General features: G+C 54.2%; 51 protein-coding genes, 1 tRNA gene and 8 pseudogenes (1 of these 60 running past the window's edge). 37 read left to right on the forward strand and 23 right to left on the reverse strand.

The window, feature by feature from the left end; translation table 11 throughout:
* Positions 1-76, forward strand: a tRNA-Ala gene (locus tag ACMGEE_RS10615).
* A gap of 344 nt (positions 77-420) precedes the next feature.
* Here the strand turns inward: ACMGEE_RS10615 and ACMGEE_RS10620 are convergent.
* From ACMGEE_RS10620 to ACMGEE_RS10665, 10 genes are all read right to left on the reverse strand, one after another.
* Positions 421-1176, reverse strand: coding sequence for an alpha/beta fold hydrolase (locus ACMGEE_RS10620; RefSeq protein ID WP_301253329.1), 756 nt, complete (start codon positions 1174-1176; stop codon positions 421-423).
* A 9-nt stretch (positions 1177-1185) separates the two neighbouring features.
* Positions 1186-2253, reverse strand: coding sequence for a class I mannose-6-phosphate isomerase (locus ACMGEE_RS10625; protein ID WP_436830010.1), 1068 nt, complete (start codon positions 2251-2253; stop codon positions 1186-1188).
* Positions 2254-2372: 119 nt separating this feature from the next.
* On the reverse strand, positions 2373-3236 hold the full coding sequence (locus tag ACMGEE_RS10630; RefSeq protein ID WP_125290865.1) for a glucose 1-dehydrogenase: 864 nt from the start codon (positions 3234-3236) through the stop codon (positions 2373-2375).
* A 236-nt stretch (positions 3237-3472) separates the two neighbouring features.
* Positions 3473-5077, reverse strand: a complete 1605-nt coding sequence (locus tag ACMGEE_RS10635; protein WP_436830011.1) for a rhodanese homology domain-containing protein — start codon at positions 5075-5077, stop codon at positions 3473-3475.
* Entirely contained in the window at positions 5070-5663 is a 594-nt protein-coding gene (locus tag ACMGEE_RS10640) for a cysteine dioxygenase family protein (RefSeq protein WP_436830012.1), read from the reverse strand. Before ACMGEE_RS10640 ends, ACMGEE_RS10635 begins: the two co-directional genes overlap by 8 nt.
* Entirely contained in the window at positions 5656-6642 is a 987-nt protein-coding gene (locus tag ACMGEE_RS10645) for an ABC transporter substrate-binding protein (RefSeq protein WP_436830013.1), read from the reverse strand. Before ACMGEE_RS10645 ends, ACMGEE_RS10640 begins: the two co-directional genes overlap by 8 nt.
* A complete protein-coding gene (locus ACMGEE_RS10650) occupies positions 6642-7724 on the reverse strand; it encodes an LLM class flavin-dependent oxidoreductase (protein ID WP_369895769.1) in 1083 nt (360 codons plus the stop codon). Before ACMGEE_RS10650 ends, ACMGEE_RS10645 begins: the two co-directional genes overlap by 1 nt.
* A gap of 492 nt (positions 7725-8216) precedes the next feature.
* Positions 8217-8375: a hypothetical protein gene (locus ACMGEE_RS10655; protein WP_253459520.1), complete on the reverse strand. Its 159-nt coding sequence runs from the start codon at positions 8373-8375 to the stop codon at positions 8217-8219.
* Positions 8353-8739, reverse strand: coding sequence for a hypothetical protein (locus tag ACMGEE_RS10660; protein ID WP_394150330.1), 387 nt, complete (start codon positions 8737-8739; stop codon positions 8353-8355). The genes ACMGEE_RS10655 and ACMGEE_RS10660 overlap by 23 nt, the downstream gene beginning before the upstream one ends.
* Before the next feature lie 270 nt (positions 8740-9009).
* The gene (locus ACMGEE_RS10665; RefSeq protein WP_253459524.1) at positions 9010-10197 is read right to left on the reverse strand and encodes a NupC/NupG family nucleoside CNT transporter; all 1188 of its coding nucleotides are present in this window, start codon (positions 10195-10197) and stop codon (positions 9010-9012) included.
* Positions 10198-10560: 363 nt separating this feature from the next.
* Between ACMGEE_RS10665 and ACMGEE_RS10670 the strand changes: the two genes are divergently transcribed.
* Positions 10561-11799 (forward strand): Nramp family divalent metal transporter, encoded by a 1239-nt coding sequence (locus tag ACMGEE_RS10670; RefSeq protein ID WP_436830014.1) that lies wholly within the window; start codon positions 10561-10563, stop codon positions 11797-11799.
* A gap of 53 nt (positions 11800-11852) precedes the next feature.
* Here the strand turns inward: ACMGEE_RS10670 and ACMGEE_RS10675 are convergent, their stop codons facing one another.
* Both ACMGEE_RS10675 and mgrA read right to left on the reverse strand, forming a co-directional pair.
* Positions 11853-12194, reverse strand: a complete 342-nt coding sequence (locus ACMGEE_RS10675; protein WP_253459530.1) for a DUF2502 domain-containing protein — start codon at positions 12192-12194, stop codon at positions 11853-11855.
* A gap of 155 nt (positions 12195-12349) precedes the next feature.
* Complete coding sequence (gene mgrA, locus ACMGEE_RS10680; RefSeq protein WP_436830015.1) at positions 12350-13339, reverse strand: L-glyceraldehyde 3-phosphate reductase; 990 nt, start codon at positions 13337-13339, stop codon at positions 12350-12352.
* 200 nt (positions 13340-13539) lie between these two features.
* On the opposite strand from mgrA, the gene ACMGEE_RS10685 reads away from it, so the two are divergent.
* Both ACMGEE_RS10685 and glk read left to right on the forward strand, forming a co-directional pair.
* A complete protein-coding gene (locus tag ACMGEE_RS10685) occupies positions 13540-15186 on the forward strand; it encodes an alpha-keto acid decarboxylase family protein (RefSeq protein ID WP_436830016.1) in 1647 nt (548 codons plus the stop codon).
* 181 nt (positions 15187-15367) lie between these two features.
* Complete coding sequence (gene glk / locus ACMGEE_RS10690; protein WP_125290855.1) at positions 15368-16333, forward strand: glucokinase; 966 nt, start codon at positions 15368-15370, stop codon at positions 16331-16333.
* Positions 16334-16361: 28 nt separating this feature from the next.
* Here the strand turns inward: glk and ACMGEE_RS10695 are convergent, their stop codons facing one another.
* Together ACMGEE_RS10695 and ACMGEE_RS10700 are read right to left on the reverse strand one after the other, a co-directional pair.
* Entirely contained in the window at positions 16362-17090 is a 729-nt protein-coding gene (locus ACMGEE_RS10695; RefSeq protein ID WP_253459540.1) for a LytR/AlgR family response regulator transcription factor, read from the reverse strand.
* Positions 17091-17114: 24 nt separating this feature from the next.
* Positions 17115-18794: a sensor histidine kinase gene (locus tag ACMGEE_RS10700; RefSeq protein WP_301289833.1), complete on the reverse strand. Its 1680-nt coding sequence runs from the start codon at positions 18792-18794 to the stop codon at positions 17115-17117.
* Positions 18795-19012: 218 nt separating this feature from the next.
* Here ACMGEE_RS10700 and ACMGEE_RS10705 point away from each other — a divergent pair, with 218 nt between their 5' ends.
* Entirely contained in the window at positions 19013-19537 is a 525-nt protein-coding gene (locus ACMGEE_RS10705; protein WP_253459546.1) for a GNAT family N-acetyltransferase, read from the forward strand.
* Positions 19538-19642: 105 nt separating this feature from the next.
* Positions 19643-20881, forward strand: a complete 1239-nt coding sequence (alaC, locus tag ACMGEE_RS10710; protein ID WP_436830017.1) for an alanine transaminase — start codon at positions 19643-19645, stop codon at positions 20879-20881.
* A gap of 52 nt (positions 20882-20933) precedes the next feature.
* Here alaC and ypdK read toward each other — a convergent pair whose 3' ends face one another.
* The 3 genes from ypdK to ACMGEE_RS10725 form a co-directional block, all read right to left on the reverse strand.
* Positions 20934-21005 (reverse strand): membrane protein YpdK, encoded by a 72-nt coding sequence (gene ypdK / locus ACMGEE_RS10715; RefSeq protein ID WP_125290871.1) that lies wholly within the window; start codon positions 21003-21005, stop codon positions 20934-20936.
* A gap of 197 nt (positions 21006-21202) precedes the next feature.
* Entirely contained in the window at positions 21203-22225 is a 1023-nt protein-coding gene (locus ACMGEE_RS10720; RefSeq protein ID WP_301253310.1) for an HlyD family secretion protein, read from the reverse strand.
* A 5-nt stretch (positions 22226-22230) separates the two neighbouring features.
* Positions 22231-23829: an MFS transporter gene (locus ACMGEE_RS10725; RefSeq protein ID WP_369895764.1), complete on the reverse strand. Its 1599-nt coding sequence runs from the start codon at positions 23827-23829 to the stop codon at positions 22231-22233.
* Between the two features lie 162 nt (positions 23830-23991).
* Here ACMGEE_RS10725 and ACMGEE_RS10730 point away from each other — a divergent pair, with 162 nt between their 5' ends.
* The 3 genes from ACMGEE_RS10730 to ACMGEE_RS10740 all read left to right on the forward strand — a co-directional run bounded on the left by ACMGEE_RS10730 (position 23992) and on the right by ACMGEE_RS10740 (position 25856).
* Complete coding sequence (locus tag ACMGEE_RS10730) at positions 23992-24774, forward strand: IclR family transcriptional regulator (RefSeq protein WP_253459558.1); 783 nt, start codon at positions 23992-23994, stop codon at positions 24772-24774.
* 12 nt (positions 24775-24786) lie between these two features.
* Positions 24787-25239, forward strand: a complete 453-nt coding sequence (locus ACMGEE_RS10735; protein WP_125290848.1) for a universal stress protein — start codon at positions 24787-24789, stop codon at positions 25237-25239.
* Positions 25240-25571: 332 nt separating this feature from the next.
* Positions 25572-25856 (forward strand): hypothetical protein, encoded by a 285-nt coding sequence (locus ACMGEE_RS10740; RefSeq protein WP_436830018.1) that lies wholly within the window; start codon positions 25572-25574, stop codon positions 25854-25856.
* 111 nt (positions 25857-25967) lie between these two features.
* Here ACMGEE_RS10740 and ACMGEE_RS10745 read toward each other — a convergent pair whose 3' ends face one another.
* Positions 25968-26111, reverse strand: coding sequence for a hypothetical protein (locus ACMGEE_RS10745; RefSeq protein WP_253461313.1), 144 nt, complete (start codon positions 26109-26111; stop codon positions 25968-25970).
* A 290-nt stretch (positions 26112-26401) separates the two neighbouring features.
* On the opposite strand from ACMGEE_RS10745, the gene ACMGEE_RS10750 reads away from it, so the two are divergent.
* Positions 26402-27283, forward strand: coding sequence for an SMP-30/gluconolactonase/LRE family protein (locus ACMGEE_RS10750; RefSeq protein WP_436830019.1), 882 nt, complete (start codon positions 26402-26404; stop codon positions 27281-27283).
* Positions 27284-27302: 19 nt separating this feature from the next.
* Here the strand turns inward: ACMGEE_RS10750 and ACMGEE_RS10755 are convergent, their stop codons facing one another.
* Both ACMGEE_RS10755 and ACMGEE_RS10760 read right to left on the reverse strand, forming a co-directional pair.
* Complete coding sequence (locus ACMGEE_RS10755; RefSeq protein ID WP_301253304.1) at positions 27303-28526, reverse strand: L-lactate MFS transporter; 1224 nt, start codon at positions 28524-28526, stop codon at positions 27303-27305.
* Between the two features lie 251 nt (positions 28527-28777).
* Positions 28778-30022 (reverse strand): mechanosensitive ion channel family protein, encoded by a 1245-nt coding sequence (locus ACMGEE_RS10760; protein WP_253459568.1) that lies wholly within the window; start codon positions 30020-30022, stop codon positions 28778-28780.
* A 283-nt stretch (positions 30023-30305) separates the two neighbouring features.
* On the opposite strand from ACMGEE_RS10760, the gene ACMGEE_RS10765 reads away from it, so the two are divergent.
* On the forward strand, positions 30306-32225 hold the full coding sequence (locus tag ACMGEE_RS10765; RefSeq protein ID WP_436830020.1) for a methyl-accepting chemotaxis protein: 1920 nt from the start codon (positions 30306-30308) through the stop codon (positions 32223-32225).
* Positions 32226-32331: 106 nt separating this feature from the next.
* Here the strand turns inward: ACMGEE_RS10765 and ACMGEE_RS10770 are convergent, their stop codons facing one another.
* The 3 genes from ACMGEE_RS10770 to ACMGEE_RS10780 form a co-directional block, all read right to left on the reverse strand.
* The gene (locus tag ACMGEE_RS10770; protein ID WP_436830021.1) at positions 32332-33945 is read right to left on the reverse strand and encodes an NAD-dependent malic enzyme; all 1614 of its coding nucleotides are present in this window, start codon (positions 33943-33945) and stop codon (positions 32332-32334) included.
* Positions 33946-34087: 142 nt separating this feature from the next.
* Positions 34088-34300, reverse strand: coding sequence for a hypothetical protein (locus ACMGEE_RS10775; RefSeq protein ID WP_125290841.1), 213 nt, complete (start codon positions 34298-34300; stop codon positions 34088-34090).
* A 117-nt stretch (positions 34301-34417) separates the two neighbouring features.
* Positions 34418-34741: a hypothetical protein gene (locus ACMGEE_RS10780; protein ID WP_253459578.1), complete on the reverse strand. Its 324-nt coding sequence runs from the start codon at positions 34739-34741 to the stop codon at positions 34418-34420.
* A gap of 183 nt (positions 34742-34924) precedes the next feature.
* Here ACMGEE_RS10780 and ACMGEE_RS10785 point away from each other — a divergent pair, with 183 nt between their 5' ends.
* From ACMGEE_RS10785 to ACMGEE_RS10910, 26 genes and pseudogenes are all read left to right on the forward strand, one after another.
* Positions 34925-35152 carry a putative hemolysin gene (locus ACMGEE_RS10785; protein ID WP_253459581.1) on the forward strand — a complete coding sequence of 76 codons (228 nt, stop codon included), beginning with the start codon at positions 34925-34927 and terminating at the stop codon, positions 35150-35152.
* 844 nt (positions 35153-35996) lie between these two features.
* Positions 35997-36275 (forward strand): annotated as a pseudogene (locus ACMGEE_RS10790) (type VI secretion system contractile sheath small subunit); the annotation flags it as partial.
* 59 nt (positions 36276-36334) lie between these two features.
* Positions 36335-36562: pseudogene (locus ACMGEE_RS10795) on the forward strand (OmpA family protein); the annotation flags it as partial.
* A gap of 4 nt (positions 36563-36566) precedes the next feature.
* Entirely contained in the window at positions 36567-37058 is a 492-nt protein-coding gene (gene hcp / locus ACMGEE_RS10800; RefSeq protein WP_436830152.1) for a type VI secretion system effector Hcp, read from the forward strand.
* A 300-nt stretch (positions 37059-37358) separates the two neighbouring features.
* A pseudogene (locus ACMGEE_RS10805) lies at positions 37359-37502 on the forward strand (Clp protease N-terminal domain-containing protein); the annotation flags it as partial.
* An 81-nt stretch (positions 37503-37583) separates the two neighbouring features.
* Positions 37584-37786: pseudogene (locus ACMGEE_RS10810) on the forward strand (ClpB D2-like domain containing protein); the annotation flags it as partial.
* On the forward strand, positions 37783-40134 hold the full coding sequence (locus ACMGEE_RS10815; protein ID WP_436830022.1) for a type VI secretion system Vgr family protein: 2352 nt from the start codon (positions 37783-37785) through the stop codon (positions 40132-40134). The pseudogene ACMGEE_RS10810 and the gene ACMGEE_RS10815, both read left to right, overlap by 4 nt.
* 14 nt (positions 40135-40148) lie before the next feature.
* Positions 40149-42361, forward strand: a pseudogene (locus ACMGEE_RS10820) (M23 family metallopeptidase).
* A gap of 14 nt (positions 42362-42375) precedes the next feature.
* Positions 42376-42978, forward strand: coding sequence for a hypothetical protein (locus ACMGEE_RS10825; RefSeq protein ID WP_436830023.1), 603 nt, complete (start codon positions 42376-42378; stop codon positions 42976-42978).
* Between the two features lie 124 nt (positions 42979-43102).
* Complete coding sequence (locus ACMGEE_RS10830) at positions 43103-43396, forward strand: hypothetical protein (RefSeq protein WP_436830024.1); 294 nt, start codon at positions 43103-43105, stop codon at positions 43394-43396.
* Positions 43397-43486: 90 nt separating this feature from the next.
* Positions 43487-43849, forward strand: a complete 363-nt coding sequence (locus ACMGEE_RS10835; protein WP_436830025.1) for a hypothetical protein — start codon at positions 43487-43489, stop codon at positions 43847-43849.
* Between the two features lie 31 nt (positions 43850-43880).
* Positions 43881-45089 (forward strand): KPHS_23130 family T6SS system protein, encoded by a 1209-nt coding sequence (locus tag ACMGEE_RS10840; RefSeq protein WP_436830026.1) that lies wholly within the window; start codon positions 43881-43883, stop codon positions 45087-45089.
* The gene (locus ACMGEE_RS10845) at positions 45086-48568 is read left to right on the forward strand and encodes an ImcF-related family protein (RefSeq protein ID WP_436830027.1); all 3483 of its coding nucleotides are present in this window, start codon (positions 45086-45088) and stop codon (positions 48566-48568) included. The genes ACMGEE_RS10840 and ACMGEE_RS10845 overlap by 4 nt, the downstream gene beginning before the upstream one ends.
* 113 nt (positions 48569-48681) lie before the next feature.
* Positions 48682-49202: pseudogene (locus ACMGEE_RS10850) on the forward strand (type VI secretion system domain-containing protein); the annotation flags it as partial.
* Between the two features lie 30 nt (positions 49203-49232).
* The gene (locus ACMGEE_RS10855; RefSeq protein ID WP_436830028.1) at positions 49233-50498 is read left to right on the forward strand and encodes a PAAR domain-containing protein; all 1266 of its coding nucleotides are present in this window, start codon (positions 49233-49235) and stop codon (positions 50496-50498) included.
* 3 nt (positions 50499-50501) lie between these two features.
* Positions 50502-50939 carry a DUF1240 domain-containing protein gene (locus tag ACMGEE_RS10860; RefSeq protein WP_436830029.1) on the forward strand — a complete coding sequence of 146 codons (438 nt, stop codon included), beginning with the start codon at positions 50502-50504 and terminating at the stop codon, positions 50937-50939.
* 103 nt (positions 50940-51042) lie between these two features.
* Positions 51043-51348: a DUF1240 domain-containing protein gene (locus tag ACMGEE_RS10865; protein WP_436830153.1), complete on the forward strand. Its 306-nt coding sequence runs from the start codon at positions 51043-51045 to the stop codon at positions 51346-51348.
* Between the two features lie 90 nt (positions 51349-51438).
* Positions 51439-52071 (forward strand): annotated as a pseudogene (locus ACMGEE_RS10870) (type VI secretion system baseplate subunit TssF); the annotation flags it as partial.
* Between the two features lie 20 nt (positions 52072-52091).
* On the forward strand, positions 52092-53153 hold the full coding sequence (locus ACMGEE_RS10875; RefSeq protein ID WP_436830030.1) for a polymorphic toxin type 44 domain-containing protein: 1062 nt from the start codon (positions 52092-52094) through the stop codon (positions 53151-53153).
* Positions 53059-53622, forward strand: coding sequence for an immunity protein TsiR (gene tsiR, locus ACMGEE_RS21730; protein WP_301253484.1), 564 nt, complete (start codon positions 53059-53061; stop codon positions 53620-53622). Before ACMGEE_RS10875 ends, tsiR begins: the two co-directional genes overlap by 95 nt.
* Before the next feature lie 121 nt (positions 53623-53743).
* Positions 53744-53932 (forward strand): annotated as a pseudogene (locus ACMGEE_RS10885) (type VI secretion system baseplate subunit TssE); the annotation flags it as partial.
* Positions 53933-54298: 366 nt separating this feature from the next.
* Complete coding sequence (locus ACMGEE_RS10890; protein ID WP_436830032.1) at positions 54299-54985, forward strand: YidX family protein; 687 nt, start codon at positions 54299-54301, stop codon at positions 54983-54985.
* Between the two features lie 242 nt (positions 54986-55227).
* Positions 55228-55830 (forward strand): CDP-alcohol phosphatidyltransferase family protein, encoded by a 603-nt coding sequence (locus ACMGEE_RS10895; RefSeq protein WP_436830154.1) that lies wholly within the window; start codon positions 55228-55230, stop codon positions 55828-55830.
* A complete protein-coding gene (locus tag ACMGEE_RS10900; RefSeq protein ID WP_253459642.1) occupies positions 55823-56752 on the forward strand; it encodes a phosphatidate cytidylyltransferase in 930 nt (309 codons plus the stop codon). Before ACMGEE_RS10895 ends, ACMGEE_RS10900 begins: the two co-directional genes overlap by 8 nt.
* A 9-nt stretch (positions 56753-56761) precedes the next feature.
* On the forward strand, positions 56762-57394 hold the full coding sequence (locus ACMGEE_RS10905; protein WP_436830033.1) for a lysophospholipid acyltransferase family protein: 633 nt from the start codon (positions 56762-56764) through the stop codon (positions 57392-57394).
* A protein-coding gene (locus ACMGEE_RS10910) for a bifunctional alpha/beta hydrolase/class I SAM-dependent methyltransferase (RefSeq protein ID WP_436830034.1) crosses the window boundary here: on the forward strand, positions 57391-57671 show its start. The gene runs 1483 nt beyond the window's last position; 281 of the gene's 1764 nt are visible here — the first part of the coding sequence; it begins with the start codon at positions 57391-57393; its stop codon lies off the right edge, out of view. The genes ACMGEE_RS10905 and ACMGEE_RS10910 overlap by 4 nt, the downstream gene beginning before the upstream one ends.

The following is a 57671-nucleotide window of genomic DNA, read 5'->3' on the forward strand; positions in this document are numbered from 1 at the left end:
GGGGGTATAGCTCAGCTGGGAGAGCGCTTGCATGGCATGCAAGAGGTCAGCGGTTCGATCCCGCTTATCTCCACCAATCACTTCTTTCGTCCTTCTCTGTTTCTGGCAGCGCTTGCGCAGCCGCATCCCTGTTTTTTTCTTCTGTTTATCCGTTCTGCTTATCAGCTCCCGATCCTGTTTTGCCTGTTACCTGATAAATCGGGCCTTAATCCTGTAAATGCGTTAAATCCTCCAGCTGAATAGCTGAACAAGGGGCCGCAGCTAAAATCTGGGTTAGATCTTCCGTAAGACCAGCTCCACGGATTTCTCCTGAGAACGCCGCAACGACGGCATTAATATGGAAGATTACGCTAATCCCGTTTACAAAACGCGCGCCAGTGATTGAGAAAGAGCGGAGACGTCCGTCTCCGCTGGGGCAGGTTAAAGCGTGGCGGCGAAGGTCAGCATTCTTTCAGCCAGCTCTTGTGGCGTTTGTAGCGGCATCAGGTGGCCCGCGCCCGCAATCACTTCCAGCCGCCCGGCGGGAAGGTGCGAGAGCGTCATTTTCTGCTGATCTTCAGCAGAAGGCACCTGATCGTCGGCCGAGCCGGCGATCAACAAGGCCGGACAGTCGACGGTACCGATACGCGTCGACCAGTCTTCCCGACTCCCTGCTTCAGGCCAGGCACGCCAGGCGTTAAGATTCGCGCGGCGGGCGTCGCGGATAGCTATCTCGCGCACCACATCGGGCAAACGCTCGCTGGCTGCCGTATCCACAAACTGTTCCGCTTCTTCCCGGCTGCCGCCATAGTTAATCTGGCTACGGCGATCTTCCTCGCTCATCGGCTGCGGGCCGGGCGGCGAAGGCGCGACCAGAATCAGTCCTTTCAGATAGTCTGGCCGACGCGCCGCCAGCGCCAGGGCGACTTTTCCGGTCATCGAATGACCGACCAGGATACAGTTGTTGAGCTGCAGTGCACGAATGCTTTCGTCGAACTGCGCTACCATCGACGCTACGTCATAGCCGGGAATATTGGTCGCTGCGCCAAAGCCTGGCGTATCCAGCGTTACGCAGCGGTGGTGCTCGTCCAGCCAGCTGATGGTCGGATACCAGGTATGTCCAGAGCCGCCTAAATAGTGCAGCAGGACGAAAACCGGCGCATCGTTCGCCTTGCCGTGCAGAGAACAGGGCAGCATAAAACACTCCTAACGTAATTGATCTTTGACGTCACCGAGCATGGCGATAGCCTGCTCATCATAACCGCGCGCCCGCAAAGGCTGGTTCACTTCGGCTTCCAGATCCGGCACATAGCCCACCAGGAACTCGCCGGGTGTGCTGAAAGTGACTTTGCCCAGCGCGGCGGGCAGCAGCAGCGTTTCCGCGCGTTCCAACGTCCAGCTTTCGCCCGCCGCCTCAATTTGCAGCGGCTCGCCCAGGTTGGAAATAATGCGCGCGCGCGTGAAGCTGTAGTCACAGGCGGCGGAAACCCGCCAGCGTTCCAGCGCGAAATAAGGCCCGGCACAGCAAAACAGCCGCGTGACCCGATCGTTTTCTTCCACGGTCAGGCCCTGATGCGGCCGCGTGGTCAGCTCCGGACGCAGCTCCGCCAGCAGCGCGTCGATGTTCTTCTCCCGCTCCTGCGGCGATATTTTGCTGCCGTCCTCCATCTGCCACGGCATGGCGTGCTGCTGGATATTGGACGTTTGCTCAATTTCATAAATCAGCGTATCCGGGCCGAAAGAGTGCAGCATGCCGCCCGGCACATAAAAAGTGTCGCCGGTTTTAACCGGATAGCGTTCCATTACCTCGTCGTATTCTTCAGCCAGCAGAGCAGCGCGCAGGCGTGGCTGGTTGACGCCGGGCTTGATGCCTGCCAGGCAGCTGGCACCGGGCGCGGCCCATAAAATATGCCAGGCCTCGCTTTTGCCGTTGGGCTGCTGCTCAAGGCGCTGCGCTGCCTCATCGTTGGCGTGCAGATGCACCGGCAGCATCCCGGTGCCGTCAATAAATTTGCTCAGCAGCGGGAAATGCGGGCCGCGCCAGCCGGGCGCAACCAGCTCGTCGGGATAGCGTTCGGTCAGCTCGTGCAGGCTCATACCGGCATAGTCGCCGTTTTTAACGGTGGCGCGCATGCCTTCCACATCGCTAACTTCCCAGGTTTCCGCTATGCGTCCGTCAGGCAGGCCCGTTTTGGCGAGGCGGGTTTTAATCAGTTCGCCACCGAAGATATGGGTGGCAATCGGCAGCGTCAGCCGTAAGGGATAGGCTTTCATCTTCGCTCCTTAAAAGACGTCCGTTCTCTGTCCTTAGGGCGTGACGAGGCCGTCCGGGCAGGAAAGCGGGAAGAGAACGGGCGAGAAGGCTATGGAGCCGCAGCCCCATAGCCAGACGATCAGATGACGGCAACGCCGCCGGTGACGGCAATGGTCGCGCCGGAGATATAGCTGGCTTCGTCGCTGGCCAGCATCACATAGGCAGGTGCCAGCTCGGCAGGCTGCCCGGCGCGCTGCATCGGCACTTCGCTGCCGAAGTTTTTAACCTGTTCGGTCGGCATCGTGGCAGGGATCAGCGGCGTCCAGATCGGGCCAGGGGCCACGGCGTTGGAGCGAATACCCTTATCCGCCAGCAGAGCAGCCAGGCTGCCGGAAAAGTTGATAATCGCCGCTTTGGTGGCGGAATAGGCAATCAGTTTCGGCTTGGGCTGATCGGCATTAACCGAGGCGGTATTGATAATAGAGCCGCCCGCAGGCATATGCGGCACCGCCGCTTTACAGATGCGGAACATGGCATAGATATTGGTTTTCATCGTGCGGTCAAACTCGTCATCGCTGATCTCATCCAGCGACTCACGGGTCATCTGGAAGGCGGCGTTATTGACCACGATATTGATTTCGCCGAAGGCTTCCACGGCCTTGCTGACGATAGCCTTGCAGTGTTCCGCTTCGGTCACGTCGCCAGCCACCAGTACTGCTTTCTGTCCCGCTTCTTCAATCAGGCGCGCGGTTTCTTTCGCATCTTCGTGCTCGTCCAGATAGGAAATCAGCACGTCCGCGCCTTCACGAGCATAGGCGATAGCCACGGCGCGGCCGATACCGGAGTCGCCACCGGTAATAATGGCTTTTTTACCTTTCAGACGGCCGGAGCCTTGATAGCTGGCTTCGCCGTGATCGGGAACGGGCTGCATTTCGTTAGTCGCTCCCGGCCATGTTTGCTGTTGTTCTGGGAGTGGAGGTTGGGGGCGATTTGTCGTCGACATAGGCTCTCCTCTTGAACCAGCAAGAATGCCGGTGATAAATGAATTATGCTGCCGCAGGAACCGGAGTTCGCTCGGCAACAGAATGAATAACAATGATTTTTACAACGGATTCGGTGATTTCTGACCGTTAAGGAATAAGCATAGTCAAAAAAAACGAAAGTGCTAAACCGATTCGACCAACGGGGCAGAAAAGCGGCGGACGGGAAACCAGGCCGCTTCAACACGGCCTGGCAAAGTCAGGCGGAGGGCGTAAGGACGTTAAAACCGTGCGTGCCGTCGCGATCCAGCTGCGAAATCAGGCCATATTCCCAGTCCAGGTAGGCCTGCATCGCAGAGGCGGCGTTGTCGGTGCCTTCATAAGGGCGACGGTAGCGATCGTCCCGCGGTTGCAGCAATCTTGTTTCACCCTGCTGTATGGGTAAACCGGCAGCTCGCCAGGCTGCGTTGCCGCCTTTAAGAACCGTTACCGGTTTTTGCGTCAGCGCGGACAGCTCTTCCACGGCGTAGCGAGCCAGCAGGCTGCTGCCGCAGGTCACCACGTAACGCTCTGCCGATGGCAGCGCAGCGCTGCCCGTCCGCGTCAGCAGCGAGCGTTGCAGCCAGGACGCGCCGGGGATATGGCCCGCCACATAGTTCGCGCTGGTGGTGAAATCCAGCACCTGCGTGTCGCCCGCTTCCAGCCATGCGGCCAGCCCGGCTGGCTCCACTTCCGGCAGGGCGGGCAGGGGTGGCACCGTGGGTTTCCAGTCGCCGTGCTCGATAAAATCTTGTCGGCTGACATTATCCACAACCGCAACGTCCCAGCCCATCTGCGCCAGCCAGGAGGCACTCATATCGGCGCGCGCTTTTTTGTCGTCAACCAGCACGATTTTTGCACCGCGCACGCTGGCATAGTGATCCGTTTCCTGCACCAGCTGGCCGCCCGGCACGTGGCGAGCGCCGGGTAAATGACCCGCTGCGTATTCTTCGGCGTCGCGCACGTCAAACAGATAAACCGTGCGCTGGGTTTGCTGCCGCAAAGCGGTCAAATCAGCGAGCGTAATCTGCCTGACGCCAGCGCGATCGGCAACCTTCCGGGCGCTGCGTGCGGCCTGAAGCTGCGCGGTCTCGCTCACCTCGCCGTAACGGCGGTTCTGCTGATGATCCAGCGCCAGCCCGGCCAGCGTCCAGCCAATGGTGCCATTGCGCAGCGCATAAATCGGATTACGCACGCCCGCATTGACCAGCGACTGCGTACCGATAATGCTGCGAGTGCGTCCGGCGCAGTTGACGATAATTTTTGTTTCCGGCGACGGGGCCAGATCCCTGACCCGCAGCACCAGCTCGGCGCCCGGCACGCTGATGCCGCCCGGAATGCTCATGGTCTGATATTCGTCAAAGCGGCGGCTGTCCAGCACCACTACCGGCTCACCGCTTTGCAGCAGGGCATGGACCTCCTGCGCGGGCAGCGAAGGCGTGTGGGCACGGCTTTCGACCAGTTCGCCAAACGCCTTGCTCGGCGAATTGACGTCGATAAAGATTTCGCCGCCCGCTTCGATCCAGCCCTGCAGGCCGCCCGCCAGCAGCGCCACGTTGCTGTAGCCCAGCGCGATTAACCTTTCGGCGGCGGCCTGCGCCAGGCCTTCGCCGTTGTCATACAGCGTGACGGGCGTCGCCAGGCGTGGGACGCGGTTAATTATCTCCAGTTCCAGCTTCGACAAGGGAATATTAGCGGCAAACAGCGGGTGGCCTTCGGCGTAATAAGCCTCTTCCCGCACGTCCAGCAGCGCAGTTTCCTGGCGCTGGAGCAGGGCGTAGCGAATATCGCTGTAGTGACGTAAAGGCAGTGATTGCTTAGCCATGTGAGAGATCCCAAATATTTGGTAAAAAAGCGTTGTTATAGCCGGAGATGAACGGTTTTTCGCTGCCGTCCTCGTCATAAACGGCCCGTTTCACCGCGCCGATATTGCCGCCGTAAACGTGAATGCTGATGGAGGGGCGATCGGCAAAAGCGTTGCTGACGCGGTGGATATCACCCACCTCAGGCGAAACGGCCTCTACGTCGCCAGCATTCAGGCGAACGGGCTCGCCTTCGGGCAAGAGTGCGCCTTGCTCATCACGACGAAAGTGCTGCGCAACTTCCGCGCCGCGCAGCATGCCAATTAACCCCCAGACCCGGTGGTCGTGCACCGGCGTTGACTGGCCCGCTCCCCAGACGAAACTGACAACAGAAAAGCGCTGCTGCGCGTCGGCATACAGCAGATATTGTTGATAGCGCTGCGGATCGGGCTGCGCAAAAGGCTCAGCCAGCCAGTCATCGTGGCGGATAAGGTGTTTTAGCAGCTCGCTGCCTTCTTGCAGCACGCGCTGCTCTGGAGGCTTTGTGTCCAGCAGCGCGGCCAGAGCGCCGACAAAGGCGCGCAAACGATGGTGCTGAAGGTTACTCATGGCTGTTCTCCCCGACAGGCTGTGTTAATCCGGCGGCCGCCTGATTAGCCTGGCCCGCCAGCTGATAATCGAAAGCCTGGCGGACATTCACCGCTTTCGGCAGCACGCGGTAACGTAAGAAAAAGTCGGCGGAATGCTGGAGCGAATCCGCCAGCGTGGGCGTGAAATTGACCGGACGGATCTGCGCGTTGGCGATCCAGCGCTGCGTAATGGCGGGCGGCATCCCCAGCGATTTGCTCAGCGCGTCGGCAAAGGCTGCCGGATGCTGTATCGCCCAGATCTGCGCTTTGGCCAGTCGGCCCTGAAGATCGGCGATCGCCTGGCGTTTAGCCGGATCCTTTAACGCTTCCTCGCGGGCGAGCGCATAGGAATAGCCGGAAAGAATGCCCTTGCCGCCGCCCTGCGGCACCAGTACCGCGTTATCCACCACGATGGCCGAAGAGACATAGGGTTCCCAGGTCGCCCAGGCATCTACGGCATGGCTGGCCAGCGCGGCGCGGCCATCGACCGGGCCAAGAAAACGCAGCTTAACGTCGGCGGGCTTCAGCCCGGCGCGCTCAAGCAGCCCCAGCACCAGATAGTGTCCCCAGCCGCCGCGATTGACGGCAATCTGTTTGCCTTTCAGATCGCTCAGCTTGTGGATACCGCTGTTTGGCCGCGTCAGCAGGGCGATGCTGTCGGGATTGTTTTGCCATGCGCCTACCGCCTTCACCGGCGCGCCGGCGGCATAGACAAACAGGAAAGGCAGATCGCCGGTAAAACCTACGTCCAGCGCGCCAGCATTCAGCGCTTCCTGCACCGGCGCGCCGGAGTCAAATGAGGTCAGTTTCAGCTCATAAGGTAAATTATTCAGCTCGCCGGACTCTCGTAGCGAAATAAAGCGATCGCCCTTAACGTCACCCAGGCGCAGCGTCACTTTTTCTGCCGCCGTAGCGGCGCCAGCCATAACCGAAAGCAGGATGGCGACGACCAGACGCATCAGGCGCTCCTTGCGACACGGCGCGCCGCAACTTTTTCGCGCGTCAGCGGGATCAGCTCTTTGCCATACTCCAGCGCGTCGTTGAGCGGATCGAAACCCCGGATCAGCACGCTTTCGATGCCCAGGTTGTAGTAATCCAGTAGCGCGTCGGAAACCTGATCCGGCGTGCCGACCAGCGAAGTGGAGTTATAGCCGCCGCCGACCAGTTTGGCGATGCCGGTCCACAGATTTTTATCCAGGCGATCGCCTTCGTTAGCAGCGGCGAACAGCCGTTCCGCACCGACGCTCTGCGGCTTTGGCAGGCCGAAGTCGTGGCCGGTAGCGAGCAGCTTCTGCCGGGCCGTTTCGCGGATATACTCCGCTTTTTCCCAGGCTTCTTTTTCGGTCGCGGCGATAATCGGACGGAAAGAGATATTAAAACCGATCTGTCGACCATGGCGAGCGGCGGCGGCACGTACCGCACGCACGGTTTCGGCCGCGCCCGCCAGCGGTTCGCCCCACAGTGCAAAAACGTCGGCATGTTTCGCCGCCACGCTAATCGCTTCCGGCGAGGAACCGCCAAAATAGACCGGCAGCTGCGGCTGTAGCGGCTTGACGGCGGAAAAAGCCTGTTCAGCCTGATAAAGCTCGCCCTGATGGTCGAAAGGCGCTTCGGCCGTGAGGCTGTTTTTCAGTACCTGCAAAAACTCATCGGTGCGCGCATAGCGTTCGGCTTTGTTAAGATAATCACCGTCGCGACGCTGTTCGGCATCGTTACCGCCGCTGATGATATGTACCGCCAGGCGGCCATCGGTCAGCTGATCCAGCGTCGCCAGCTTGCGGGCGGCAAGGGTAGGGGAGACAAAGCCGGGACGGTGCGCCAGCAGGAACTTTATTTTTGAGGTATGTGCCGCCGCGTGGGCGGTGACCAGAAAGCCGTCGGGCTGATCTGACCAGTAACCGACCAGAACGCGATCGAAACCGGCCTGTTCATGGGCGCGGGCGAAGTCGGCGATATACTGTTTGTTAAAAATGGGGCCGCTGGGCGGAATGATTTCCGAGGCCAGGCGATGGCCGATCATGCCAAGAAACTGAATGCTCATCCTGAATTCTCCGAAGTGGGCGGGCAGAAAAGGGTGTAGAAGGAACCCTACTTTCAGAGACGTAAGCTGTGAAATTCTTATATGTGCTGAGGAAAGTTAAAAAACAGCTATGGCGAAGGCGGCTTTTGGCGCATAACGAGCGAGCCGCTGGCTAAACGCTGAAGTGTATTGGCTAAACGGGCGAGATGCTGGCTAAACGCTGCTGTGTGTTGGCTAAACGGGCGAGCCGCTGGCTAAACGCTGAAGTGTATTGGCTAAACGGGCGAGGTGCTGGCTAAACGCTGAAGTGTATTGGCTAAACGGGCGAGATGCTGGCTAAACGCTGAGGTGCACTGATTTAACGCTGAGGTATGTTGGCTGAATGCTGCGGCGTGCTGATTAAAAGGGAAGGCGTGCTGACTAAGAAAATAACGCGAAGCAAGCGGCGCGCCGGAAGCCTGGGAGGCTTATCGAACCGACCCGCGAAAGGCGGGTCAGGAAAGGCAAAAGCTTTCAGTCACCCATCTTAAAAGGCTTGCTGACTATCTCGCCTGCCTGTTCCGCTTTTTTCTTCGCCTGCAGGAGCTGCCTAATCATTGCCTTTTTTTGCATGCGGATAGCGTCGAAATCAATATGTTGGGTTGGGGTTTCAATTGTCCGTTTGTAGCACATAGTTCGCTCCTTCTTTAAATACCCTGAGGTTGCGCGGGCCAGCCTGCTGCCTGACCAGCCGATCGTAAACTTTAATCAGTTGAGGAGTATACGCCTGGAAGGCCAGGAGTTGTATGTTTTCTCGCCTGGCAACCTGCAGAATGATGTCAATCAGAGACGCGTAAAAAAACAGCGTTTCATGTAGCGTAAGCGCGGCGGCGGCTGGCGGCCTGTCGAACATATCGCAGTCGGGATTATCCTGTGCTTCAAGGTTGTAAAAGCTGACGACGGCCTGGTTGGCGTCAGCTACTTCATCACCGAACAGCTTTATGAGTAGCGGTATTTCGGCTGCCGCTTTCGCAAAAAAGGCCAATCGGAAAGTCATCTGCCGATTTACCTGGGCAGCAAACATAAATCTGATATCCATCGTCCTGTAGACATCAAATCCCTGCAGCTCGCTATGTAAGATTTCATAGTGGCAGCCCGCCATAACAAATCCTCATCCTGAGTCTCATGGGCTGCTTTATAGCATTACTTTTATTATGGGTTAAAGGCGATCTTCCCGGATGCGCGACATAAAATGTTTTACTGCGAGACGATACGCAAAAAAAAGGCGAACCCGGAGATTCGCCTTTCTTATCGAGCCAGACCGCTATCAGCCCAGCACCAGGCCTGCAATGGAAGCGGAGAGCACGCTAACCAGCGTCGAACCGTACAGCAGCTTCATGCCGAAGCGCGACACTACGTTGCCCTGCTCTTCGTTCAGGCCTTTGATAGCGCCCGCCACGATGCCGATAGAGGAGAAGTTGGCAAAAGAAACCAGGAACACGGAAAGGATGCCTTCGCCGCGCGGCGACAGAGTACCGGCAATTTTTTGCAGGTCGATCATCGCCACGAATTCGTTGGAAACCAGCTTGGTCGCCATGATACTGCCGACCTGCAACGCTTCGCTGGCGGGCACGCCCATTACCCAGGCAAAAGGATAGAACACATAGCCCAGCACGCCCTGGAAGCTGATACCAAAAATCGTATCAAACAGCGTATTGACGGCGGAGATCAGCGCGATAAAGCCAATCAGCATCGCGGCGACGATGACCGCCACTTTGAAACCGGCAAGGATATATTCGCCCAGCATTTCAAAGAAGCTCTGTCCCTGATGCAGATCGTTCAGCTTCAGGTCTTCTTCGTTTTCGATGCGGTACGGGTTGATCAACGACAGCACGATAAAGGTGCTGAACATATTCAGGATCAGCGCGGCCACCACATATTTCGGCTGGAGCATGGTCATATAGGCGCCGACGATGGACATCGATACGGTCGACATCGCCGTAGCGGCCATGGTGTACATGCGGCGCTGCGACATTTTGCCCAGAATATCTTTATAGGCGATAAAGTTTTCTGACTGTCCCAAAATCAGCGAGCTTACCGCGTTAAAAGATTCCAGCTTACCCATGCCGTTGACTTTTGACAGCACGGTGCCGATTGCCCGGATAACCACGGGCAGAATACGGAAGTGTTGCAGAATACCAATAAGGGCGGAGATAAAGACGATAGGGCAGAGTACGTTAAGCCAGAAGAACGCCAGGCCTTTATCGTTCATGCCACCAAAGACAAAGCTGGTGCCCTGAGCGGCAAAGCCCAGCAGCTTGTCGAAGAAGCCGGCAAAGCCTTTGACAAACCCTAAGCCGATTTCGGAGTTCAGGAAGAACCAGGCCAGCAGCACCTCGATCACCAGAAGCTGAATAATAAAACGGACGCGGATATTTTTCCGATCGCTGCTGACCAGTAAGGCCAGTAACGTCACCACCACCAGCGCCAAAGCAAAATGCAGAATGCGGGACATGAGTGCTCCAAATTTGAAGGCTGTTATATTTCGCTGCACATTCTATGTAACAAGTTGCAGAAAAACGAGACTAAAGCCTCAATATAATAAATTCCTATCGGCTTAAATCGACATTCTGCTTTCCTGTCACATCCTGATACTGTTTAAAAAACCACCCGTCAACTTGTGGGGGAATACTTTTTAACCTAAAGTAAGTTTATCGCTTACAAATCGGCCACACGAAACGCTACCTTTGGGTATAGCAAAGGCTATACTTTTTAGCGTAGGCTATTACAGCGATAAGTTTAACCAGTACAAATGATGTTGATAATCATTATCATTTGAATGACAATACCTTCCTCGGGTGTATTAAGGGGTAAGACGATGTTTGAAGGCCGCACCGCGGAGCAGACGGTCCGTAGTTCCCGTAAAATCAAATTTGCGCTGATGGGGCCCGCTTTTATTGCGGCGATTGGCTATATCGATCCCGGCAACTTCGCGACCAATATCCAGGCTGGCGCTTCCTATGGCTATAAGCTGCTGTGGGTGGTGGTCTGGGCCAATATCATGGCGATGGTGATCCAGTTAATGTCCGCGAAGCTGGGCATCGCCACCGGCAAAAATCTGGCGGAGCATATCCGCGATCGCTTTCCGCGTCCTGCCGTATGGTTCTACTGGATCCAGGCGGAAATTATCGCCATGGCCACCGACCTGGCCGAGTTTATCGGCGCGGCTATCGGCTTTAAGCTGCTCTTTGGCGTCAGTTTACTGCAGGGTGCGGTGCTGACGGGCGTGGTGACGTTCCTGATTTTGATGCTGCAAAGCCGGGGCCAGAAGCCGCTGGAACTGGTCATCGGCGGCCTGCTGCTGTTTGTGGCGGCGGCCTATGTGATCGAGCTGTTTTTCTCTCAGCCAAAAGTGATGGATCTGATGCAGGGCCTTGCCGTGCCGACGCTGCCGACCGCCGATGCGGTGCTGCTGGCGGCGGGCGTGCTGGGCGCAACGATTATGCCGCACGTGATTTATCTGCACTCTTCCTTAACGCAAAGCCCTGACGGCGGCAGCCGCGCAGAGCGCTACTCCTCGACAAAACTGGATGTGGCGGTCGCCATGACCATCGCGGGATTTGTGAATCTGGCGATGATGGCGACGGCGGCGGCGGCTTTTCACTTCAGCGGCCATACCGGCATCGCGGATCTGGATCAGGCCTATCTGACGCTCGATCCGCTGCTGGGCCGTGCGGCGGCCGTAGTCTTCGGTCTGAGCCTGCTGGCGGCCGGACTCTCTTCCACCGTCGTGGGAACGATGGCGGGGCAGGTGGTAATGCAGGGCTTTATCCACATACGTATTCCGCTCCTGGTGCGGCGCGTTGTGACGATGCTGCCCTCGTTTATCGTGATCCTGGCAGGCTGGGAGCCGACGCGCATTCTGGTGATGAGCCAGGTGCTGCTCAGCTTCGGTATCGCGCTGGCGCTTATCCCGCTGCTCTCTTTTACCGGCAACCGCGAGCTGATGGGCGAACTGGTGAACTCGCGCCTGATGCAGGCGGCAGGCAAGGTTATCGTGGTGGTGGTGGTGGCGCTGAACTTCTATCTGCTGATATCTATGGCGATGGAGCTTTAGGCGAGACGCTAAGCAACAAGTGAAAAAGGGTGCTCCTGTGAGCACCCTTTTTTTTACCAGCGTCCGTCGTGGTGACGATCCCGCTCGTGACGCCATTCGCGCTGCCTTTCGTGGTCGCGCCAGCGCTGGTCGCGTCGCCATTCATGCCGTTGACGCATCTCCTGTTGACGGCGCCACTGTTCATGGCGCCACCAGCGGCCTTCGCCATAGCGATAGTTGTTGCGCCACCAGTGGCCTTCGCGCCAGCGGCCGCCGTCCCAGTAACGCCCGTGACGATCGCGATCGCCCAGATGAAGCGAAACGCCCGGCGCTAACATAATCCGGGCGCTGTCAGCCTGTGCTGTGTGTAAGGCTGAACCTGCCAGCAAAGCGGCAATAAGCAATAGATGTTTCATTTTCTCTCCTTATCAGCGGCACAACTGCTCCGCCCTGATGCCAGTATTATAAGGAGAGCGCAGGGGTTTCGCCTGGCTAATTCCTAAAAGTGTCGAAAAAGTGTTAAAGGAAATGTCAGTAAAACAGGCCGCCGCAGGACGCGGCGGCAAAGGGATCAGGCGAGGATCGCGTCGATGCGATCCAGCTCGCTTTGACTGAATTCGCGCTGGTTCAGCATCGTTATGGCATCGTCTATCTGACTGGTTTTGCTGGCGCCGATCAGCACTGACGTGACGCGACCGCCGCGCAGTACCCAGGCCAGCGCCATTTGCGACAGTTTCTGGCCGCGCTGCTGCGCCAGCTCGTTCAGCTGCCGTACTTTCTCCATCTTCTCCGGCGTCAGCTGCTCGCTGCTGAGGAAACGGCTGCCGCTGGCGGCGCGTGAATCTTCCGGAATGCCCTGCAAATAACGATCGGTCAGCACGCCGCCCGCCAGCGGTGAAAAAGCGATACAGCCCACGCCCTGCTGCTGCAGCACATCCAGCAGGCCGTCTTCCGGCGCGCGTTCAAACATGGAGTATTTCGGCTGGTGGATCAAACAGGGCGTGCCCAGCTGCTTCAGGATGGCAATGGCCTCCGCCGCCAGCTGCGCCGGATAGTTAGAAAGCGCGATGTAAAGCGCTTTCCCCTGGCGCACCAGGTGATCCAGCGCGGTCATGGTTTCTTCCAGCGGCGTTTCCGGATCGGGACGGTGGTGATAAAAAATATCGACATAGTCCAGGCCCATACGCTTCAGGCTCTGATCGAGGCTGGCGATCAGATATTTACGTGAGCCCCAGTCGCCGTAAGGCCCGTCCCACATTGTATAGCCCGCTTTGGAAGAGATAATCAGCTCGTCGCGCAGCGAAGCGAAATCCTGACGCAGAATGCGACCGAAGTTTTCTTCTGCCGAGCCGGGCGGCGGGCCGTAATTATTGGCAAGGTCAAAATGGGTAATGCCCTGGTCGAAAGCGTGGCGCAGCAGCGCGCGGCTGTTCTCTACCAGCGTGCTGTCGCCAAAGTTATGCCACAGGCCGAGCGAGACGGCGGGCAGCTTCAGGCCGGTGCGGCCGCAGCGGTGATAACTGATTGTCTGGTAACGATTTTTGTCAGGCTGATAAACCATGAAAAGTTCCTGTGCTCAGAAGGAAAGGCAAAATGAGCATAGCAGTGTATACGGTTACACCGAACCGGTTCGCGCGGCGGATCGCAACTTGCGGAAAAGTCTCAGGCGTCATCTTTGCTTGCCATCGCGAGAGACGACGGATTTCACATGGCGCGCAAAGAATGCGCAATACTCATTACAACCTATCAGAGGAGAAAGCCATGCAAAGCGTTGGAGACTATCTGTTGCTGCGTCTGCAGGAGATCGGCATCGGGCATCTGTTCGGCGTGCCGGGCGATTACAATTTGCAGTTTCTGGATCACGTTATCGCCAGCAAAAAGATTGCCTGGGCGGGCAGCAGCAACGAGCTGAACGCGGCCTATGCCGCCGACGGCCATGCGCGCTGTCGCGGCGCGGCGGCGCTGCTCACCACTTTCGGCGTGGGTGAACTGAGCGCCTTAAACGGCGTGGCGGGCAGCTATGCCGAATATCTGCCGGTTATTCATATCGTCGGCGCGCCAGCCAGCGCGGCGCAGGAAGAGAAGCTACTGCTGCACCATACGCTGGGCGACGGCGACTACGCGCATTTTCTACGCATTGCCCGTGAGGTCACCGTGGCACAGGCCGTATTGACCAGGGAAAACGCGGCGGCGGAAATCGATCGACTGCTGATTACCGCGCTGCGCGAACATCGTCCCGTTTACCTCTTTATGCCCACGGACGTGGCGGAAGCGCCCATCCAGCCCCCCATCGGCACGCTGACTTACCGGGCCGAATCGCTGCAAAGCAGTCTGGATTCCTTCAGCGCGGCGGCGGAAGCCCTGCTGGCGGAAGCTGAAAGCGTCTCGCTGCTGGCCGATTTTCTTGCCGATCGCGCCGCAATGCGTGAGCCGCTGCATAAACTGGTAACGGCAACGGCTTTGCCTTTTTCAACCTTGCTGATGGGCAAAAGCGTGCTGCCGGAACAGCAGCCGGGCTTTGTCGGCACCTACTCAGGCGCCGCCAGCGCGGGCGATACGCAGCGGCATATCGAACAGCGCGACGTGGTGATCACCGTCGGCACGCTCTGGACGGATACCATCACTGCCGGGTTCACCCAGCATATCGATCCGCTACGTAATATTGATATTGGCCTGTATCGCTGCCGGGTTGGTACACAGACGTTCAGTCAGATCGCCATGAAGGATGCCGTTGCCGTGTTGCATCAGCTGGCAACACGCTATGGCGAAGGCTGGCGCGATGTGCAGGCGCTGCCGCCGGCGCTGCCCGAGCTGACCGCTGGCGCACTGAGTCAGAATGCGTTCTGGCGCATCATGCAGGACTTTTTGCGTCCCGGCGATATCGTGCTGGCCGATCAGGGCACGGCCGCGTTTGGCGCGGCGGCGCTGCGGCTGCCTGAAGACGTTACCTTTATCTGTCAGCCGCTGTGGGGATCGATCGGCTTTACGCTGCCCGCCGCCTGGGGCGCACAGCTCGCCTGTCCGGCGCGGCGCGTGATTTTGCTCTGCGGCGACGGAGCGGCCCAGCTGACCATCCAGGAGCTGGGATCGATGCTGCGCGACGGCCTGAAACCGATCGTCTTTATTCTTAATAATGACGGCTATACTGTTGAGCGGGCTATTCACGGCGAGCATCAGCGCTACAATGACATTGCTCAGTGGAACTGGACACAGCTGCCGCAGGCGCTGAGCACGCGCGGCGAGGCGCAAAGCTGGCGGGTAGAAGAGAGCGCTCAATTGCAGGAAGTGGTAAAAGTGATTGAACAGACCTCGCGTCTCTCGCTGGTGGAGGTTATGCTGCCGCAGCTGGATGTGCCGCCCCTTTTGCAGGCGGTAACGGCGGCGCTGGACAAGCGCAACGCGTCCTGAAAAATCTGATAACGGATTCAGACGCCAGATTCAGATTGATGCCCGTGGGAAATTGCGGCCAGTGCAGGTAAGGTAGTCGGTCGCAGCGCGATTTTACGTTCGCCCGTGAGGGTTGGGCGTTGTTGTTTGAGTGGGGGAAATTTATAGTGTGTACAAATGACGTAAGCGGAGCAAAACAATAATGACTAAGTATGCTTTGGTAGGTGATGTAGGCGGCACCAATGCGCGCCTGGCACTGTGCGAAGTCGAGAACGGTGCCATCTCACAAGCCAAAACGTTCTCCACAGCAGACTACGATAGCCTTGAGGCAGTCATCCGTTTTTATCTTGCCGAGCAGCAGCAGGATGTCACGGATGGCTGCATCGCCATCGCCTGCCCGATCACCGATGACTGGGTGGATATGACCAACCACGACTGGGCTTTCTCCACCAGCAAGATGAAGGCGAATCTGGGCTTTGATCATCTTGAGATCATCAACGACTTCACTGCCGTTTCGATGGCGATCCCGATGCTGACCGAGCAGGACGTGATGCAGTTTGGCGGCACGACGCCGGTTAAAGACAAACCGGTCGCCGTCTACGGCGCCGGAACCGGTCTGGGCGTGGCGCATCTGGTTCATGTGGATAAACGCTGGGTGAGCCTGCCGGGCGAGGGCGGCCACGTGGATTTCGCCGCCAACAGCGAAGAGGAAGATCTGATCCTGGAAGTGCTGCGCGAAGAGCTGGGCCACGTGTCCGCCGAGCGCGTGCTGTCCGGCGCGGGCCTGGTCAACCTTTACCGCGCGATTGTCAAAGCCGACAACCGCGTGCCGGAGAACCTGAAGCCGAAGGACGTTTCTCAGCGCGCGCTGGACGACAGCTGCACCGACTGCCGTCGCGCTCTGGCGATGTTCTGCGTGATCATGGGCCGTTTCGGCGGTAACCTGGCGCTGACCATGGGCACCTTCGGCGGCGTCTATATCGCTGGCGGCATCGTGCCTCGCTTCCTGGAATTCTTTAAAGCCTCCGGTTTCCGTGCCGCTTTTGAAGACAAGGGCCGTTTTAAAGATTACGTGCAGAATATTCCTGTCTACCTGATTACGCATGAAAAGCCTGGCCTGCTGGGCGCGGGCGCGCATCTGCGTCAGACGTTAGGCACCATTCTGTAAGCAAAAAAGGCCGGTTTTCCGGCCTTTTTTACAGCCGCATCAGCTGGCGGAACTCCCGCACTTTACTGCGGCTGACCGGCACCTGAAACTCCAGGTCGCGCAGCTTCAGAATATAGGTATTGTTAAACCAGGGTTCGATTTCGCGGATTTTGCTCAGATTCACGCAGTAAGAACGATGGCAGCGGAAAAAAGCCTCTTCGGGCAACCGACTGCAAAATTCGGTGATATTCATCGACATCACGTACTCCTCCCGCCGCGTATAAACAAATGTCATTTTTTCATGGGCTTCGGCGTAATAAATATCGTTGATATCCGTCACGATAATGCGCTCGTCCCGCGTCAGGTTAATGGTATGCACCTGGCTACGCGGGCTGTCTGTGCCGCCGGAAGCGGCCTGCTGTAGCGTATTTTCCAGCTTGCGCAACATGGTGATAATACGCATTTCATGGTAGGGCTTAAGGATATAGTCAAACGCCTCCAGCTCGAAGGCCTCTACCGCGTGCTCTTTATAGGCGGTGATAAAAACGATATGCGGACGATGGGCGAATTTACTGATATTTTGCGCCAGCAGCACGCCATCCAGCGACGGAATATTAATATCCAGAAAGATGACGTCCGGCTGGTGGTTTTGCAGATATTTCAACACGTCCAGCCCGTCGTCGAACGTGGCCTCGATTTGCAGCTGGCTGTGCTGGCGGATCAGCCAGCTCAGCTCCTGCTGCGCCAGAAATTCGTCTTCGACAATAATGGCTTTCACATCGCTTTCCCGGTGAATGCGGCCCTAAGCCGTCAGTGAAACACGTTCGGGCAGAGTCGCCCCTTTTTTGGTGATATAAAAAGCAATTTCGGTGCCCGGATGGCGACGGTGAATATGCAGCCCCTCGCCGTAAAGCAGCCTGACGCGGTGATGCACGTTGAGCAGGCCAATCTTGTTGCCGGGCATCTCGTTGCGCTCCACGCGCTGGATCACCTCTTCGCTGATGCCGTTGCCCGTATCGCGCACCGCAATACGTATCCGCTCGCCCGCATCCTGCACGCTGATGGTGACCACACCTTTGCCGCGACAGGGATGTACGCCGTGCACGATGGCGTTTTCCACCAGCGGCTGGATCAGCAGGCTGGGCAGCGAGCAGCTGATGTCTTCGTCAATTTCATAAATGACCGTCAGCTTATCGCCAAAACGCGCCTGTTCGATGGCGATATAATCTTTGATTTGATAAAGCTCTTTTTTAATATCAATGATTTCGTCGTCGTTCAGCTCCAGGTTGTAACGTAGATAGCGCGAAAGGTTGCTGATCAGCTGCCTGGCGGTATCGGGATTCAGGCGGATCGACGACGAGATGGCGTTCAGCGCGTTAAACAGAAAGTGCGGGTTTATTTTGCTTTGCAGCGCGCGTAGCTCGGCCTTATTCGCCATTTCACGCAGCTGTTCGGCGCGGGAAACTTCCAGCTGCGTGGAGATAATTTGCGACAGACCGATGGCCATTTCCCGCAGCGACCAGGTAATGCGGTGCGCGTGGCGATAGTAAATTTTCAGCGTGCCGGTGACTTCGCCCAGCTCCCGCAGCGGGATCACAATCATTGAATGGATTTCCGGCGTGCGGTGCGCCTCATCGTTGTTGCGGATAATGATTTCGCCATTGGCGATAGCTCTGGCCGTGGTCGGGCTGATGCCGTCGTCGCCTTCGCGGTAATTCTGCTCGCCAACGCCAACATAGGCCAGGATCTGATTTTTGTTGGTGATGGCAACCGCATCCGCGCTGATATCGTCGCGAATAATTTCGCAGACTTTACGCAGCGAACGGCTGTTGACCTGGCGAAACAGCGGCAGCGTTTTATTGGCGATATCCAGCGCCAGCTTGGCCTGACGGGCGGCTATCGCCTCTTTTTCGCCCTCGACGCTCTGGATCAGCAGCACGATCAGGCCGATGCTGACCGCGCCCAGGATCATCGGCACGGCGATCTCTTCGACGATCGCCAGGCCCAGCGCGTAAGGTCTGGCCCAGACCAGGATCAAGATCATCGTCAACGACTCACACAGCATGCCGCCGATAATGCCGACGCTCCAGCGCCGCGCTTTGGCGACCTTCAGGTTAATCCAGCCTGCGGCAACGCCCGCGATAATGCTGGTGATCAGGCAGGGCACCGAGGTGACGCCGTGGACATCGATTAAAAAACGGTGCAGCCCGGCCACCACGCCGGTCACAATACCGACCCACGGGCCAAACAGGATACCGCCAGCCATAATCGCGATGGTGCGCACGTTCACCAGCGAGCCGTCAACGTTGATGCCGCTCCAGGTGCCAAACAGCGCGAACAGCGAGAAGATAGCCGTTACCGCCACCAGCTCCTGACGTGAGTGCTCATCTTTCTGTAACAGTTGACGAAAATGACGGGTGCGTGTCATAAAAAACAGGCAGATAAGCATAAGAGCGGCGCGATCTAATACCGCAAGCAACATCTCAAACATCGAATGCACGGGCGCCTCGGCTGGCGGAGAAACAGTAGCGACATAATAAGGAAAGCGAGCGGGATGCGCCAGGCAAGCGCGCGCCGATTTCAGTCAATCCCTGTCTGGATCAATTTTGTTACGATTAGCCGTGCGTAAGGTATCAAGGTAGCCTCGCTGCAAAGCCTGGGTGAAAAGGGGAAACCCTGGTAACAAAAAGGGGATGTATCATGCAATTAACGACCGAAAGATTGCTGTTGGAAAAGCTCCAGCCGGAAGACTGGTCGCTGTTCCACGAGGTGCACAGCGATCCCGTCAGTATGCAGTTTATCAGCGCCGTCCCGCAGCTGGCGGATATCCGGCAGCGCTTTCAGACCCGACTACAGCCCTGGCAGGTAACCAGCCTGCATATGCTTTGTTTAACCGTGCGGCTGCGGGCAAGCGGCGAGGCGATAGGGCTGATAGGCGCGAATGCGGAATGGACGCCCTGGCGGCAGGCCGAAGTCGGCTACTCGCTGCTGAACCGCTATACCGGCAAGGGCTACGGCAGCGAGGCGCTTGGCGCGATGGCCGCTTACCTGCTCAGCCAGTGTCGCTTCCACAAGCTGACCGCGCAGGTGGTGGAGGGCAACTGGCCTTCGCGACGCGTTCTGGAAAAAAACGGCTTCCGGCTTGAGGGCACGCTGCGGGAAAATTATCTGCTGCGCGGCGAGTGGGTTGACGACTGGCTGTTCGGCAAGCTGGAATCAGATTAATTCGGCTCGACAGCCTGGCGAACTCTGCGCTATGTTGGCTCTTCGACCATTTTCTGGTCAGCGTCGCTCGGACGGTTCCGGGCGCTAACGTACTCAGAGGTCTTTATGGCTGACAACATATCCGCACGCCGATTTTCCCGTATTGAACGCCTTCCGCCCTATGTTTTTAATATCACTGCCGAACTGAAGATGGCGGCGCGCCGTCGCGGCGAAGATATTATCGATTTCAGCATGGGCAACCCGGACGGCCCTACGCCGCCCCATATCGTTGAAAAACTCTGCTCGGTGGCGCAACGAGAGGATACGCACGGCTATTCGACCTCGCGCGGCATCCCGCGTTTGCGCCGGGCAATTTCACGCTGGTATGCCGATCGCTATCAGGTGGATATCGACCCGGAGTCAGAAGCGATTGTGACCATCGGCTCGAAAGAGGGGCTGGCGCACCTGATGCTGGCTACGCTCGATCATGGCGATACCGTGCTGGTGCCGAATCCCAGCTACCCCATCCACATTTACGGCGCGGTTATCGCGGGCGCTCAGGTGCGCTCCGTGCCGCTGGTGGAAGGCGTGGACTTCTTTAACGAGCTGGAGCGTGCCATTCGCGAAAGCTATCCCAAACCCAAAATGATGATCCTTGGCTTTCCGTCCAATCCTACTGCGCAGTGCGTCGAGCTGGACTTTTTCGAGCGCGTGATCGCGCTGGCCAAACAATATAACGTGCTGGTGATCCACGATCTGGCCTATGCCGATATCGTCTATGATGGCTGGAAAGCGCCTTCGATTATGGAAGTGCCGGGCGCTCGCGACGTGGCAGTAGAGTTTTTCACGCTCTCCAAAAGCTACAATATGGCGGGCTGGCGTATCGGCTTTATGGTCGGCAACAAAGAGCTGGTCGCCGCGCTGGCGCGGATCAAAAGCTATCACGATTACGGCACCTTTACGCCGCTGCAGGTTGCCGCCATCGCCGCGCTGGAGGGCGATCAGCAGTGCGTGCGGGATATCGCGCAGCAGTACAAGCGCCGCCGCGACGTGCTGGTGAAAGGGCTGCACGAGGCGGGCTGGATGGTGGAGATGCCCAAGGCCTCGATGTATGTCTGGGCGAAAATCCCGGACCACTATGCACATATGGGTTCGCTGGAGTTTGCTAAGCATATGTTGCAGGAGGCGAAGGTCTGCGTCTCGCCGGGCATCGGTTTTGGCGACTACGGTGATACGCACGTGCGCTTTGCGCTGATTGAAAACAGCGACCGTATTCGCCAGGCGGTAAGAGGGATTAAAGCGATGTTCCGCGCCGACGGTATTCTGCCGGGAACGGTAAAAAGCGAGGCGGACCAGGGTAGTTAAGAACAACTGTTAAGGGCAGGCCAGGCGCCTGCCTTTTTCGTTAGCCGGCGGGCTACAGCATCAAATAGAAGGTGCCTGCCCAGGCCAGCAACAGAAACGAAATGCCCATTAATGCATATTTCACGAAAAAACTCCTTTAAGCGATGATAGCCAGAACCTGCGTCGCCGCGTTTTCCGGTTCAGGCCGTCAGCTTCCGTCACAGGAACGCCTGCTAATTTACCCGCACCGAGCGGCAAAATAAAGCCGGCATTCCCAGGAATTATCTTTTTTTTCAGGAGCCTGCTTTACGCGCGGGCGTTGAATAAACCGCCCGCGTCCGGTCAGCGGGCCAGCTCCGGCACCACCGACATACCTACCTTCAGGCGCGCCAGATCGGGCTGGCCCGGTTCAAGCAGGATTTTGACCGGCAAACGCTGCGCTACTTTGGTGAAGTTGCCCGTGGCGTTATCGGCGGCGATAGCGGCAAACGTCGAGCCGGTGGCAGGCGCTATGCTATCCACATGACCACGCAGCGTGACGCCAGGCAGTGCGTCCACGCTCAGCGTAACGCCAGCACCGGCCTCTACGCCAGCCAGCTGCGTTTCCAGGAAGTTTGCCACCACGTAAGTTTGCTGTAGCGGCACCACGGCCATCAGACGCGTCCCGGCGGCAACCCAGGCGCCCTGGCGTGCCGCTCGCTGACCGACGGCGCCGTCGATTGGTGCGGTGATAACGGTATAAGAAAGATTCAGCCGCGCCTGATCGACGCTGGCGGTTGACGCGGCGATATCCGCTTTAGCCTGGCGCAGGCTGGCTTCCAGCACGCCCACTTCTTTACGGGCGGCCAGCGCGGCGGCCTGGCTTTGACGCAGCTGCGCCGCCGCTTCCTGCATGGATGCGCTGGTTTTCTGCTGCTCGTCTGCCGTGGCGGTGCCGCTTTTCAGCAGGCGGCGATAGCGTTCGGCATTCTGCCCGGCATAGTTCAGGGTCGCCTGGCTGGCCGCGACGGCGGCGTCGTTTTGCGCAATGGTCGCCTGCTGCTGCTCAAGCTGGGCCTGAACGCTGGCCAGCTTAGCCTGGCTGACCGCCAGGTTCGCTTCGGCAGTTTCCAGCGCGACGCGGTAGTCACGATCGTCAATCGTCGCCAGCACGTCGCCCGCTTTTACCTGCTGGTTATCGCCGACGTTAACGGTGCGAATATAGCCGGAAACTTTCGGCGCGATGGCCGTGTAGTCGGCGGTCACTACGGCATCATCGGTACGGGCCTGATGGCGGCTCATGGCCGACCAGACGAAAAAGGCGATCCCCAGCAGTACCAGCAGCAGCGCGGCCAGCGTTAAGGTTCTTTTTGCAGGTGTGAACATTGTTATTATCTCACGGCTTTAGTTTGAGTTTGAATAAGGGTTTGCGGCGGCCAGACACGTTTAGGCAGCCAGGCGGTCAGCAGCACCAGCAGCAGCGCGAAGCCGATCAGCAGCAGGTAGGCGTCGCTGATGCTGAGGATCACCGCCTGGTGCTTAAGCAGCGTGGCGAAATGACCTAAATTTTCGGCCGAGCTGGCTGAACCGTCCGGCAGCAGCGGCTTCATCGCGGAGGCATCGGCGCTGTTCGCCGCCGTCATCAGCCACGGACGATTGCCCAGCTGATCGACCAGGGTGTGTGAATGAAACTTTTCCCGGTGGGTCAGAAAATTCTCTACCAGGCTGCCGGCCGCCACGCTGGAAAAGCCGCGCACGGTATTAAACATCGCCGAGGCGTACGGCCCTTCAGGCGGCAGGATCACGCTGGTGGCGCTCATCAACACCGGCAGAATCAACATTGGCTGCCCAAAAGCCTGTAGCAACTGGATCAGCCAGAAATTTTGCCTGGCCCAGTCGTCGGTCAGCTGCGCGCCCATCAGGCACGACACGCTGAGCAGCGCCGCGCCGCAGGTCAGCATCCAGCGGCAGTCGATCCAGCGCAGGTTCAGCAGGAAAGCCATAAAAGGCGCAATCAGCAGCTGCGGCAGGCCGATAGCCAGCGCCAGCGGCGCAAACTGCACGGTGCGGAACCCTTCCACCTGAGCGAAATAAGCCGAAGGCAGGGCGGAGCCGGAAAGCGCCACCAGCAGCACGCCAGCCAGCACCAGCAGCCCGTGCGTTAAATTTTTACGCTGTAGCAGCTGCAATTTAAACAGCGGCAACGGATGCGACCACTCGTTGATTAAAAACGCTACCAGCAGCGCGATGGACGCGCACAGCATGCCGGTAATCAACGGCGATTGCAGCCAGTCGAGCCGCTCGCCCTGCGACAGCGTCAGCACCATCAGCGCAACGCCGCTACAGCCGGTCAGCATGCCGAACAGATCTATCTGCTTAAAACGCTCCAGGCGCAGCGGATCCTGCGGCAATCCCCAGCCAATCAGCACGCCGGCAAGCAGCAGCGGCGGCACAATCTGCCAGAACACAAACTGCCAGCCGACGGCATCGGTCCAGAAAGCCGCCAGCGAGGCGGCCACGTTGGGGCCGAAAGTGGCGGTTAAGGCATAGGCGGACAGCCCGTAAAGCTTGATGCCCGGCGGCAAAAAACGCAGCGCTACCGTCATCAGCAGCGGCGGCAGCGCGCCGCCGAACAGGCCCTGGATAACACGCAGGCCGATAAACAGCCCTGGCGTCGCGGCAAAGGGCTGCAGTATGCCGGCCAGCGCAAAACCAAACGCGACGGCCAGCGCAAAGCGGCGCAGCGAAAAGGTTACTGCAAACCAGGGCGCGACCATCATTGCCGCCACTTCGGCAGCCTGATAGGCCGAGGTAATCCAGGTCGCCCGATCGTAGCTAAAACCGATAGCGGCGCGAACGTCGGCCAGCGCTAAGTCGGTTACGCGATCGTTAAGTCCTGAGGTCAGCGCAGCAATCAGCACGCCCACCAGACCCAGCGCCAGACGCAGGGTAAAAGGATGGGTGGCCGGGGCTGCGGGTTGAGCGTTCATAGCCGGTGCTCCGCAAGAAAAGATGAAGTGATGCACTGTATTGCATTGTGATACATTGGCGGCAGATATTACATGGTGATTGACTGTATTGCAATGCGATACAGCCTGCCGGAGAGGGGAAAAGAGTGCTACAGTATCGCCATCAACAAGGAAGGAGATCTCATGTCTGAACCTGCAGCTTTACGCGACGAGGAGCGTACCGGCGGTATCCAGGTTATCTCACGCGCGGCAAAAATTCTGGACGCGTTGGGCGACAGCCCCAACGGCATGAGCCTGGGCGAAATCGCTCAGGCCGTCGATCTGCCCCGCTCAACCGTGCAGCGTATCGTTGGCGCGCTGGATTCGGTGCAGCTGGTGCGCAGTCACGGCGCGGGCGGCGTGCGTCTTGGCCCGGCGCTGCTGCGGCTGATCGCCAGTGTGCACACCGATGTGGTGGCGATTGTGCAGCCGTGGCTACAGGCGTTGAGCGACGCCACGGGCGAAACGGTGTCGCTGGCCCGCGCCAGCGGATTACAGCTGGCTATCGTGCATTACGTGGTCGCCGATCGCGAGCTGCGCGTGGTGCCGCGCATCGGGCTGAACCTGCCGCTTTACAGCACTTCCGGCGGCCGTGCGCTGCTGGCGCTGGACAGCGACGAAGAGGCCAGGGCGTGGGTAGGTGATGCCTACGAAGCGATTACCGAACTGACCGTCAAAGCGTATCCCGATTTGATGGAAAGACTGCAGGAAATCCGCCGCACCGGTCTCTCTTACGATCGTGGCGAGACGCTGGAAGGGATCTCCACCATGGCGGTAGCGATAGATACCATACTGGGACGCTTTTCCATCAGCCTGCTGGTGCCTTCTGCCCGTTTTCAAAAGCACGAAGCGCTCTTTCGCGAAGAGATCCTGAAGTGCAAAGAGGCTCTGGTGGATGAAATTGGCAAAGCGACTTTACGTGACTGACAGGAGCGGCAAATGAAAAAGCTTTTAGTGGCGGTGGATAATTCGGCGCTGGCGCGCAAGGTGGTTTCCCTGGCGACAGAGCAGGCACGCGCGCTTGATGCGGACGTGGTGGTGTTGTGCTGTGTCGACGCCAGCTATGCCAGCACGACGGCGGATTACGTTATTGAGGCGGGGGAAGATCCCGGCGACTTCGGCAGCGCGCTGGACGAGCAAAACACGGCGGAAGCCGCCGTTCGCCAGGCGCTGGCGGAGCTACAGGGCAGCGGCGTTCGCGCTACGGGGCGGGTGCTGGCGGGCGAATCCGCCGAAACTATCGTAGCCCACGCCAACCAGATTGGCGCCGCGATGATTATTATGGGTCGCCGCCATCTCTCTTCCTTTAATCGCCTGCTGAAAGGATCGGTCAGCGCTGCCGTTATTGAGCGAGCCAGCTGCCCGGTGCTGGTCGACGTGCGCGCCGACTGAGCGCATGCCTTTTTATAACGGCACTTCAGGTTAATTTCTCAGCGGGCGCAGCGAATATAATAGCGTCCGCTTCCCGAATTTAGCGCAAAAAAAAGCCCGCTCGCCGCGGGCATAAATCTTTGTAATTATAAATAAAATTCCTGGTGTTGCGCAGACATGTCGCTGTGTCTGGATGTATATTGGCATTCATTTTCGCCTCGCGCTACACGGCAGCCTGAATCGATTCAATCGGTAAAATATTGCATCACGGTTAAAGAAGTGCAAAAGCGGTTTTTTCCGATGGTATCGCCGTGCCGCTTAAGTAAGATGCGTCGGCAAAGAAAGGAGTTAAGATGAAAAAAATAATTGGCGCGCTGGCGCTTGCTGTTTTGCTGTCCGCTGGCTGTACTTCCCACAAGCCCGGCGCTTTTGAAAAGGTAGCAGAAGACCCTGCGGTAAATAGCGTGCTTTATCGTTTCGATCCCGATACGGTAAACAAAACGGCCATGGAGCAGGATGTCGAGCATTATTGCTCGGAGCGCGGCTTTGATAAAGTCGAGCCGATAAAGCCGCAGGAAAGTCGACTGCCAGGGTTAATGAAAGCCTGGTATCAGTGTAATTACAGCATTAAAAGCTAATAAAAGAAGGCGGGTAATTACCCGCCTTGAAGACTGCATTTTATTTTTATATTGCCGTGTGCAGGCTTTGCCCGCTTTCAGGATGAAAGAACTTCACCCATTTATAATTCTTTACCAGCCCCTGTGCTGGCCATGGTGTCCGCCGTGATGATAGCCCGGCCCGCCGTGGTGGTGGCCGCGATAGCCGTCATGAATAATACAGCCGCTCAGCATACTTATTACGCCCAGAAGCGCAATCGATCTAATTAGTTTCATTATTCTTACTCTCTCGCTTTCCAATAGCTAACACTCTACAAAACAAAAGTGGAGGAATAATGCCGCTTTTGTAGAGTTATTAGAGTAAATATTTCCAAATAATTCAGTATGGAAATTTTGCGATCTATTCCACCAGAAAGAAATAAGAGAAGGCTTAAAAGACCCACTTTTAACACAGAATGTTCTTAAATAGACTTCTTTATCCGGTCGAATGAAAAATTTGCGTTAATAACGGCAGAAAAGGATTTATGCGATAGACTTAAGGCAATTTTTCAAGACAAGGACATGCTATGCGTTATCAGGTTAAAAATGTGCTGGCGGCCCAGGCAGAGCTGGGCGAGTGCCCGGTCTGGTCAGTGCGCGAACAGGCGCTTTACTTTGTCGATATTCTGGCGCCTGCGCTGCATCGCTTCGATCCGCAAAGCGGCGAGCATAAAATCATGCCGGTGCCGGAACATATCGGCTGTTTTGGCCTGAACGAGCAGGGCGGCTTCGTGCCGGCGCTGCGCAGCGGCGTTTGCCTGCTGGATGAAGAAGGCATCATCACCCGGCGCGTGGCGGCCAATCCTGGTGAAGCGGCCTTCAGCCGTTTTAACGACGGCCGCGTTGACCGACACGGGCGCTTCTGGTGCGGCAGCCTGTGGGAGCCGCAGGATCGCAACGGCGGCAAGCTCTGTCGCCTGGACGAGCATCTGCGCCTGACCGTCGAGGCGGAAGACATCAAAATTTCCAACGGGCTGGCCTTTTCGCCTGATGATAAATGGATGTACCACACCGACACGCCCAACGGCGTGCTTTATCGCTATCCGGTCGATGACAAGGGCGATATCGGCCCGCGTGAAGTCATCCGGCATTTTGTGCAGGAACAAGGCGGCCTGCCCGATGGCGCAGCGGTAGACAGCGAAGGGTTCTACTGGTCGGCGATGTTTGACGGCTCGCGGGTCATTCGTCTTAATCCGGTCACCGGCGAAATCGTGGATGAGATCCCGCTGCCGGTGCGCTGGCCGACGATGGTCGCTTTTGGCGGGCCAGATTTGAAAACGCTCTATATTACGAGTTCACGCGAAGATCGAAGCGCAGAGGAGCTGGCGGCTTATCCGCAGTCTGGCGATGTGTTTGCCGTGGAGGTCGCCGTTGCGGGCCTGCCGGAACCGCTTTTCCGGCAGGCATAAGGTAAGTAAGAAGAGTCAACTACAGCGGCTGCGCCTGACGCAGCCCTTCTGCGGCTTTAGCCGGACAGTGCGGCAGACGGATAGTCAGCGACATAATCAGCGACAGCACCAGCAGCGCCATAATCAGGCTAAAGGTCACCATAAAGCCGCCAAACAGCGAAGCAATTAGCGAGCCCAGCACGCTGCCAATGCCGAAGCCCAGATAGATCAGGCCGTAGTTTTTGGTCAGGTTGTTCAGGCCGAAAAAGTCGCTGACCAGCGAAGGATAAACGGTGATGGTGCCGCCGAAGCTGAAGGCCACGCAGGCTACGGAAATAAAGAAGGTGGTTTCGGTCATATGGCTGAACAGTAAAATGCCCATGCCCGCCAGCGAAACGATTTGCGCCAGCGTAATCACGCGAATGCGCGCCATCCTGTCGGAAAGGATCCCCAGCACCAGACGACCGCTCAGGTTGGCAATAGCAATAACCGTAACGGCACTGGCTGCGGTTTGCGTGGAAAGATTAACCATGCCTTCGCCAATATCCTTCGCCACGCCAATGACGTACAGCCCGCTCATACAGGCGGTCAGAAACATTACCGCTAACATCCAGTACTGCGGCAGACGCGCCGCCTGGGTCAGCGAAAAGTCGCGAACGCTGGCGGCGTCGCCTGCTACCGCCTGCTGTTTCGGCGCGTCTTTCATCAGCAGCGCGCCGGCGATAATCATCGCCATCGCTATACCGCCCCAGATCAGGAAAGTGTGCTCCAGGCTGTTTACGCTCAGCAAATAGCTGCAAATAAATTTAAAGCCCAGGCTGCCCAGCCCATAAGCGCCAATCGCACAGGCCGAAATCACGCCTTTGCGTTCGGGAAACCACTTCACGCAGTTGGAAAGCGTCATCAGGTAGCCCGCGCCGTCGGCCAGACCAACCAGTACGCCCGCGCTCAGATAGAGCATAAACAGGCTGTCGGCCTGCGAAGTCAGCCAGAAGCCGAAAGCCATCAGCACGCCCGCGCCGATCGTTACGTTGCGCACGCCAAAGCGTTCCTGAAGCTTTCCGGCCAGCGAAGAGGAGATGGCCAGCCCCAGGCTCAGCAGGCCGAAAGAGAAGGCGACCTGGCTAACCGACGCCTCCAGCTTGTGGGAGAGCTGGCCGTTGAACAGGCTCCAGGTATAAACCGAACCCAGCGCAAACTGCGTAATAATGGTGCCGGCCAGGGTTAGCCAGCGAACGCGAGAACTGACGGTTGGTGTGCTCATGGGGATGCTCCCGGAAAGAGTAATAAATTAAGCACAGAATACGGCGGGTTTTAGCAATGCGGGGCGAAGAGGGCATGAACTGCCGTCATTCAGGAATGAAATGCCGCTGAGGCGGAATGAACGGCGGCGTAAAATGCAGCGAAAGCAGGGAAACGACGGGCGCAAGCAGACAGGAGCAGCGGCGAAACGACGGGGGCAGGCGTACAAAATCAGGCTAAGCGACGGGCGCAAGGCTGCGCCCGTCCGAGGCGTTACTCCGCCGACTGGATGCGCAGGTTACGCAGATCGTTGCCGGTCGGCGTCTGATGCACGCGCAAACCGAACTCCGGCAGAACGGCAAAAATATGGTCAAAGATATCGGACTGGATCCTTTCATATTCCAGCCAGACGGTGGTGTTGGTAAAAACGTAGATCTCCAGCGGCAGGCCGTCCGCGCCCGGCGCCAGCTGACGCACCATCAGCGTCATGCCTTTATGCGTGTGCGGATGCGCCCTGAGCCAGGCCTCCAGCCAGGCGCGAAATGTGCCGATATTGGTCATGCGGCGGCCGTTCAGCGGCGTGCTGGTATCCAGACCGGCGTTATAGGCCGAAACCTCCTGCATTTTGCTTTCCAGGTAGGGCGTCAGCAGCTGAGCGCGCTTCAGTCTGGCTACCTCATCTTCGCTCAGAAAGTGAATGCTGGTGGTATCAATATTAATGCTGCGTTTGATGCGGCGGCCGCCCGACTCCGACATTGCTCGCCAGTTTTTAAAGGAGTCGGAAATCAACGCGTAGGTAGGAATAGTGGTAATAGTGTTATCCCAGTTGCGCACTTTTACCGTGGTCAGCGCGATATCCACCACCGAGCCGTCCGCGCCATATTTCGGCATATCCAGCCAGTCGCCCAGCTTCAGCATATTGTTGGCGGAGAGCTGGATCCCGGCCACCAGCCCCAGAATGGGATCCTTAAAGACCAGCATCAGCACGGCGGTCATCGCGCCCAGACCGGTCAGCAGCACCAGCGGCGATTTACCGATAAGCACCGAGATAATCATCAGCGCCACCAGCAGCGCGGCAATCAGCTTCAGGCTCTGGAAAATCCCGCGCAGCGGCATCTGGCTGGCCATTGCGCTTTTCTCCGACAGCTCCAGAAAAATATCCAGCAGCGAGAAGAACATCAGCAGGCCGAATACCATGATCCAGACCTCGCTAAGGATCATCAGCGCGCTGTAAGCCGGTTCCAGGCCGGAGAGAAACAGCTCCAGCTGGATTTGCAGAAAAACGCCCTGCATCAGCAGCGCAAAGCGGCTGAAAAGCTTGTTATCTATCAGTGATTTTGGCCACTGACGGCTCGATTTTTCCGCCATACGCCGCAGCAGAGGCAGCAGCACACGGTGTAACAGGCCGTGCGCTATCAGGGAAATCAGCAGAATGACGGCCAGAACGGCCACGAGCGCAATCAGCGGCGCCCAGGGCACAGCGAATGCGTTGAGCTGCGCAAGAATAAAATGGTGCATATGGTTAGTTCCCTCTAATCAGGTCAGTCCAGAACGCGCGAAAACAGCGCGTTATGACGCAGAAGCAGATGTTCTGCGCGGCGTCAGGGTAGCCTGGCCGCTGTGGCAAAATCAAATCGGATTTTCCTCAGGGTTTTATGCTGCGCTACGGGCGTTATCACCCGGCAGGCGCGTTCAGGTTTTAGCCAGCTTTGCCGATAATCCGCGTAAGCGCTGACGAAATATCGCGCAATTCAACTATTCAGGCGCCGTTTTGCCACTGTTCTGTTTTGAGGAATACATTATGCCGGGGATACCAGTTCGTCTGTCAGGGAAATTGATCTTTGGCGGCATTTCGATGCTGCTGTTAACCATGCTGCTGGTTTGGTTCGCTATTACCCTGCGCGGACAGCCGCGCGTGGTCGAGGCCAGCAACAGCCTGATCCAGCAAACCGGTGAAAACATCGTGGGCCAGCTGAATCAGCAGCTGCTGCGTATTGAAGGTGAAGTAGTGAGCGTGGCGCGCCTGGCGGAAGTGCTGCCGCACCAGGAGACGCTGGTGAAAAGCGTGCTGCCGCAGATTATCGACAGCAAGGGCGATAAAAGCATTGCGGGCGGCGGTATCTGGCCGGAACCCAACGCCTTTACCGAAGGCGTTGCTCGCCGTAGCTTCTTCTGGTCTCGTGACGCAGGCGGCGCGCTGGCTTACTCAGACGGCTACAACGAGGCAGGCAGCGCTGGCTACCATAACGAGAGCTGGTACACCTCTGCCCGGGAAGCGTCGCGCAGCAAATGCAGCTGGTCGGAAGTTTATCAGGATCCGATTTCCCAGGTGAATATGGTCACCTGTAGCGTGCCTTACGTGCAGGGCGAAAAGTTTGCCGGCGTGGCGACTTTTGACGTGCTGCTGGATAACCTTTCCGGTTTTATGCAGAGCCACGGCAATCTGACCGGCGGCTACGCCTTTGCGCTGGATGGCGCGGGCAACGTGCTCTATTTCCCCGGCGGCAAAGATAAGGCGCTGAAGAAGTTCAGCGCGCTGGCGGCGGAAAAACCCTGGCTGGCGCCGGTGCTGAAGGGCATCGCGGAAAATAAAACCATGACTACCCTGAATCACATTCAGGATGGCGTACTGAATAAGCAGGCGCAGGTTACGCTGTTCAGGATGCCCGACACAGGCTGGATTATCGGCCTGGTAACGCCGCAGGCGAAAGTCACCGCGCTGGCGGATAATATCCTGCAGGATATCTTTATCGTGCTGATCCCGGCGCTGGTGGTTCTGCTTGTGCTGGTCTGGCTGTTTGCCCGTCGTCTGGCGGCAAGGCTGGAGTCAACCCGCGCGGCGCTGGATGAAATCGCCAACGGCGACGGCGACCTGACCCGTCGTCTGGCCACGGTCGGTAAAGATGAGATCGCCGAAATCGCGGTGTCGTTTAACCAGTTCGTCGATAAAATTGCAGGCGTGATCACCAGCGTGCAGGCCAGCGGCGTCAACGTGGCTGCCAGCGCCAGTTCGCTGGCGGAAGGCAATCAGGCGTTCTCGGCGAAAATCAGCGATCAGGCGGCGGCGCTGGAGCAGAGCGCGGCGGCAATGGAGCAGCTCAACGCCACGGTACAGCTGAATGCGGAAAATACCCGTCTGGCGGACTCCTTCACGGAGCAGACGGCGCAGATCGCCCGCAGCAGCAGCGAGGTAATGAATCAGGTGATTGCTACTATGGCTTCGATCAAAACGTCCTCCAGCCGCGTGGGCGAAATCCTCAGCGTGATTGATGGGATCGCCTTCCAGACCAATATACTGGCGCTGAACGCGGCGGTGGAAGCGGCCAGAGCGGGCGAACAGGGGCGTGGCTTTGCCGTGGTCGCGGCGGAAGTGCGTGCTCTGGCGCAGCGCAGCGCCGCTGCGGCGCAGGAGATCAAAGCATTGATTAGCGAGTCCGACACCACGGTGCTGGCCGGCAGTCGGCTGGTGGAAGGCGCGGGCGAAAAGCTGGCGGGCCTGGTGAACGACGTGCTGAAAGTCAAAGAGGTAGTGGGTGAAATCCGCGTAGCGGGCGACGAACAGAGCAAAGGCATCAGCGAGGTCACCCTGGCGGTGTCGCAGATGGAGCGCGGCATTCAGCAGAACCTGCTGCTGGTGACGCAGACGGCGGAAAACACCGAAGCGCTGCGCACGGAAGCCGCCCAGCTGGCGCAGGATATCTCCGCGTTCAGAGTGGCCTGACGGTCGCCAATAAAAACCCGGCATCGTGCCGGGTTTTTATTTTCGTTCCTGCATCGCCTTATGGAGAAGGGCGATGGCTTCAGGATAAAGGGTTACGCGATCTTTATCAGGCGTAATCCGGCCTGTAGATCAGCGTTTGCAGCCAGTCGTCAATCTCCAGCGGCTCTTCCACACCGGCCAAACCGTGCTTAAACAGGTAGCGTATCAGGCCGCTGGCTATGGCGATTTCCGTTTTAACGATATCGGCCTGGGAAGGATAGAGTTTCCCCTTTTCCCGCTCCGCCTTGCTGACCTGCCGTGCGCACAGGCGGGCCGCTTCGATAAACAGCTTGTCGTCCACGCGCGCCGGTCTGGCGGCGTAAATCGCCAGGCTGACCGCCGGGAAAATATAAAAATTATTCGCCTGGCCGGGATAGCGCGTTTCACCGTTAATTTTTTCTTCTCCGAACTGCACGCCCGCCGCAAACAGCGCCTTGCCGTCGCTCCATTCATAGGCCTGTTTTGCGGTACATTCCGCATTTTCGGTGGGATTGGAGAGTGCAAAAATGATTGGCCGGTCGTTCAGCTTACTCATCGCTTTTACCACGCCTTCGCTGAACAGCCCGCCCTGAGTGCTGACGCCAATCAGCATGGTGGGCTTAACGCGCTCAACCACTTTTTGCAGATCGCTTTCTGCGGGCATGTCGTGCGCATAGGCTTTTTGCGATGTATTCAGGTCGTCGCGCTCAGCGGTAATCAGTCCTTGTTTATCAAACAGCGTAATTGCCTGTTGCGCTTGTTCCCGATCGGCGCCTTCCTGCACCATAGCGTCAACCAGCATATTGGCGATACCGGTGCCTGCCGAACCTGCACCGGCAAACAGCACGCGCTGTTCCGCCAGCCTGCCGCCGGTTGTCTCCAGCGCGGTCAGCAGGCCCGCAAGCACCACGCTGGCAGTGCCCTGGATATCATCGTTATACACCAGCGCCTGCTGCTGGTAGCGCTGGAGATAGCGGATGGCGTCGTCGCCCTGCCAGTCCTCAAAATGGATGCAGCAGCCGGGAAATACGTCGTTGACGGCGGCGACAAATTCATCCAGCAGCTCGTCCAGCGCCTGCTGGTCAAGCTTTGCTTCCCGCAGGCCGGTATAAAGCGGATCGTCCCGAAGCTGTTTGTTGCCGGTGCCGATATCCAGATGCACCGGCAGCAGCCCCTGAGGCGGCACGGCGGCGCAGGCGGTATAAAGCTGCAGCTTACCCACCGGAATGGGCGCGCCGTTGGCGCCGATGTCGCCCAGCCCTAAGATGCGGCCACCAGATGTGACGCAGATAAAGCGCACCTCTTTTTGCGGCCAGTTACGCAAAACTTCTTTCAGTCGGCCTTTCATTTGCCGGGTCAGATACATGCCTTTGGGACGTCGATAGATATGGCCATATTTTCGGCAGGCGTCGGCGATAGTCGGATCGTAAACCAGCGGGATAAAAGTAACCGGATCGGACATCAGCGTGGCGTAAAACAGCGTTTCGTTGCGGTCAGCCAGCTCCTGCAAATAGATATACTTCTCAATATCGTCGGGTTTGTTGTCCAGATGTTCCAGCACACGCTGCATTTGCGTTGCCAGCGAATCCACCGCAGGCGGCAGCAGCCCTTCAAGATGCGCGTCCGCTCTTTCCTGCTGGCTGAAAGCGGTATCTTTATTCTGCGTGGCGGAAGCCAACAGGCGGTAGTCTGGTCTGGTCATCACATTCCCTTACTGGTCGCAATACATCAATTCGGTAAGCCTGGCTGAAAGCGCTTAAGGTTGCTGGAGGGAAAATGTAACAAAATCAAAGAGGATAAGCGGTAAGGGCAAAAAAAAACCTCGCCTTGGCGAGGTCAGGAACCTACTTAATATAGCTGCGGATAGCCTCAGCAATGGCTTTGTTCGGCCCGCGGTGATCCTCGCGCTGTTCCGTATCATCGGCCACTTTTTGCAGGTATTTATTCAGCTTGCCGCCGGTCGGCACGTTGCCATAGGCAATCAGCATCTGCACGATCTGCCTGAGCGCAAGCAGCTCGACGGTAAGACGTTCAACAACAGGATCTTTATCTGGCATCAGGGGGGACTCCGGTACGGTTTTCCAGTGACTTTATGGTGATTTTACGGCGGGCGCGTAAAAACCAATCAGTGGAATACCGCAGAATAACGGCGTCAAATCCCGGCGGTGCAGGCGTCAGGAAAGATAAAGCACCGCGCCAGGCACCTGTAGCAGGGTGTAAAGCTCCGCAGAGGAAGGGTCAGCAAGCTCCTGCTGTAGCTGCGGTGAACGGTAGCGCATCACATGGATTTTCTTCAGCTGATGCCAGACCAGGATAGCGGAAACCGTCAGCGAGCAGGTATGGTCGCTTTGCAGACAGAGCAGCGTGTAATGCCACTCCTCATCCAGCTCGTTGGAAAAAAACTGTACGCTTTCCGGCGGCAGCAGCGCGCGCAGATCCGGCAGCAGAAACTGGCTGACGTCCCGGGTAAGACGCAGGGTAAAAGTGGCGGTTCGCATAGAGCATTCCTTGTCGTTAGTCGGCCGTTGCAGGCGCTGAGGCGAGTATCAATCCCAATCCTTTGGCGTTAATCGTTAACTCAGTGAGCGGTGATTGACGTACAACACCTTAAACTATAGCGCTTACTATTGTTATCTGACTGATAATGAGACGCAATGGGATCCATCTGAACAGAGGTGATAATGAGAAAGAATTTATTGTTTATCTGTGCCTTATTGGCAACCGGCTGTGCGCAGAATGCCAGTAAACCAACCTCGTTGAACATGAAAAACCCGGCGGCGGCCTGGTGCGTTGAGCAGGGCGGTACATCAGAGATCGTGAAAACGGCGCAGGGCCAGAGAGGCTACTGCACGCTGCCTGGCGGCGAGCGCATCGACGAGTGGCAGCTTTATCGGCGGGATCATAAATAAAGGCGTGCTCAACAAAGAAATGCCGGTAGTAAAGGGAATAACTTTATGTGCCGGCATTGCTGTACAACGCGGTTTATCTGTCTTGTAAACTTATAAAGGTACGTTTTTTGCTATGCCGTAGCTGATTGAGTATTTTAAGGCAAAGCTGCAATGTATTTTTGAAGTCTGGTTGCGTATGAGTGAGTATTCGCATCAACGCCTGCAGGCTCGTCATCCTTCGCCACCGACAATCTTACGCTGGCCGTGGGTCTACACAGTCGGATTTGTACAGGCTGACTGACGTTATTGTTTTGATAAAAATAAATGAGCCTCGTTCAAGTGAATAATAAAAAGGTATGAAATTCTGTATATTTCATCAGTTTTGTACATGCTCAGTCACGTCCTGGCTCTCATTTTTGATAAAAATACAAAATCAAAAATTCACGTGATTGAAGGAGGTTTTATACGGTTTTATCCCTAAGTTAAATTGATCTTTTGTTGCACACCCTTATTCCATAGGGTCTGAAGGGGTTATGCAATAAAGTTCATACAAATCATAAAGATGATCTAATTTTGTTAAACCTTTTCGATGTAATATTTAGTTACATTATTTTGTTTTTAGTCATGCGCAAACATTCTTACACTCCGGCTATAAGGTCTTGTCCGAAAATCTTCGATTTCAGATAAAAGCCCAAAAAATATAGTGTCGATATGCTGGTGAATGGAATGCGCTCGCTTTTAATTCCGGGGTGTTGATTCTTGTCGGATGACGAGAACCGGGATGTTGTTCTGGCAGGGTTTGCCTTTTTTGTTAATTTCTCACTGGTATTGACCGTTTCTATAATTTCATAGAACAGGGACAGCCATGTCTGACTCTTCCTTTCAGTGCGAAATACCCAAGGCACGTATTAATTTAAAACTTGATTTGCATACGGGTGGAGCGAGCAAGAAAACTAAGCTCCCCCTGAAATTACTGGTTGCGGGCGATTTCAGCAACGGCCGGGAGTCTGCACCACTATCTGAGCGCAAAAAAGTTAATCTGAACAAAAATAACTTTGACTCAGTTCTTTCTGAATATTCCCCAAAAATAAATCTGACCGTTAAAAATACGCTTGCCGGTGACGGTTGCGAAGACAACGTCAGTCTGACATTCCGGAGCATAAATGAATTCTCCCCGGAGCAGGTTTCCCGACAAATCCCGCAGCGGTACGCGACTGGATGCGTGACACCGGCGATGTGCCGGAAAGCTGTTTTGCGGTGCAGGGCTATAGCGCAAGCCGTCCGATCGCAACCAATGACGCCCCGAAGGGCCGTGCACTCAACCGCCGTGTCGAAATCAGTCTGGTACCGCAGGCCAACGCCTGTCAGATATCGGGCAAAACCCTGGCGTCATCGCAGGATGATGACGCATCACAACACAATGGAGAGTAATTTCATGGCAATTCCTGTTTATCTTTGGCTGAAAGACGACGGTGGTGCGGCCATTAAAGGGTCTGTGGACGTTCAGGATCGTGACGGTAGCATCGAAGTGGTGGCGCAGGAGCATAACCTGTACATCCCGACCAACAATAACACCGGCAAGCTGACCGGTACCCGTATCCACACTCCGTTCCTGTTCACCAAGGAAATCGACTCGTCCAGCCCGTATCTGTACAAGGCGGTGACCACCGGTCAGACCCTGAAATCTGCGGAATTCAAGTGGTACAAAATCAACAACTCGGGCCAGGAAGTGGAGTACTTCAACACCAAACTGGAAAACGTGAAAGTGGTGAAAGTAAACCCGGTGATGCACGACATCAAGGATCCTGCTTACGAGAAGCATAACCACCTTGAGCAGATCGAGCTGCGTTACGAAAAAATCACCTGGACCTACAAAGACGGCAACATCATTCATTCCGACTCCTGGAACGAACGCGCCACCGCCTGATTACGCGTCATATTTCGCGCCGCAGGTGCGTTGGCTCGCTCCGGTCATACAGTTATCTATGTTCCCGGAGACTTACGAACTTGCCGCCTTCCTGCGACACGAACTCTTTAGCGTAATCCTCGTTTTTAAGCGGAGGGGATAACCTTTCTGCTGTTTTGCTGAACGTCTGCAGTACGCGGGCTTTCAGCAAAGAAACCGACAAACTGTCTGCCAGCCTGACCTTGTGCGCTTTGGTCCCCTGAACAAAGGGAAACAGCGAGGGGCGGTAGCGTGACCAGGAACCGATAAAGAGAGAATCTCATGGAAAACCCGGCAAGCCTTCTTCGACGTCTTAATCCCTACTGCGCCCGTGCGATGGAAGGGACTGCCTCCCTGTGTCAAACCCGCACCCATGCAGAAATCCTGCCGGAGCACTGGCTGCTGACGCTGCCCGAACAGGGGGAAGACCATCAGAGGGTGGACATTCTTTCCCTTCGTCGTAAGAACAACCCGATCCTGGTTGGCGAGCCTGGCGTGGGTAAAACCGCGCTGACCGCCGCCTGCCTGCTGCCGGATACCGGCGCACGCAACGTCAACAGTCTGCTCAATCAACAAATTCTGCCGGTGCTGAGTCAGCAGTTGCTGACCCACATGGCTGCAAAACAGAAACCTCGGTCGTACGCCTTAGCCCGAGTGAGAAAGAGGGTATCGGACTGGAGTTTGGCCGTACACAAGGAGTGAACGTATGAGCATCAACTTGCCGATAAGATTCAGCCATAACCACCATCAGCTGGCGGTAAAAGAGTGCAGTTCGGAGCTTGATGTGCTGGCGTTTGAAGGTGATGAAGCCCTGAGCACGCCGTTCAGCTACCGTATTGAATTTACCAGCGGTAACCATGCCATCAGCAAAGAAATGATGCTGATGAAAGCCTCCTCCCTGACGCTGCAGGCCCCGGTTGACCGGGGTTACGGTATTAAAGTGCAGCAGCCAGTGCGGGTAATTCAGGGCGTGGTTACGGGCTTTGAACGTCTCAGTACCTCAAAAGATGAGACGCATTATGCCCTGACGCTCCGGCCACGCCTGGCCCTACTTGACCGTTCGCACCAGAACGCCATTTACCAGGACATGTCGGTGCCACAAATCGTGGAAAAAGTCCTGCGCAAGCGTCACAACATGCGCGGTCAGGATTTTCTGTTCTCGCTAAGTCGTGAATACCCGCAGCGTGAACAGGTGATGCAGTACGGTGAAGACGACCTGCACTTCATCACCCGCCTGTTGGGTGAGGTGGGTATCTGGTTCCGCTTTACCACTGATACGCGTCTCAACATCGACGTCGTGGAGTTTTACGACGGTCAGCAGGGGTATGAAAAAGGCCTGACGCTGCCATCGGTTCCGCCATCAGGACAGCATTCGGAGGGCGTGGACCCGGTCTGGGGCATGGAGAGCCACCATAACGTGGTACAGAAGCAGGTCAGCACCCGTGATTACAACTACCGTCAGGCCACGGATGACATGAATACCCAGGTCGATGCCACCCGCGGGGATGCCACCACCTACGGTGAGGCCTATCACTATGCGGATAACTATCTGACGGCGGGTGATACCCATGACCACAATCCGGCACCGGAGTCCGGGGTGTTTTATGCCCGCATTCGTCATGAGCGCTACCTGAATGGCCAGACGCAGACCCATGCCATCACCAGCTGCCCGACGCTCTCTCCGGGGCAGGTTCTGAAAGTCACCGGCGGGTACGAAGTGGCCGACGTGTTTGCTCATGGCGTGGTCATCACGGCGATGCACAGCCATGCGCGGCGTGATGCGGACTTCGGCGTCAGGTTTGACGGTATCCCGGACAGCACCGACTTTTGTTATCGTCCTGAGCCCGGTTCACGCCCGGTGATGGCCGGCACATTACCGGCCCGCGTCACCAGCACCATCGAAAATGACACCTACGGCCATATCGATAAAGACGGCCGCTATCGCGTCAACATGCTGTTTGACCGTGATAACCGGGAGACCGGGTTCGAGAGCCTGTGGGTCCGGCAGTCACGTCCCTATGCCGGCGATACTTACGGCCTGCACCTGCCGCTGCTGGCGGGCACCGAAGTGGCGATTGGCTTTGAGGACGGTAACCCGGACCGGCCGTACATCTCCGGCGTGCTGCACGACTCGGCCCACGGCGACCATGTCACTATCCGAAACTACAAACGTAACGTCCTGCGCACCCCGGCGAACAACAAAATCCGCCTCGATGACAGTCGTGATCAGGAGCATATCAAGGTCTCCACCGAGTACGGCGGCAAGAGTCAGCTGAATCTGGGACATTTAGTGGATGCTGAGAAGCAGAAGCGCGGTGAGGGTTTTGAGCTCAGAACCGACAGCTGGGGAGCCATCCGGGCACAGAAAGGGATGTTCATCAGCGCTGATGGCCAGACGAAAGCGCAGGGCCAGGTGCTGGAGATGCAGCCGGCGGTCAGCAATCTGGGTAACGCCCGGGAGCAGATGACATCCATCTCCGATGACGCGCAGAAGGCGACCGCGAACCCGGCCGATCTCCAGGCGCAGGTCACGCTGCTGGAACAGCAGCTGACGGACCTCAAAAAATCGGTGCTGCTGCTCAGCGCGCCGGAGGGTATGGCGATGACTAGTGGACAACATCTGCAGATGTCTGCTGGCCAAAACCTGATAGCCACTGCCGGTAAAAATGCAGACGTCAGCGTGGTGAAAAATCTGTTCATCGGAGTGGGTAATACCCTGAGCGTGTTTGTTCGGAAGCTGGGGATCAAGCTCATCGCGAATCAGGGGCCGGTAAAAATACAGGCGCAGAATGATTTGATGGAACTGGTGGCGCGTGGGGAACTCAATATTACCAGCACTGAGGATGAGATCCACATTACGGCAAATAAGCGTGTGGTGATCAATGGCGGCGGAAGTTATATCAACCTGGATGCCAACGGCATCGAATCTGCCACGTTGGGTGAGTACCGGACAAAAGCCGGGTTCTACGGGCGCAAAGAAAAGGCTAATAACCCCGAACAATTCCCGAGCATTGCCCTGGAAACCACCGGGCCTTCCCGCAAATTCAGCTTTTCCTGACATGGAGTCATAACATGATTATCAGCCCGCCATTCCTGAAAGCGAAAAATGCCCATGAAACCGATGCAGCATGGATTGAAAGAGTGATGACCGTAGTTGACCGCCGCGATTACCCGGTCAATGGCCATGGCTCATGGCATGGCGGGATCCACATAGCCCATACTGATGGCGGCAGGCCTTTTGAGAGTGTAAGAGCTGTTGCGGATGGATCGTGGTTTCCGTGCGTAAAAGTTCAGGCATCGATAAACGAGATAAGGCACCGCTGAACCTCAATGTGGATCAACCCAATGTCAAAGGCAGTGACGATGGCTACGTGCTGCTAAAGCACGAAACGGAGATCGGCAGTGGTGAGGGGGCTAAAGTGGTCTTTTATTCGCTTTACATGCACCTGAAGTCGCTTGAATCAACAGTGAAAATCGGAGAGAAGGTGTACCGGAAAGATCCGCTTGGTACCTCCGGGATGGTCGATGCGGTCAATGCCTTCCATTTCCAGATTTTCTGTGATGACGACAACATCAGCAAACTGACGGGCAGGAAGAGCCGCGAACTGGACGTGTCGAAAGATGGCCGAACCGATGCCGTTTATGGTGATATTCACTTTTATCTGCCACCGCAGACAAAGTTTTATGACAGGGCACCCGCAAATAACAGTACCTCCATAACCGGGCTTTCTGAGCTGTATACCAGCAGTGCGCCTCTGTATGTCAGCATGACTCTGGCCCAGGGCAGCTGCACTATGGTAACGCGGCAGAAAAATACGCAGGTTGACGGGAAATATGATCTGCTGGGCGAGCCACTGGTGAATGCTGATGGCAAAGACTACGAATACAATCTTTATAAAACCGCGATGCGGAATTATAAGGAGAGCCCAAGTGCCGGATTTGAGTTGCTTCGTTTTGGGCGGGTAATCAATACCGAGCATGAAACGCTGGTGCCGGCAGATGCGCCATTATGGATGACGGTCAGTTATCCGGGTGGAGCTGGCGTGGTAAATCTTGCCGCTCCCGGTATTAAAAAGTTTAGCGATGCCGATTTCCCTCACTGGACGGGATGGCTGCTGGTTGATGACGATAGTGACAGCGACAGCCAGTGTAATTCAGCCGTTATCAAGAAACTTCAGGAAGATGGTGAGTTCGATAACCAGTGTGGGAAGCTAATCTGCCATTTCCCGTTTGAATGGGAAAAAAGTACGATCGGCACCCGTTTTTCATGGCTGAAAACGGGAAGTGAAGAGCATGATCCGATGACGGATGAAGATTATGCAAAATTCAAGGCTCATGCCGAAGCGTTGTGCTTTGAATCAGCATTCAGTAGCGGAAGCCTTTGGCACTTCAATCCCACTAAACTTATAAATAATTTGAGAAGGTGCGGCTGGCTTAGCCATGAAGAAATTTCCTCCATGATTCCAAGGAAATATTATGAAGGCTACCCCAGTAAGCCAGTTAATGTAACAGTTCCATGGGCTACATCGTTTGGTCGGTGGGAAAAGTATGTGAAAGACTTTAACAATACATGTAATAAGTACAATATAATATCCCCACTAAGGCGTTCTGCATTTTTAGGACAGATTTATATTGAGACTGGGATGCTCAGGACAATGACTGAAGGTGGAAAGGGGCAGAAAAATAGCAAAGGTAAGTTTGTATCCCCAGCGGCTAAGTATTATCAGCCATTTTATGGCAGAGGCTTCATGCAGCTAACCTGGCCGCAAAATTTCGATGACTATAGAAAATTTAGAACGAAAGAGAAGTTACCTGATGAAACTTCAGGGTATTCTTACGATGATAGTCGAATAACAAATGTAAGTGAACATTATTGGGCGGATCCAAGAAAAACGGTTATAGATAAGAAAACCCATGAAAAGCTTACCGTCATTGATGGTACACTTTTAAAAAAATGGCATCCACGTTACGACCCTAAAATTATTGCTGAAGATTCATTCTGTGCAACTGATAGCGCTGGTTTTTACTGGGTGTCAAAACATCACAGCCATGAGGTGAATATTAACAGGGTACCTGATAATGGGATTACTTCAGAGTCAATCGGTAGATGTTCGGTTCTAGTTAATGGTGGTGGATATGGGTATTTTGAACGACAGGCCTATACACGGTATGCGTTCTACTACTTAAATGATGCAGTAATAACAGATACCAAAGAAACAGTTGACGTGCAAAAAGGTCGTAGTACTGTGAAAATTACTGTTGATTATACGAAGCAGTGTAAGTGAGGTCTGGAGTAATGATGAAAAATACATTTTTATTTTTGAGCTTAGTTAGTGTTGTCAATTTTTATTCATCAGGTGTACTTGCGAATACCGCGGATGTTTCATCTGCAGTCAAAAGTTATACTTTCAAAGAAGGGGAACCTTACGGTCTCTCTCAAGTATATCAAATTAATGTCCCTGAATCAGGGTTTCCCCCTTACTATGTTTTTCTTAAATTAGGTGTTGAAAATGCATATCCCTTTGTTTTTAACCGTGAGGGTGTACCAGGAAAAGATGAGCCTTATAGTCGATGTAATTTAGTGCTCAAAAATAATGATCAATATCTTATACCAGATAGGACATATAAGTCAGGATATGCAGAAGATTCTGAACTGTGTCTCGGCATAGAAAAACTGAGGATCGTTCATGGTAGTAAAGATATTAAATGGTTTGTGACTGATGCTATATATCAATCAGAAAATGGCACACCAGAAAAAACAGAAGAGATCTATTTTTATTCAGGTGGCGTTTTTTGTTTCTCAGAAGGCACGAGCGTAAAGCTAGCAGCGAATAAAATTTCAATGAAAGATCTGAAAAACCTTACATTAGATAAGAAAGACTTCAAAGAATGCGCAAGGTAAAATGCTGAGAGGGGACTCTACCTCTTTTGTTTTTCACCAACTAAAGTGGGATGTTTACAATAAACTAGCATTAATAATAGTTGAATGCGAAAACGTTGTTTATTGCTCTTCGGGGAGGGTGAGTATGAATTTTAAAAATTTAGGTTTACTTTTATGCTTAATTATTTCTTTGTCAACCTATGCAGGAAGCCATTTGAAAAAATCATGTGGAGTGTTGATCAACTCTGGAGGCGATACGTTTTTATTTTATGACAGGAATGGTGTTAAAGAATTCGAAACAAAAAAGAAAGACAGGCGGTTAATGTCAAAGAAATACTCATGTGCATGTATGTCTTATAAATCTGAGAGTGAAGAATACATTCGTGGGATATCAAAAATTGAATTTGTAAAAGAAAAAAATTGCTCAGAGCAGAAATAAATAGGAAAGATTTATGTTTCAGAAGTTGACAGTACTGGTCAAGGTATACCTCCGGCAAATATAGATAATGATAAAGCCAATAAATTATATTTGGGCTACGATAATGCACCTCGCTTAGAAAATAAATTTTTCTTCTATAAAGGTGATATCACTACTATTTATACTTTTGAAAAATATGGGTTTACATTTGCAAAATTTGGAGTGTGCTCGCTTGATGGTAAGACTATGAAATGTCGGAGATATTATGAGGAAGGTATCGAGAAAGGCCTTATTAGTGAAGAGATTAATTATGCTTATGTAAAAGGGAGTTATGTCGAGGAAGGTCTTCATGTTCTTTATGATCAAAATGGTGATGTTGCATTTATTGAGATTAAAAATAGAGATTATAAAAAAGATAAGGTGCTCTTTGATAGATATCCTGAGAGAACCAAACGATCTTTCTATTTTAGCTGAATTTTAGAAATTTTGAAGTGTGAGAGTATAAATGCCGTATTCCCTTAAACATCTTCCTGAATGTTATCTTCGACCAGTTCCACCAAAAGCATCTCGTTGGTTTGCTGTCCTGGTTGCGATGTTGGTCATTAGCGTGATCCTTATGCGGATATTCGGACGATACATCGATAATAGCCACTTCTGGATGTTTGCCATTGGCACGCCATTCGTTGTGTGGATTGTAACTTTCGGTTTTCGTATGTGGATCTGGTCATTACAGGACAGTAAAGCGAATGGTTTTGACCAGCGTCGGGAGCAATGGATCCTGAGTGAGACCCGTAGGGCTCGTCGTGCGCTTCAAGTGTTGAATACGACATTTATTACAGCCCATCAGGAAGACGAACAGCGTTATGTCGCTGTTGATATGCTTAATAATAACAGCATTATCATTTCGCAGTCGGACTGGAAAGGCGAAAAAAGCATGAGGCTGAGCCGTATTACGGCAGAACCAGAAGATACCCCTGGATTGGTCATCTCACGTCTGTTCTCTGAACTCATTGCTGATCTTCCAGTTCACCAGTTTCCGGAGAACGCTTCGCTTGTTGTCATCCTCGATATCTCGTCATCTCTGTCATTCCCTGCTGTCAGAGATATCTGGCAGGAAGCCTGGCAGGAGAGTGGCCTAACCTGCGCTGTTGAATATGTAGATAGCAATGGGCTGGAGGTAGTCAACCACTGGCTGGATCACCGCATTAAAGATAAAGCCATGTTATTGATTGTTGGCCTCCAGATTGACCCGGTTGTTTCAAACAATACTGCTGAAGCAGCCGTTGCTCTGCTTCTTGGCAACCGCCTGACCCAGGAGGCGCTCGAGCCTCTCGCGTTGCTGCACCGGCCGGATCCTGCTCCATCAGGTGAACTGCGCGAGGGGATGAACATGGCCGCCTGGAACGTCCCGCTCAAAGAAAATATCGTGAAAAATTTATGGCTTGCCGGTCTGACGGGTAAGCAGCGCGCAGAGGTTATCGAGTGCCAGAATGCTCACCCTGCGCAGTCTGTAGAGGACGAAGCCGTCATTTCGCTCGATATATCCATGGGACATGCCGGAGCCGCAGCACCCTGGCTGGCTATCGCTGCCGCCACTGAAATCGCCCGACAAACTCAGTCACCACAGATGATTATCTGCGGAGATACCACACAGAATGTGCTGTGGAGCACGCTCATTACCCCGATTGCTTCCCGACAGGAGATGGATCCGTGAAGCTACCTTTAGCACCGAAGACTACGGAAGGCCGCTATCTTGCTGTCGCATTGATTTTCTTTTTGCTGTTAGCCGTTATGACGTTCATGGTCTGGAAGCATCCGGATATTGCCGGGATTGAAGACGGTAGTCAGCAGCAAATTTACTGGCTTATCGCTGGCGGATGTATTTCAGGCTGTGCCCTAATCGTATCAGTGGTGCTTCTGGCGGCAGTACGTAGTGCCGGTAAGCAGGAGTTTAATGCGCTTGTCGACAATACCAACGGTGATGATGAGAAAAAGAAACGGGAAAATGATAAAGCGCCTGTTCATCCTGCGGTGACCATGTGTGACAGGATTCGGGGGCATCTCCGCTCCCGTATTGGCCTTTACTGGCGCCATAAAACCCGCCTGTTGCTGATTACCGGTGACGAAGCTGCGATTGAACAGCTGGTACCCGGGCTGCAACAGCAGCAGTGGCTTGAAGGCAACCGTACCGTGCTGATTTACGGCGGGAGCCTGACTACTGAACCGGACAAGGAAAAATACACCGCGCTACGCAAACTGCGTCGCGGACGGCCACTGGACGGTATTGTTCGAGTGATGCCACAGTCGTTTAACCTGACACCACAGATAAGCGATAACGATTTGCGCGCACTGGAAAAAATCAGCGAATTACTGCGCTATTCCGCCCCGGTCTGGCTGTGGCAGCTGTGCGACAGCAAGTGGTCGCAGGCAAAACGCACTGAACAGACGGTAGGTGCCAGTTTCCCGCTGCGTGCTAAGCCTGACGAAATTACCCGCCAGCTTGAGCTGATGCTTCCGGCCCTGCGAACGCAGGGGATGAGTCAGGTCGCTGAGAACAACGGCCACGACTTCCTGCTGCGCCTGGGCCAGCACCTCAAAGACGGCGGTATCGCCCGCTGGACTCAGCAACTGGTGCCATGGCTGGCAGCCTCCCAACAGCGCGTTCCGCTGCGTGGCCTGATGTTTAGCCTGCCGGAGAATAAACCCGCCGCTATCGCAGGAGAAACAGCCGGTGCTGCAGCTGCCAACGCTGAGAAATATATCCCGGAATCACAACGTCATGCGCTGACCCTGCCGGTGACCTGGCAGGGGATCGTTGATGACTGTACCCGCGTGCGTGGCCGCCGTGTCGGTATGGCGCGGGAACAGACGCTGGCCTGGACACTGATGGCCATTATCGGTGTCTGGGGGGCGGGGACGCTGCTGTCGTTTGCGGTCAACCGTCTGCAGATTGTCTCTGTGGCGCAGCAGGCGCATGCTCTGGTGGAGCATTCTTCCGTATCGGATTACCAGCTGACGGCTCTGCATATGCTGCGTAATGACGCCGGCCGCCTGCAGCACCATATTGAGGATGGTGCCCCTTGGTACCAGCGCTTCGGTCTTGACCATAACCAGCAACTGCTCGATGCGTTGCTGCCCTGGTACGGTGTGGCAAACAACCGCCTGATACGTGACCCGGCGAACGAGGCGCTTACGCAGAAGCTCAGCGCGCTGGCAGGCTCTGTACCCGGCAGCGACCAGCGGGCACAGCTGGCGAAGCCGGGCTATGACCAATTGAAAGCCTGGTTAATGATGGCCCGTCCGGATAAAGTCGACGGCGCGTATTACGCCCAGACCATGAAAGTCGTGCAGCCGACGCGGATGGGCATTTCAACCGGCCTTTGGCAAAGCCTGTCGCCGGACTTGTGGGCCTTCTACATCACCGAACTGCCTGAGCAACCACAGTGGAAAATCAGGCCGGATGCGCAGCTGGTGAGTCAGAGCCGCCAGGTGCTGTTGCAGCAAATTGGACGGCGTAACGCCGAAAGCACCCTGTATGAGAACATGCTCAAATCGGTACGTCGTAACTTTGCCGATGTGTCTCTGGAAGACATGACCAGCGGTACCGATACGCGGCGACTGTTCACCACCGAGGAAGTGGTGCCAGGCATGTTTACCCGCCAGGCGTGGGAAGGGGGCATCCAGCAGGCAATTGAAAAGGCCGCAAATTCCCGCCGGGATGAAATTGACTGGGTGTTGAGCGATTCTCATAAGGCCATATCAGCTGACCTGTCACCGGAAGCCCTGAAGGCGCGTCTGACGCAACGCTACTTCACCGACTTTGCCGGCAGCTGGCTGAGCTTCCTCAACAGCCTGCGACTTAACCAGGCAAACAACATTGCTGACGTTACCGACCAGCTGACGCTGATGAGTGATGTCCGGCAGTCGCCACTGATTGCCCTGATGAATACCCTCGCCTGGCAGGGGCAGACCGGCCAGCAAAGCGAAAGTCTTTCGGATTCCATCATCAAATCGGCTAAAGATCTCGTAGGCGGAAAAGATAAACCCGCGATTGAGCAGTCTGCGTCAGGGCCGCAGGGGCCGCTGGATGAAACCTTTGGTCCACTGCTTCAGCTTCTGGGTAAAAACAAAGGCAGTAACGTCATGTCGGCTGACACCTCCCTGAGCCTGCAGACGTATCTGACCCGTATCACCCGCGTGCGTCTGCGACTGCAACAGGTGGCCAGCGCCTCAGATCCGCAGGCGATGATGCAGATCCTGGCGCAGACCGTATTCCAGGGCAAAAGCGTGGATCTGACAGACACTCAGCAATACGGCAGTCTGATTTCGGCAAGCCTTGGCGAAGAGTGGAGTGGTTTTGGCAACACGATGTTTGTGCAGCCGCTGACCCAGGCCTGGGAGACTGTGCTTCAGCCGTCGGCAGCCAGTCTGAATGATAAATGGAGCCGCTCGGTTGTCGCGAACTGGCAAACTGCTTTTGACGGGCGTTTCCCGTTTGCGGCCAGCAAAAGTGATGCTTCTTTACCCATGATGGCTGAATTTGTGCGTAAGGACAGCGGACGTATAGAGCGCTTCCTGACCACGGAACTCAGCGGTGTGTTGCACAAAGAGGGCAGCCAGTGGGTACCGGATAAGGTCAACAGCCAGGGGCTTACCTTTAACCCCGCCTTCCTGCGGGCCATTAACCAGCTGAGCCAGCTGTCAGACATTCTGTTCACCGATGGCAGTCAGGGCATCCGCTTTGAGCTGCAGGCGCGTCCTGTACCACAGGTGGTGGAAACTCAGCTGACCATTGATGGACAAAAACTACATTACTTCAACCAGATGGCCGACTGGCAAAGCTTCCGCTGGCCGGGAGACACTTACAAGCCGGGGACTATGCTGACCTGGATCACGGTCAATGCCGGAACGCGTCTGTTCGGGGATTACAGCGGGGCCTGGGGCTTTATTCGCTGGCTGGATCAGGGCAAGCGCCAGCAGCTTAACCGTAGCCAGTGGATGATGAGTTTCACCGCGCCAGATGGTCGCACGCTGCAGTGGGTACTGCGTTCACAACTTGGAAAAGGTCCGCTGGCGCTACTGGATCTGCACGGTTTCACGTTACCGGATCAGATATTCAGTGTCGACAGCGCGGCTACCGCTCAGGCGCTGATGGCCAACACCGGAAACAGTGACATGGATGAAGTCGAATAATAAGCACTCTGCAAAATCTGGTCGCCGCCTGTCAGACTAACGACAGCAACAGGCACACGCACGGAAAGCTGGCAGCCCTGGCTTGCTGCGGTAAGTGCCACCAGTCCGACCGGAGAAGACCCATGCTCAAATGCCTCTATCTGCAGCAGAGCTGGTTGGAGATTCTGGAGCAGGCGGACAGCACTTTCTCGCGTGGCGCCAATCACCTCTGGCTGGATTTGCAGTGGTATATCCATCAGACGATATTCTGGCCCTTGAGCCGGAAGCGCTGGAGAAAGCAGACAGCGAAGGCCTGGATGCCACGCTCCACTGGCTGCAGACCCGGCCAGGAACCGACTCTATAAGAGACAAATGGCTGCTGCGTCTGCTGATAGCCCGTGTGGCCGAGCAAAAGGGCAAAAATGAACTGGCCCTGCATCTGTTGGATGAACTCGACAGCGCCGCACAGTCAATCACCCTCACGCAGTGGACACAGGCACTGCTATTTGAAGTGAAATTGCGTCGCCTCAGACTGCTGTGCATGAAAGCCACACGCAGTAAAACCGATAAATCACAGCTTCAGCCGGAGATGGACCAGCTTCTGTCCGGTCTGATTGCGCTCGATCCGGCAAGCAGTGCGGTGCTTTGCGGATAACCCGGACAGAATTCAGCTAAAGGGAAAAATATGGCAGCAGAAGGCTTTTATCTGGTGCAGGGCGACAAAACGACCTGCGGAGGGAAAATCATCACGGGCGCAGAGGATCACACGCTGTTTGATAAACCTGTAGCCCGGGAACAGGACAGCGTGACCTGCGGTAAACATGCCGGGCTTTTCAGGATAGCCGGTGGCATTGACAACGATACCATTCACGACAGGCGGATGGCCGGAACCCTCGACAGCTACAGCACCTGCCCCTGTAAGGCGAAGTTTATTCCGTCGATGATGGATGATACGTACGAGAAGAGTAGCGGAGCTTCCGCTGCAGAACCAGCAGCAGGTTTTGCAACACCTGTGCAAACTTCGCCAGAATTGCCGAGTTATCTGACCGGTAAGCAAAAGCCAACTGGATTTGTACCTGATTATCCAGTTTTACGAAATACTCATGATTTTCCCGATGGTAATTTGAGGGCTATGCTAAGGCAAAGTAATCAGGATGTGATGCTGCTCACTCTTCCAGAAGCTTTCGAAATATTGTCCTCGTGGGGGGCATGGAAACACGGATGGGTAGCAATAACAGAAAGTGACCCCGGACAAATAGTTGTTAATTATGGAACCAATATCAAGGATGTTGTGACTGCATCTATGTTGATCAACCAATTGGGAAGCTTCAGCATAAAAGCAACAACATATGTAAACCGCAACGGTACAGAACTGATAAAAATAAGTGGTTATCCTGGTGTAAGGAAGATATTGAATGCGCCTGTGTTTGCGGCTAAAAATCCAAAGATTGTTGATTTGGGAATTGGTAAATATGGGTTTGCAAAATCTGTTGTTGAAGGAGCACGGCTGACATTTTATGTTGCAGCCGCTTACAGGACTCTTGATTTCATTTTGAACGATGAGAAATCTTTAGCTGAATTTATAGGATCTCTGGCTACTGATGTAATGAAAATCGGTATTGTATCAGTAGTCACATTTGTTGTTGGAAGTGTCGTAGTAACCCCGTTGATTGCATTTAACCTTGTAATAGTCATTGGCGTTGGATTTTTTGCTGCCTGGGGTTTAAATAAGCTGGACCAGAAGTTTAGTGTGACAGACAAAGTAGTTGAGTACATTGATGCGGCTCAACAAGAATTTGCTGAAAAAGCCAGAGAAATGGAAGATGGTTTTTGGGACTTAGGTGCTATGTTTGCAGAGAAGATGTTAATTAAAGGCAAGAAAATTATAGAGTCAGAAATTAGAGGGTTTTTGAGAAACTCAATTGACGATATTACAAAGAGGATATACTAACATATGACGAAAAAAATCAATGCTTTTTTTTCAATTCTTATATTGTTGGTTGTTTCTATCCTGTCGTTTTATTTTTGGTTGAGCGAGGTCTTTGATTTCCTCAAGTTTAATGATGAAATTATTTTTTCGTGGATGTCATTAAGTCTTATATCAATACCAATTATGTTTGTGTTTCCTTTATACTGGTTTTACCTTTCGCTCCGATATGAGCAAGAATACGCACTTAAAAAAGTGAATAAAATTATGCCGCATTTCAAGTGTATGTGTGTGTTTGCTTTTGCTTTGTCATGTACTATTTCGTTTGGCTATTTGTCAGCACTTAAAAGCAAAGGTTACATTCTTTGCTCAGGAGTGCCATCTGGATGGACACCCGGAACGGCCAGAAAGTATGTGGTCGATAAAAAATTATGCTTCAGTTCGGGTAGGCAGCATGAAAGATAGAATTCGTGAATTTTTCGCTATAGTGATCATTCTTGGGTCGTGAGCTCTGAGCTTTTATCTTGGAAAAGGTATATTTAAAGAATATTCCAGCTTTGGTGATGAAATTTTTTTTTCATGGTTAACCGTTGCTTTGGTTGCGTTGCCTTTCGTGATGCTATTCCCACTGGCCTATTTTATTCTGGCTCTCTTCAGGGGAAAAGAGTTTGCTTTCAAGAAGATGGATTACTATATCGTTTATTTAAAATGGGGTTGCATTGCTATCGTAATACTGGGTCTGTTGTACTCCATTCTCTATCCCAAAGAGCTGATTAGCAGAGGATATGTACGCTGCAATGGAATTCCATCGGGCTGGATGCCAGGCACAACCACTTGTTATGTAAAAGAAATATTCTCCTGTAAACCATATTGATGAGCGACCTTTTTTATTTGAAGTCGCCTGTCGGTTTTTGGAATTCCCTTAATCGCTCATCACGCAGTAATTAACTAAACAGAAACTATTATGGATGATTTAACCCTGCGTTATTACGACGCCGAAATGCGCTACCTGCTGGAAGCCGGTGAAGAGTTTGCTCGTGCTCACCCCGAGCAGGCGGCAATGCTCAATCTTGATAAAGCGGGTGCGCGTGACCCGTACGTGGAGCGCCTGTTTGAAGGCTTTGCCTTTCTGATGGGACGACTACGTGAGAAGCTCGATGATGACCTGCCGGAACTGACCGAAGGGCTGGTCAGCCTGCTGTGGCCGCATTATCTGCGCACCATTCCGTCAATGTCGGTGGTGGAGTTCACTCCTGACTGGCGCGAAATGAAAGAGCAGATGCGCATTGACAAAGGTTTCGAGGTGAACTCGCGGCCGATCGGGGAGAAAGGCACACGCTGCCGGTACACCACCACCAAAAAGATAACGCTTCAGCCGCTGTCGCTGGAGCGGGCCAGCCTGGTGATCGATACCGATGGCCGTTCGGTTGTCACGCTGCGTTTTAACTGCAGTCAGCTTGCAGACTGGAACCGTATCGATTTAAGCCATATTTCGTTCTGTTTCAATGCCGACGCGCTGCTGGCGTGTGCGATGCACGAAGCTTTCACCCTGAACGTGGCCCGGATGTGGCTGCGAATGCCGGGTGACATGGACAGAATTCAGCTAAAGGAAAAAATATGGCAGCAGAAGGCTTTTATCTGGTGCAGGGCGACAAAACGACCTGCGGAGGGAAAATCACCACGGGCGCAGAGGATCACACGCTGTTTGATAAACCTGTAGCTCGGGAACAGGATAGCGTGACCTGCGGTAAACATGCCGGGCTTTTCAGGATAGCTGGTGGCATCGACAACGATACCATTCACGACAGGCGGATGGCCGGGACTCTCGACAGCTACAGTACTTGTCCTTGTAAAGCGAAGTTTATTCCGTCGATGATGGATGATACGTATGAAAAGAGTGGGGGTAGTGCAAATTCTGCTGGGGGAACAACGGCAGCTACAGCCACTTTATCAGCAACTACTCCACCAGTAACGACTACCGGGCAGTCGTCAGATCTTAAGAGTAAACTGCATTGTCGTCATACTGACGGCGCTATAAAGGTTGCTGACTATATACTCAATGAAATTAAAACCAATGTCAGAGGTCGGATTGCAAATGTTATAAGAGGTTATATCGATGATGAAACCATGAAAAACACATTAAAAGAATGGAATAATCTACATTTTTACGCGAAATTAGCTCCTCGTCCTGAGCCTCATCTTTCTGAAGCTATAATTGTTTGGTATCAAACAGTGAAAACAGGTTCCGTGTGGGATCATAAGCCAAAAATTCGTGATATGTTTGGTTCAGTAGCTGTTGCGCGACCCCTCCCTGGTAATACTCCATCTAAGTCTTATTATCATAAATATAAACATTATGATTATTTTTATGATATTTGGTCAAATATCCACTATGGGTATGTCGGTCTTAGTGTTGGGTTTAAGGAAAATTTATTGTTATCGGGCTCGATATGGGAGCAAAACATGACCCCAGGAGCTGTCGGAAATGATACATTGGATGATGTGACTAGCATGAAAATTGGTTTTTCGTTGTATCATCGGCATGGGAAAATGGCAGATACACTAACCACTCAGGATATTCTGAATGCTTTGGATAGCACAGCTGAAGAATCACTTCCAGTTTCTAAGCAGAAGCACTGGTGCTGGAATAATAAAAACCCTAAAAAAATCGAGCCGTAGATGCCATGAAAAAAAAGCGATATTAACATTCATCTTTCTTCTTATTGCAATTCTTGTGCTTTTTTTTATTCCTGTAAGGCCGGTAGTCATCGTTCAGAACACAACGAAAGAACGTGTGTATTTGTACATCAATGAGAGTGTTTACGGTATCGAACCAACTCCTGAGGAAGTTGATGAAATAATAAGGGATCGTCCTGATATAATCGAGTCGGGAGAAGAGGTCAGGATAAAAAGCTCTTTTTCATCCATAATAATGGATAATTATGAATTAAGTATTGGTTGGTCAACCGGTGGGCGGTTTGAGTATAATTCAAATGGTGGCGGTGGGGTAGGTTTTCGTTTGTCATCGAAATCAAATATATGTTCTGCAAAGCTAATAATACAGCCAGGGTATAATCACTTTAAAATGGTTGATCAAGATCAGGGTATATGTCTTAAAAAGCTTTCTTTTATTAAAGGTAACCATTAAGAAATGCAAAATTGATTGAGCTTGATTAGAGTGAAAGCGACGACCAGATTCCGTCACAAAGGCGGAATGATGCGTCATGAAGCGCCGGAATATTACTACCACACCCGCGTGCCAAATACGGCCACGCCTGAAAAAAATAACTGTTGTCCTGCTGGCGTAGAACGTCCCCGGCGAGCTGCGCTATGCCATTGATGTCGAGCTCAAGAGTATTGGCCTTGTGCGCTATGCAACAGAGTTTGCACCAGAAGGACGGGTTCTTCTGCGACATCTTAAGCAACAGCAGTATCTCGACACGACAACTCGTATGTAAGGCAAGATAACACTATGTCAGTAAAATCACAGTTTCTCAAAAAATTGCAGGCCAGACAGCCCGCTGCGGCTTCATTTGTCAGTAAGAATCAGGCTTGGTTGATTTTAGCGCTCCTTGCATAGCGGAACCGGAATGAGTAATTGTTATTTTTTTTGCCTGTTAGTCATTGCGTATTTACCTGGCGAAACAGTCAATAGCTGACAGGAAAAAATCCCGAAATAACGAAATAAATCACGGATCCGGAAATGCGAAAACCCGACAGCCAATATGCGTTCCTCTTTTATATGGCGATCAAGGCCGGATAAGGGGTTATCGGCGTCAATCGATAGTTCTGAGATATTAATACTGTTTATAAAAGGAATAATTTTGAATAATCTTGTAAGAAAAATGGATAATGTTCTTTTGTTAGTACTGACCGTGCTGGCTTTATCGGGTTGTGCAACAAAAAACCTGAAAAATGACATAAAACACCATGAAAATGGCCGGACGTTGTATAACAATGATGTGATCACTGCAGCAACCATCACCGAATCGGGAAAAGAAAATTATAGCTGGGTTTTTATTGGCAATAATTTTGATTATGCCCTTACCTCAGGCGCGAGTGATTTTTTGCGTACACTGGTGTCTGGTAAAATTGATAAGGCCAGAGTCAGGGTATCTGAAGATGGTACATTCACGCTGAATAAAGAAAAAAATCAGTTCAGCGGGGAGGTTACCCTGAAATATAGCTATCGGGATCAGTCTGAGAAAATGCTAATCTTAAATATCCTCAAACTATCAGAGTGGTATTGCACCGGTAATAATAAAGGTGCTGGTGAGTGCGAAATCAAACTCTCTGGTCTGCAAGGAACCATACATCAAAAAGCGCATGTTCCTGCTGATGTATTCCGTTTTGATCATCCGATTAAGGTGAAATTCTATACCCGCAATACTCTCTCCGCGAAACGACTTCTCTATCCGGCTGCAGTGGCAACGGACGTTGTGCTGTCTCCACTGTACCTTCTTGGCGGTGTCGCTGTTTTATCTGTCTACGGCATTATTCTACTGCATTAATAGTTATCCATTATTTTTGTGGGAGAGTTCAGCGGCTTGAGTAATGAAAGAACTGTCAAGGAGGATTAATGAGGAAATGTGCAGGTATACCTGCGCGCCATTAAATTGATGGTGATGACATCTGACGCCATAGCTACCATATTTAAAGTATGCGGTGTTTTCACTATATTTTATCATTGGCAGTAAACATTAAAATGCCAGATGGTGAATTTTTTCTGATAAATGGACTATCAAATTACAATATGACTCTTTACGATATTAAACCAAAATTTCAGGATTTATTACGGCCTTTAGTCCGCGTGTTATTTGTCCGGGGCGTAACGGCCAATCAGGTGACCGTCAGTGCGGCAGTCTTCTCGGTAATACCTGGCGCAGGGCTGATGCTATTTCCCGACCCCCGCCTTTACATTTTACTACCTATCTTTCTGTTTATTCGTATGGCACTGAATGCGATAGATGGCATGCTGGCGCGAGAGTTTAATCAGAAGAGTCAGCTCGGAGCCATTCTTAATGAGGTCGGGGATATCATAGCTGATGCAGCGCTTTATCTGACATTTGCATTTTTAACCGGGGTATCACCGTGGCTGGTTGTGCTGGTGGTGTTGCTGTCGTGGTTGACGGAGTTCTGCGGCATCATCGCCCAGACGCTGACGGGTAGCCGAGATTATCGTGGTCCGATGGGTAAAAGCGACCGTGCCTTTGTTTTGGGGGCTTTGGGTTTGTTTATCGCGCTTTGGCCGCAGTACAGCATCGTGGCCAATATCGTCTTTAGTGCCTCGGCAGTGCTTCTGGCCTGGACCTCGATCAATCGTTGCCATAGCGTGCTGGTGGTCAAAAATGCCTGATTCTCTGTACACATTATATTACTGCCTCGGCGGGTTCTTCAGCATTTTATTGCTGGCGACTGTTATCCTCTGCGTCTTAAAAAAATGCTGCCCGCAGCGCGACTGGCTTGAGCTTCAGCAACGTATCAATAGCTGGTGGGTTATTGTTGGCTTATTTTCGCTGGCGATGCTTTCACCCAAAGGGCTGGCGCTCGCCTTCTTCGGTTTTCTCAGCTTCCTGTCACTGAAGGAATATTTAACGCTGGCACCTACCCGCCGCTCCGACAGCGTGCCGTTGCTGTGGATGTATGCCGCGATCCCGCTGCAATATATCTGGGTGGGCATGTCATGGTATGGCATGTTTATTATCTTTATTCCGATTTACGTCTTTTTATTCCTGCCCGCCCGCATGGTGCTGGTAGGCGATACGAAAGGATTCGTGCACTCTGCATCCGTCATGCACTGGGGCATGATGACTACGGTCTTTGCTTTAAGCCATGTAGCTTTCCTGATGATGTTGCCAGGCGTGGATACTAAAGCTGGCGCATTACTGGTGATATTTTTGGTGGCGACCACCGAGCTTAACGACATAGCGCAATACCTGTGGGGGAAATCGCTGGGTAAAATCAAGGTCACGCCGAAGGTCAGCCCGAATAAAACGCTGGCCGGATTGCTGGGGGGCGTGCTGACCACTACGCTACTGGCTGCCATTTTGGGTCCGCAGCTCACACCCATGAACTGGCTCCATTCGTCAGGGGCTGGAGTGATTATCGGTCTGGGCGGGTTCTGTGGCGATGTTGTGATGTCGGCCATCAAGCGTGATTTTGGCGTGAAAGACTCCGGGAAACTCCTGCCGGGGCACGGGGGTATTCTTGACCGCCTGGATTCGCTGATTTACACCGCGCCGCTGTTCTTCCACTTCTATTACTACTTCTACGTATAAGGGGCGCAGATGAACCGTTTACTGCGCTGGATCTTTACCCTGTGCATCGCGTACCCCATAGTCTGGATTTGGCTGGGCGTTCGCGTGTCTGGTCGAAAAAAGCTGCCTGTGGAAGGCCCGGCAATTATCGTGGCGAACCACAACAGCCATCTGGATGTGTTGACGCTTTTCACGTTGTTTCCACTTTCAACGCTGGTGAACGTGCAGCCCGTGGCGGCGGCAGATTATTTCCTGCGAAACAAAGTGGTTGGCTGGTTTGCCCTGAAGGTCATAGGCATCATTCCTGTTTATCGCGGAGCCCATCAGGCAAATCCGCTACAGGCCTGTATTGATGCGCTGGCAGCAAAGAAAATTGTGATTATTTTCCCTGAAGGCACGCGCGGCGAGCCGGGGAAATTCTCAGAGATCAAATCCGGCATCTGGCATTTAAGCCAGCAGTGTCCGGAGGTGCCGATTATCCCCGTTTACATGCACGGCCTGGACCGTTCGATGGGCAAAGGGCAGAAAATCCCCGTCCCGTTTTTTATCGACATCTTCATTGACGAACCGCTTTTTTACGACGCGTCTAAAGTCACGTTTAAACAATCGTTATTCACTCGTTTCGTCACATTACAACAGCAGGCGACAAGGAAAGTCCCATGAGTCAGGAAGCACGTTTATTTCAGGAAAATACATTCGTAACCAGCGATGGAGAGTCGCTCTATTTTCGCCATTGGCCAGCAATGAAAGGTAACGGTAAAAAAGTGATTGTGCTGTTTCACCGTGGACATGAACACTCCGGACGGCTGCAGCACATTGTCGATGAGCTGGTCATGCCCGATACGCATTTTTACGCCTGGGATGCTCGCGGTCACGGTCAGTCTCCGGGCGATCGTGGTTACAGTCCAGGCCTGGCCCGCTCCGTTCTGGACGTGGATGA

This window comes from Erwinia artemisiae (assembly GCF_051400835.1).
In the GTDB taxonomy this organism is placed as follows: Bacteria; Pseudomonadota; Gammaproteobacteria; order Enterobacterales; family Enterobacteriaceae; genus Erwinia; species Erwinia aeris.

Bases quoted from the DNA above. Each gene is read 5' to 3' on its own strand.
- ACMGEE_RS10830 (WP_436830024.1), top strand. From the start codon at position 43,103: ATGAATTTTAAAAATTTAGGTTTACTTTTATGCTTAATTATTTCTTTG.
- ACMGEE_RS10895 (WP_436830154.1), top strand. From the start codon at position 55,228: ATGACTCTTTACGATATTAAACCAAAATTTCAGGATTTATTACGGCCT.
- ACMGEE_RS10735 (WP_125290848.1), top strand. From the start codon at position 24,787: ATGAAAAAGCTTTTAGTGGCGGTGGATAATTCGGCGCTGGCGCGCAAG.
- ACMGEE_RS10700 (WP_301289833.1), bottom strand. From the start codon at position 18,794: ATGTTGCTTGCGGTATTAGATCGCGCCGCTCTTATGCTTATCTGCCTG.
- alaC (WP_436830017.1), top strand. From the start codon at position 19,643: ATGGCTGACAACATATCCGCACGCCGATTTTCCCGTATTGAACGCCTT.
- ACMGEE_RS10655 (WP_253459520.1), bottom strand. From the start codon at position 8,375: ATGTGCTACAAACGGACAATTGAAACCCCAACCCAACATATTGATTTC.
- ACMGEE_RS10825 (WP_436830023.1), top strand. From the start codon at position 42,376: ATGAAAAATACATTTTTATTTTTGAGCTTAGTTAGTGTTGTCAATTTT.
- ACMGEE_RS10635 (WP_436830011.1), bottom strand. From the start codon at position 5,077: ATGGCTAAGCAATCACTGCCTTTACGTCACTACAGCGATATTCGCTAC.
- ACMGEE_RS10740 (WP_436830018.1), top strand. From the start codon at position 25,572: ATGAAAAAAATAATTGGCGCGCTGGCGCTTGCTGTTTTGCTGTCCGCT.
- ACMGEE_RS10780 (WP_253459578.1), bottom strand. From the start codon at position 34,741: ATGCGAACCGCCACTTTTACCCTGCGTCTTACCCGGGACGTCAGCCAG.
- ACMGEE_RS10670 (WP_436830014.1), top strand. From the start codon at position 10,561: ATGTTTGAAGGCCGCACCGCGGAGCAGACGGTCCGTAGTTCCCGTAAA.
- glk (WP_125290855.1), top strand. From the start codon at position 15,368: ATGACTAAGTATGCTTTGGTAGGTGATGTAGGCGGCACCAATGCGCGC.
- ACMGEE_RS10725 (WP_369895764.1), bottom strand. From the start codon at position 23,829: ATGAACGCTCAACCCGCAGCCCCGGCCACCCATCCTTTTACCCTGCGT.
- ACMGEE_RS10730 (WP_253459558.1), top strand. From the start codon at position 23,992: ATGTCTGAACCTGCAGCTTTACGCGACGAGGAGCGTACCGGCGGTATC.
- ACMGEE_RS10765 (WP_436830020.1), top strand. From the start codon at position 30,306: ATGCCGGGGATACCAGTTCGTCTGTCAGGGAAATTGATCTTTGGCGGC.
- ACMGEE_RS10875 (WP_436830030.1), top strand. From the start codon at position 52,092: ATGGCAGCAGAAGGCTTTTATCTGGTGCAGGGCGACAAAACGACCTGC.
- ACMGEE_RS10645 (WP_436830013.1), bottom strand. From the start codon at position 6,642: ATGCGTCTGGTCGTCGCCATCCTGCTTTCGGTTATGGCTGGCGCCGCT.
- ACMGEE_RS10675 (WP_253459530.1), bottom strand. From the start codon at position 12,194: ATGAAACATCTATTGCTTATTGCCGCTTTGCTGGCAGGTTCAGCCTTA.
- ACMGEE_RS10650 (WP_369895769.1), bottom strand. From the start codon at position 7,724: ATGAGCATTCAGTTTCTTGGCATGATCGGCCATCGCCTGGCCTCGGAA.
- ACMGEE_RS10755 (WP_301253304.1), bottom strand. From the start codon at position 28,526: ATGAGCACACCAACCGTCAGTTCTCGCGTTCGCTGGCTAACCCTGGCC.
- ACMGEE_RS10775 (WP_125290841.1), bottom strand. From the start codon at position 34,300: ATGCCAGATAAAGATCCTGTTGTTGAACGTCTTACCGTCGAGCTGCTT.
- ACMGEE_RS10785 (WP_253459581.1), top strand. From the start codon at position 34,925: ATGAGAAAGAATTTATTGTTTATCTGTGCCTTATTGGCAACCGGCTGT.
- ACMGEE_RS10745 (WP_253461313.1), bottom strand. From the start codon at position 26,111: ATGAAACTAATTAGATCGATTGCGCTTCTGGGCGTAATAAGTATGCTG.
- ACMGEE_RS10705 (WP_253459546.1), top strand. From the start codon at position 19,013: ATGCAATTAACGACCGAAAGATTGCTGTTGGAAAAGCTCCAGCCGGAA.
- ACMGEE_RS10860 (WP_436830029.1), top strand. From the start codon at position 50,502: ATGACGAAAAAAATCAATGCTTTTTTTTCAATTCTTATATTGTTGGTT.
- ACMGEE_RS10720 (WP_301253310.1), bottom strand. From the start codon at position 22,225: ATGTTCACACCTGCAAAAAGAACCTTAACGCTGGCCGCGCTGCTGCTG.
- ACMGEE_RS10630 (WP_125290865.1), bottom strand. From the start codon at position 3,236: ATGTCGACGACAAATCGCCCCCAACCTCCACTCCCAGAACAACAGCAA.
- ACMGEE_RS10840 (WP_436830026.1), top strand. From the start codon at position 43,881: ATGCCGTATTCCCTTAAACATCTTCCTGAATGTTATCTTCGACCAGTT.
- mgrA (WP_436830015.1), bottom strand. From the start codon at position 13,339: ATGGTTTATCAGCCTGACAAAAATCGTTACCAGACAATCAGTTATCAC.
- ACMGEE_RS10625 (WP_436830010.1), bottom strand. From the start codon at position 2,253: ATGAAAGCCTATCCCTTACGGCTGACGCTGCCGATTGCCACCCATATC.
- hcp (WP_436830152.1), top strand. From the start codon at position 36,567: ATGGCAATTCCTGTTTATCTTTGGCTGAAAGACGACGGTGGTGCGGCC.
- ACMGEE_RS10640 (WP_436830012.1), bottom strand. From the start codon at position 5,663: ATGAGTAACCTTCAGCACCATCGTTTGCGCGCCTTTGTCGGCGCTCTG.
- ACMGEE_RS10750 (WP_436830019.1), top strand. From the start codon at position 26,402: ATGCGTTATCAGGTTAAAAATGTGCTGGCGGCCCAGGCAGAGCTGGGC.
- ACMGEE_RS10685 (WP_436830016.1), top strand. From the start codon at position 13,540: ATGCAAAGCGTTGGAGACTATCTGTTGCTGCGTCTGCAGGAGATCGGC.
- ACMGEE_RS10660 (WP_394150330.1), bottom strand. From the start codon at position 8,739: ATGACTTTCCGATTGGCCTTTTTTGCGAAAGCGGCAGCCGAAATACCG.
- ACMGEE_RS10855 (WP_436830028.1), top strand. From the start codon at position 49,233: ATGGCAGCAGAAGGCTTTTATCTGGTGCAGGGCGACAAAACGACCTGC.
- ACMGEE_RS10620 (WP_301253329.1), bottom strand. From the start codon at position 1,176: ATGCTGCCCTGTTCTCTGCACGGCAAGGCGAACGATGCGCCGGTTTTC.
- ACMGEE_RS10815 (WP_436830022.1), top strand. From the start codon at position 37,783: ATGAGCATCAACTTGCCGATAAGATTCAGCCATAACCACCATCAGCTG.
- ACMGEE_RS10770 (WP_436830021.1), bottom strand. From the start codon at position 33,945: ATGACCAGACCAGACTACCGCCTGTTGGCTTCCGCCACGCAGAATAAA.
- ACMGEE_RS10760 (WP_253459568.1), bottom strand. From the start codon at position 30,022: ATGCACCATTTTATTCTTGCGCAGCTCAACGCATTCGCTGTGCCCTGG.
- ACMGEE_RS10900 (WP_253459642.1), top strand. From the start codon at position 55,823: ATGCCTGATTCTCTGTACACATTATATTACTGCCTCGGCGGGTTCTTC.
- ACMGEE_RS10905 (WP_436830033.1), top strand. From the start codon at position 56,762: ATGAACCGTTTACTGCGCTGGATCTTTACCCTGTGCATCGCGTACCCC.
- ACMGEE_RS10665 (WP_253459524.1), bottom strand. From the start codon at position 10,197: ATGTCCCGCATTCTGCATTTTGCTTTGGCGCTGGTGGTGGTGACGTTA.
- tsiR (WP_301253484.1), top strand. From the start codon at position 53,059: ATGCTTTGGATAGCACAGCTGAAGAATCACTTCCAGTTTCTAAGCAGA.